Here is a 57671-nt window from a genome sequence, read left to right as displayed (position 1 = left end):
AGCTGCACCAGCTGTGGAAGGCCAAGCTGCCGCTATCCTACCACATGGAATACGGTTTTTCCTGCATGGGCTATGAAATTGCCGGTGGTCTTGGAATCAAGATGGCCGAGCCCGAGCGTGATGTTGTCGTTATGGTGGGCGACGGCTCCTACATGATGATGAATTCCGAGCTTGCGACGTCTGTCGCGATGGGCGTGAAGATCACCGTCGTCATCACTGATAACAGGGGCTATGGCTGCATCAACCGGCTGCAGATGGGCACGGGCGGGGCTGAGTTCAACAATCTCTATGCCCACACCACCCATGCCAACCCCATTGCCATTGATTTTGCCGCTCACGCTGCCAGCATGGGGGCGGATGCCCGCAAGGTATCGTCGATTGCGGAACTGGAAGCGGCGCTGGCTGCTGCCCGCGAGGCCACGGTAACAACCGTCATCGTCATCGATACGGACCCGTACCCGACGCCCGACGCTGGCGGTTACTGGTGGGATGTTGCGGTGCCGGAAGTCTCCGCCCGCAGCGAGGTTAATGATGCACGCGCTGCCTATGAGGCGGCATTGAAGGAAAGACAGTAAGATGATCCTCTACGGCACCAACCCTATCGCCTGGAGCAATGATGACGACCGCACGCTCGGCGCGCATATCAGCCTCGACCAATGCCTGGACGAAACATCGAAAATCGGTTTCGATGGCATTGAAAAGGGCCACAAATTTCCGCAGGAGCCGGATGCGCTGAAGAAGGTACTGGAGCCGCGCGGCTTGCGCTATGTTTCCGGGTGGCATTCACTGAACCTTCTTACAAACTCTGTCGAAGACGAAAAAGCGGCTATGCAGCCAGCGCTTGATCTGCTGAAAGCAATGGGTTCAAAGGTCATCATCGTCTGCGAAACATCCAACGCAATCCATGGCGATGACGCTACGCCCGTCAACGACCGCCCCAAGCTTGCCGATGCGGACTGGAAGGCATTTGGCGAAGGCGTGGAAGCGCTGGCAAAGTTTGCCGCCGAACAGGGCATTGCACTCGTCTATCACCATCACATGGGCACGATCATCGAAAGTGAAGATGAGATCGATCGGCTGATGGACAATACGGGACCCCACACCAAGCTGCTGCTCGATACCGGCCATTGCCTGTTTGGCGGGGGCAACCCTGAAAGGCTGGCAAAGAAACACATGGCGCGCGTCGGGCATATCCACGCGAAGAATGTTCGCCCAGCCATCGCAGGTCAGGTGCGTGACGAGAAACTCTCCTTCCTCGAAGGCGTGCGACGCGGTGTCTTCACCGTTCCCGGCGATATGGAAGGCGGTGTCGACTTCCTGCCGGTGCTGAAGATTGCGGCTGAACATGGCTATAGCGGTTGGCTCGTTATCGAGGCCGAGCAGGACCCCGATGTGCGCAATCCATATCAATATCAGAGCCTTGGCTTCAAATCCCTTCGGGAATTCGCCAGGCAGGCCGGGCTAGACAAGGCCTGAGCAAAGGAGATGATCCATGGCTAATCTGTTGCGCAAACCTGTCGGCACCCATGGCAAGGTTCACGACATCACGCCTGAAAGCGCCGAATGGTGCTATGTTGGTTTTGGCCTCTATCGGCTGAAGCCGGGCGAAACGGCAGTTGAGGAAACGGGCGAGACGGAGGTTATTCTGGTTCTCGTCGAAGGCAAGGCCGAGGTTTCCTCCGGCGGCAAAGATTTTGGTGAGCTTGGAGACAGGATGAATGTCTTTGAGCGCAAGCCACCGCATTGCGTTTACATTCCAGCAGGCTCCTCCTGGTCGCTCAAGGCGACAAGCGATTGCACCATTGGCGTCTGCACGGCCCCGGCAAAGCCCGGCAGGGAGGCGCAGGTCATCGGTCCAGCAGGCATTTCGCTGAGTGAGCGCGGCAAGGGCGCAAACACCCGCTACATCTTCCCGATTGCCATGGAAGACCGGGATGTGGCCGAGAGCCTTCTCGTTACCGAGGTGTTTACACCCTCCGGCCACTGGTCGTCCTATCCTCCGCACCGGCATGACGAGGATAATTTCCCGGATATGACTTATCTGGAAGAAACCTATTACCACCGACTCAATCCCGCCCAGGGCTTCGGCTTCCAGCGGGTGTTTACCGAAGATGGCACGCTGGACGAAACCATGGCGGTTTCCGATGGCGACGTTGTGCTGGTACCGAAGGGGCACCATCCCTGCGGCGCGCCCTATGGCTATGAGATGTATTATCTGAACGTCATGGCTGGCCCCATGCGCAAATGGCGGTTCCAGAACCACCCGGATCATGACTGGATCTTCAAGCGCGACAATGGCTGAGCACAAGCCGCGCTCATCCGTCTGAACTGTTCGTGACGGCGCAGGCCCGGTATTTTTCGGGCTTGCAACGGACTTCCGACAGCTTTTGTGATCCATCGTAACCGATGGGAACTGTGGCAGCTTTGCCGCAGCTAGAGGTTTAGTTCCCGAAACCTAAAAATTCGGGTTGGCTTTTAAAGGCGCCTGCCTATTATGCCAGCTTCAACCTGAGCGAGGGAGGTTTCAAATGGCATATTTTTCCAACTCCCCGGTGGCCTCCGCAGCGCCCGCGCCCGCGGGTTCTCTGATCTGATCGAGAAACTCAGCCACAAACACCGATAATCCGGTCGTTTCTTTCAAGTTTTCCCCATCGTTTCGCGCCGCAAGCTCGCGCGGATTCCACACTAGATTCTTTCATGGGACCGGCCGCGTGCCGGATGCTATTCATGTCTTTTGGTTTGAAAATACGCCGGAGCAAGGCGTTTAGCACTGTTTTTCGTTTCTGTTGGTCGCATTGGCGCCAGCAGCCGGGCCGTGCCGGCTTCATGCTGTGCGCGGTGCTCATGTCCACACTTGCCGATGTGTTGACGCCCATGTTTGCCGGGCGGCTGGTGGATGCGGTCGTGTCCGGTTCCGGCAGTGATCCCGCTGCGTGGAGCAATGCAATCAACGCTTTCTATTGGCTGATCGGGCTTGCGCTTCTGGCTGTCATTTTGCGGCACGTCACCTTCATGACCATTATCAGCTTCACGTTGCAGTCCATGGCGGATATTGCCGCGAATTCCTTCCACCGCATCCAGCGTTTCTCTTCGGACTGGCACGCCAACAGCTTTGCCGGTTCGACAGTGCGCAAGGTCACGCGCGGCATGTGGGCGCTGGATTTGCTGAACGACACTGTTTTCGTGGCCCTGTTTCCATCCGTCGTCATGCTCATCGGCTCCACGGTGCTGATGACGTGGTACTGGCCGATGATGGGCCTGCTCGTGGGGCTTGGCTCGTTGCTGTTTGTCTGCATCACGGCCAGCATGTCGTTGGGCTTTGTCGCGCCCATGGCAAGTCTTGCCAATGCCTGGGACACACGCCTTGGCGGGTCTCTGGCCGATGCGGTGACGTGCAATGCTGTCGTCAAGGCATTTGGTGCAGAGGACCGTGAGGACAAGCGATTGGCGCGTGTCATGGGCAAATGGGAAGACCGGACCCGGCGCACCTGGACGCGCGGAACGATCAACGGCACGCTTCAAGCAGGTCTGCTCGGCATCATGCGGGCGGGTGTGGTTGGACTTGCTCTGTTGCTCTGGGCCGCTGGCAAAGCCAATGCCGGTGATATCACTTTCGTTTTGACATCGTTCTTCATCCTGCAGGGCTATCTGCGTGAAATCGGGATGCATATCCGCAACCTGCAGCGTTCGGTGAACGACATGGAGGAACTTGTCGAAATCCATGCGCAACCGCTCGGCATCGACGATGTGGCCAAGGCAAAAGCACTGGTCATCAATGAAGGACGGATCGAGTTTGATGGGGTGAGCTTCCATTATGGAAAGCATCTGGCACCGCTCTACAAGGACTTTTCGGTCACGATCAAGCCGGGCGAACGCGTCGGTCTGGTTGGGCATTCGGGCTCAGGTAAAACGACGTTCATCAAGCTTATCCAACGGCTGCATGACGTGAGCCATGGTGCGATACGCATTGACGGGCAGGATATTTCGCAGGTGTCGCAGATGTCGTTGCGACAGCAGATTGCCATCGTGCAGCAGGAGCCGATCCTGTTTCACCGGACGCTGGCGGAAAACATCGCCTATGCAAGGCCAAGCGCCACGCAGAAGGAAATCGAGAATGCGACAAGGCTTGCAAGTGCCCATGGCTTCATCTCGGCTCTGCCCAAGGGGTACGGCACACTGGTGGGCGAACGCGGCGTCAAGCTTTCCGGCGGAGAGCGGCAGCGGATCGCGATTGCGCGGGCGTTTCTGGCGGATGCACCGATACTCATTCTGGATGAGGCAACATCCAGTCTGGATTCGGAATCGGAAATGCTGATCCAGACCGCGATGGAGCGTTTGATGCTGGGGCGCACGACCCTTGTGGTGGCACACCGGCTTTCAACCGTGCGATCGCTGGATCGGTTGCTCGTCTTCGATCACGGGAAAATTGCGGAAGAGGGTACCCATGTCAGCCTCATCCAGAAAAAAGGCGGTATCTATCGCGGTCTGTTCGAGCGGCAGGCGCTGGAGTTGACGAAGGGTCTGGTGATGGATGTTGCCGAATGACGGAAAAGCTGCACGGCACCGATCAATGCCGTGCAGCCTGCAATCAACGCCAGCCGAGTTCCGGCGCGACGTATTTGAGAATGGAGTCGAGGACGTGGACGTTGTATTCGACACCCAGCTGGTTCGGGATTGTCAGAAGCAGCGTATCGGCTTCGGCAATCGCTTCATCCTGCGCAAGCTCCTTGACCAGAGTTTCTGGATCGGCCGCATAGGAACGTCCGAAGATGGCGCGCGTGCTGGCGTCGAGATATCCGATGCTGTCGCTTTCCTTGCTGCCGCGACCGAAATAGGCGCGGTCACGGTCATCCACCAGCGCAAAGATGCTGCGGCTGACGGATACGCGCGGCTCGCGGCTGTGGCCCGCTTCCTTCCAGGCCTGGCGATAGGCACGGATCTGCGCCGCTTGCTGAACATGGAAAGGCTCGCCGGTCTCGTCGTTCTTCAGCGTCGAGCTTTGCAGGTTCATGCCAAGCTTTGCGGCCCATATTGCCGTCGCGTTGGAGCCGGCACCCCACCAGATACGGTCGCGAAGACCCTCGGAGTGCGGTTCCAGCCTTAGCATTCCCGGCGGGTTCGGGAACATCGGGTGCGGGTTGGGCTCGGCAAAACCTTCGCCCTTCAGCACCTCCAGAAACACCTCGGCGCTGTGCCGTCCCATTTCCGCATCATCGGACCCTTCTTTCGGCTGGTAACCGAAATAGCGCCAGCCATCGATGACCTGTTCGGGAGAGCCTCGGCTGATGCCCAGTTGCAGACGGCCATCCGAAATCAGGTCGGCCGCACCCGCATCTTCCGCCATGTAGAGCGGGTTCTCATACCGCATGTCGATGACGCCGGTGCCGATCTCGATCGTCTTCGTTCGCGCGCCCACGGCTGCCAGCAGCGGAAAGGGAGAGGCCAGCTGGCGGGCAAAGTGGTGCACGCGGAAATAGGCTCCGTCGACGCCGATCTCTTCAGCTGCAACGGAAAGCTCGATGGATTGCTTCAGCACATCTTTTGCCGTACGGGCCTGCGAGTGCGGGCCGGGGCTCCAGTGACCGAAGGACAAAAAGCCGATCTTCTTCATGTGTTTTCACCTGTAACGCATATGTTTCGTTGCCGAACATATAGTGCGCTACGCGGTGAATGTATCGGCAGGATTGTGAACAGTCTGTTCAGGCCTTGACGCCGCAGTGCCATCAGTCCGGCTTTTGGCCCCCGTATCCGTAACGCCAGCGTTGACAATCGCGCTGGCAAGCTGGCGGAAACTGACCGTTCCCACAACTTCGCCAGAGGCTGCAGTAACCGCCGCATCGTCCTCTCCGCTGATCGACAATGTGCGCATGGCTTCTTCGACGCTGGTTTCCGCTGGAATGGACTGACGATGATAGCCGCCGCCCACCCTGGTGGGCGACATGATGGCTTCGACGGTGATGACGCGTCCGCGGTTCACTTCCTTGACGAAGGTCGCGATGTAATCATCTGCCGGGCGAAGCACGATGTCCTGGCTGGTGCCCTGCTGAATGACCTCGCCATCTCGCAGGATTGCGATCTGGTCTCCAAGCCTTAGAGCCTCATCGAGATCGTGGGTGATGAAAACGATGGTCTTCTTGATCTCCTTCTGGATGTCGAGAAGCACCGTTTGCATGTCGGTGCGGATGAGAGGGTCGAGCGCGGAATAGGCTTCATCCATCAACAGCACCGGTGCGTCGTTGGAAAGTGCGCGCGCAAGTCCGACGCGCTGCTGCATTCCGCCCGACAGCTGGTTGGGAAAACGGGTTTCATAGCCCTTCAATCCGACACGCTCCAGCCAGCCCATCGCCACTTCCACGCTTCGGGCCCGGGATATGCCCTGCACCTCCAGGCCGTAGACCGTGTTATCCAGCACGTTGCGGTGTGGCAGGAGGGCAAACTTCTGGAAGACCATGGCTGTCTGGTGGCGGCGGAAATTGCGCAGCTCCTGCACGTTCATTTTTACAACGTCCACGCCGTCCACCAGCACCTCGCCCGCCGTGGGGTCAATCAGTCGGTTGATGTGTCTGATCAGCGTGGATTTGCCGGAGCCCGAAAGCCCCATGATGACCTGTATGCAGCCCGAAGGAATATCGATATTGATATTCCGCAGACCGAGGACGTGACCATGTTTTTCATTCAGCTCCGTCTTGCTCATGCCGTTCCTCACGGCATCGACAAAGGTCTGAGCATTGCTGCCGAAAACCTTGTAGAGATTTCTGATTTTGATGCCGCCGAATGCGCCTTCAGCCATGGGTCATCTCCTGATGTTTCTGGAGCCTCTTGCCATAAGCCTGGCTGATGCGATCGAAGATGATGGCGATGCCGACAATGGCAAGGCCGTTGAAGATGCCGAGCGTGAAATACTGGTTGGCAATTGCCTTGAGGACAGGCTGACCCAGTCCCTGCACCCCGATCATCGAGGCGATGACGACCATGGCCAGCGCCATCATGATGGTCTGGTTGATGCCAGCCATGATGGTGGGAAGGGCGAGCGGCAGCTGAACCTTGAAGAGCTTCTGCCAGCCGGAAGAGCCGAAGGCATCGGCTGCTTCCAGCACATCGCGGTCTACCAGGCGGATGCCGAGATTGGTGAGCCGTATCATGGGAGGAATGGCGTAGATCACCACGGCGATCAGGCCCGGAACCCTGCCAATACCCAGAAGCATGACCACCGGGATGAGGTAGACGAAGCTTGGCATCGTCTGCATCACATCGAGAATGGGATTGACGACCCGCTGGAAGCGATTGGAATGGGACATGGCAATGCCAATGGGCAGGCCGATGACGATGGAGAGAACCGTGCAGACAAAGATCATCGAGATCGTCCGCATCGTATCCGTCCACATGTCGAAATAGCCGATGGCCAGCAGCGTGAACATGCAGCCTGCGACGATCTTGGCGCTGCGGCTGGCAAACCAGGCAATGACCATGATGATCAGAATAATGATCGGCCATGGCGTCTGTGTCATGAACCGTTCTGCGGCAATCAGGAACTGCTGCAGGGGTGAGAAGAAACCTTCAATCGTGCCTCCCCAGGCACGGGTAAATTCACGAAAGCCATCATCGATCATCTTTTTCAGATTGCGAAGGCCATCGTCGTTCATGTGCGGAAACGCGTAAAACCAGTCCATGAAATTCCCCAGAGTTCGCGACGACGGGCGACTGGCAATGGCCAGCCGCCTGTTCTCTTGCGTGGTTGCAGGCGCAAGCGCCGGCAGCAGGGATGCGCGTCAGAGCGAAGCCTTGATTTTCTCGGCAGCCTCGGCAGAGACCCATTTGGTCCAGATATCGGGGTTTTCTTTCAGGAAGTGCTTGGCGCTGTCTTCACCCGTCGCCTGGTTGTCCGTCATCCATGCCATCAGCTTGTTGACGGTGTTGTTGCTCCAGGACCGCTTGTTGAGATAATCCATCACGGCAGGTCCGGCCTTCTCCGAGAAAGGCTTCGCAACGAGCGTCACGACCTTGTCGACAGGCCATGCATTCGGCTTGGGATCCGGACAATCCGCAACGGTGTTGCAGCGTTTCCATTCGGCGGGATCGGCGGCAACACCCGGCTCCAGCTTGACCATCTCATATTTGCCGAGAAGTGCCGTTGGCGACCAGTAGTACCCGACCCATGGCTGCTTGCGTTCATATGCCTTGGCAATGGAGCCGTCGAGACCGGCAGACGAACCGCTGTCGATGAGGTTGAAGCCCGCCTTTTCAGCGCCGAATGCCTTGTAGAGCTGCGCCGTGACAACGGTGCCGCCCCAACCCTGCGGGCCGTTCACGATGGCGCCCTTGTCAGGGTTTTCTGCATCGGGAAACAGCTTGGGGTTTTTCATCAAGTCGCCGATCGTCTTGATCTCCGGGTGGGCTTCAGCCACGTATTTGGGTATCCACCAACCCTGAATGCCGCCATCCGGCAAGGCCGTTGCGGCAACGACAAGTTTGCCTTCGTCGACGCCGCGCTTGACGACTTCTGGCAATGTATCGGCCCATGCCTCAGGCGCGATATCCGGTTGCCCTTTTTCCACCATGGAGGTGATGGTGGGGACAGTATCGCCGACGGTAATATCGGCGCTGCAGCCATAGCCTTCGTTGAGAATGATCTTGTCGATATTGGAGAGCACTTCCGCGCTCTGCCAGTTCATGCTGGCGATTGTCGGGCTACCGCAATCTGCGGCGCTGGATGCGGAGGCGCCAGCCAACAGGCCGAACACCAGACAGGTTGATGCAAGCAGTTTATTCATCGCTGTTCCCTTTATTGGCGGCGCTTATAAGAGAGCAGACCTGCCGCTGGGCCTGCCACTGTTCTTGTCTTTTGCAAGGTTGCAGGGATGATGGCGCGAAGGCCGCCCGCAACCTGCACAAAATGCGACGGTGATCTGCCAAACCACGACAGCCGCCCGATTTTAATCTTCTGTCAAGATTTTCGGCTGGAAGCGCCAAAATGGCTCTCGCAAGCCTGAAATGGCCAGAGAAACTGCGCGAAAAGGCCCAATCTTTGCTGATAGCTGTCAAAAAAAGCTGGATAGTTCCTATTCCCGGGGCAATAGTACACATCCGTTCCTTGGCGGATGGGTGAAAAAAGCATCTCGTTTTCAAATCAGATTGTTTAAGGGGAAATACCTTGGCTCGAATAACGCTCCGACAGTTGCTCGATCACGCGGCAGAACACGGCTACGGCGTACCTGCCTTCAACATCAACAATATGGAGCAGGCGCTGGCCATCATGGATGCGGCGGATGCGACCAATTCTCCCGTGATCATGCAGGCATCGCGTGGTGCACGCGCCTATGCCAATGATATTATGCTCAAACACATGATGGACGCGGTTGTGGAAATTTATCCGCATATTCCCGTTTGTGTTCATCTCGACCACGGCAATGAACCGGCCAGCTGTATGACCGCCATCCAGGCCGGTTTTACATCCGTCATGATGGATGGCTCGCTGAAGGCCGATGGCAAGACGCCGGGTGACTGGGATTACAATGTCGGCGTCACGCGTCAGGTCACAGACATGGCCCATTACGGCGGCATTTCCGTGGAAGGTGAACTCGGTGTGCTCGGTTCGCTCGAAAGCGGCATGGGCGAGGCTGAAGATGGCCACGGCGCCGAAGGCGTTCTGTCCCATGACCAGTTGCTGACAGACCCGGACGAGGCCGTGAAATTCGTTCGCGAAACCAAGGTGGACGCGCTGGCCGTTGCAATGGGCACGAGCCACGGCGCCTACAAGTTCACCCGCCGCCCCGATGGCACCGTGCTTGCCATGAATGTCATCGAGGAAATCCATAACAAGCTGCCAAACACGCACCTTGTCATGCATGGCTCCTCCACCGTGCCGCAGGACCTGCAGGATATCATCAATTCCTATGGCGGCGCGATCAAGCCGACCTGGGGCGTTCCGATCGAGGAAATCCAGCGCGGCATCAAGAACGGCGTGCGCAAGATCAACATCGACACCGACTGCCGCATGGCCATCACCGGCCAGATCCGCAAGGTGCTGATGGAAGAACCGGCAGAGTTCGATCTGCGCAAATATCTGAAGCCTGCCCGGGAAGCCATGACGAAGCTCTGCAAGGAACGTTTCGAACTCTTCTGGACCGAGGGACAGGCGTCCAAGATCACGCCTATTCCGCTGCGTGACATGGCAAAGCGCTATGCGTCCGGCTCGCTGGACCCGGTTATTTCGTAATTGGCATTTGAAGTAAAAGCCGGGGCGGTGATACCGTCCCGGCTTTTTTGTTTTGGAGCGTGACGCTTCTCCCCGTCACCCCGGCCTCGAGCCGGGGTCCAGCCAGCGCGCGTCTGCGCGCCGAGGAAAGTTCTTTCAGCCCAAAGACTTGGGCTGACTGGATACCGGCTCAAGGCCGGTATGACGGTGGTGAGTGTGGTGCGATGAAAAGAGTGCAGCAAGCCACCCTCCGCACGTTTCAACCCCGCCAAGTTACCTCTGCCATTTCATGACCAACTCGACGTAATTGACGGTCATCTTTACTTTTGGAATGGATGAGAACTTCTCTCCGTCACCCCGGCCTCGAGCCGGGGTCCAGCCGGTGCGCGTCTGCGCGCCAAGTAAGGTTCTTTCAGCCCAAAGACTTGGGCTGACGGGATACCGGCTCAAGGCCGGTATGACGGTGGTGTGTATGGTGCGATAAAAAAGAGAGCAGCGAGCTGCCCTCTGCACGGTTCAATTCCACAGTATAACCTCTGCCATTTCATGGCCAACTCGGCGTAACTGACGGTCATCTCTAGTTTTGGAACGGATGACGCTTCTCTCCGTCACCCCGGCCTCGAGCCGGGGTCCAGCTGGCGCGCGTCTGCGCGCCGAGAAAGGTTCTTTCAGCCCAAAGACTTGGGCTGGCTGGATACCGGCTCAAGGCCGGTATGACGGTGGTGAGTGTGATGCGATGAAAAAGAGGGCAGCAAGCTGCCCTCTCAACGTTTCAATCCCGCAGACTTACTTCTGCCAGCTCTTGACTAGTTCGTCGTAGTTGACGGTCATCGGCTTTTCTTTTTCGTTGGCGACCTTCAGCTGTGGTGCAAGGTGGCCCTTGGAAACGGCGTCCTTGTTCCAATATTCAAGGTCATGCTCTTCGGCCAGCTTCGGTCCGATTTCGCCCTGAACGCCAGCGCGTTCCAGACGCTGCAGAACCTTTTCCTGTTCGGCGCAAAGCGAGTCCATGGCTTCCTGCGCGGTTTTTGCGCCCGAGGACGCATCACCCACGGCCTGCCACCACAGCTGTGCCAGCTTTGGATAGTCAGGAACGTTGGTGCCGGTTGGCGACCATTGAACGCGGGCAGGCGAACGGTAGAACTCGATCAGGCCGCCGAGATCCTTCGCACGCTTGGTGAAGCTCTCGTGGTTGATCGAGGAGTCGCGCGTCAGAGTCAGGCCGACATGGCTCTTCTTCACGTCCACTGTCTTTGAGGTCACGAACTGCGCGTAGAGCCATGCGGCCTTGGCGCGGTCGTCAGGCGTGGATTTCATCAGCGTCCAGGAGCCGACGTCCTGATAGCCAAGCTTCATGCCATCCTTCCAGTAGACGCCGTGCGGGGAAGGAGCCATGCGCCATTTCGGCGTGCCGTCCTCGTTCACGACAGGCAGGCCCTTCTTGACGGCATCAGCCGTAAAGGCCGTGTACCAGAAAATCTGCTGCGCTACTTCGCCCTGCGCCGGTACGGGACCGGATTCGGAGAAGTTCATGCCCTGCGCGGCAGGAGGAGCATAGGCCTTCATCCAGTCGAGATATTTCTGGATGGCGTAGACCGAGGCCGGGCCGTTGGTATCGCCACCGCGTGCAACGCAGGAGCCGACCGGCTGGGACTTGTCGTTGACCTTGATACCCCATTCATCGACCGGCAGACCGTTCGGCAGGCCCTTGTCGCCGTTACCAGCCATGGACAGCCAGGCATCGGTGAAGCGCCAGCCCAGCGATGGGTCTTTCTTGCCATAATCCATATGGCCATAGACCTTCTTGCCGTTGATTTCACGACCGGTGAAAAACTCAGCAATGTCTTCATAGGCAGACCAGTTGACGGGAACGCCGAGATCATAGCCGTATTTAGCCTTGAAATCCGCCTTGTTCTTCTCGTCGTTGAACCAGTCATAACGGAACCAGTAGAGGTTCGCGAACTGCTGGTCCGGCAGTTGGTAGAGCTTGCCATCAGGTGCCGTTGTGAACTTGGTGCCGATGAAGTCCTTCAGGTCAAGGCCGGGGTTGGTCACGTCCTTGCCTTCCTTCGCCATCCAGTCCGTCAGGTTGCGCACCTGCTGATAGCGCCAGTGCGTGCCGATCAGGTCGCTATCGTTGACAAAGGCATCATAGATGTTTTCACCAGACTGCATTTGTGTCTGCAGCTTTTCAACCACGTCACCTTCACCAATCAGGTCGTGGGTGATCTTGATGCCGGTGATTTCGGTGAAGGCTTTCGCAAGCACCTTGGATTCATATTCATGCGTCGTCAGCGTTTCCGAGACAACCTTGATATCCATGCCGGCAAAAGGCTTTGCCGCATCGATAAACCATTGCATTTCCTTTTCCTGCTCTGCGCGGGAAAGGCTGGAGAGATCGCCGATCTCCTTGTCCAGGAAGGTCTTGGCCTCGTTCATTCCGGCGTTTGCCACGCCGGCCAGTGCCAGCAGGGATGCTGCTGTCGTCGTCAAAAGATGCATTCGCATAATCATCCTCCCAAGGTTTGCGATTGCGTAACGATAGATCCGGGCGGTCCTCCCTCCCGGTATTTCAGTCGGAGAGCCTAGACGAAGCGGAAGACGCCAATCGCATAGACCACCGAAAGAGCCAGTGCCCACCAGAGGCCGGGGCCGACGAGGCCAAGCCAACCGAGGTGGATGAATGCAGAGCCGAGCAGCGAAACGAACAGGCGGTCGCCGCGTGTGGTTTCAAAGCGCAGCACGCCGATACGCGGATTGCCGCCGGGCGACACATATTCCCAAACCGCCATGCCGATCAGAAGCGCCAGAATGGTCAGAAAAAACAGTGCCGTGGGTAACGTCCACGCCATCCAGGAAAAACTCATCTCCTCTTCCTTTCTTAGACGCGGCCGAGGGCAAAGCCCTTGGCGATGTAGTTTCGGACGAAATAGATGACCAGCGCGCCCGGAATGATGGTGAGCACACCTGCGGCAGCCAGCACGCCCCAATCCATGCCCGAGGCGGAGACGGTGCGTGTCATGGTGGCCGCAATCGGCTTTGCGGCGGTTGTCGTCAGCGTTCTCGCCAACAGCAGTTCAACCCATGAGAACATGAAGCAGAAGAAGGCCGCGACACCGATGCCGCTTGCAATCAGGGGCATGAAGATTTTCACGAAAAAGCGCGGGAAGGAATAACCGTCAATATAGGCGGTCTCATCGATTTCCTTCGGCACGCCCGACATGAAGCCTTCGAGAATCCAGACCGCCAGCGGGACGTTGAACAGGCAGTGGGCAATGGCCACTGCGATGTGCGTATCGATCAGGCCGAAGGCGGAATAGAGCTGGAAGAAGGGCAGGGCAAACACGGCGGGTGGCGCCATGCGGTTTGTCAGCAGCCAGAAAAACAGGTGCTTGTCGCCCAAAAAGCGGTAGCGCGAGAAGGCGTAGGCGGCAGGCAGTGCGGCGGCAACCGAGATCACCGTGTTCATCACCACATAGATGATGGAGTTGATATAGCCGTTATACCAGGCCGGGTCGGTAAAGATGACGGTGTAATTGCGCAGCGTCGGGTTTTGCGGCCACAGCGAAAAGGCCCCGAGAATCTCGCCGTTTTCCTTGAAGCTCATATTGACGAGCCAGTAGATCGGCAGCAGCAGGAACAGGATGTAGATCGTCGGGATCAGAAAGGAGAAGCGCGTGATGGACTTTGAATTGCTCATGATAATCTCCTTTCTCACGCCTGTTCGTCGCTATTGGTCATGACGGTGTAGAAGATCCAGGACAGGGCAAGGATAATCAGGAAGTAGATGATCGACATGGCCGCCGCTGGTCCCAGGTCGAACTGGCCGACCGCCATTTTCACAAGATCGATCGAGAGGAAGGTGGTGGAATTGCCTGGGCCGCCGCCGGTAACCACGAAGGGTTCGGTGTAGATCATGAAGCTGTCCATGAAACGCAGCAGCACGGCAATCAGTAGCACGCGCTTCATCTTCGGCAACTGGATATAGCGGAAGACTGACCAGCGCGATGCGCCATCGATACGCGCCGCCTGATAATAAGCGTCGGGAATCGAGACCAGACCGGCATAGCACAGCAGCACCACAAGGCTCGTCCAGTGCCAGACATCCATGATGATGACCGTTGCCCAGGCATCCACAGGGTCCTGCGTGTAATTATAATCGATGCCAAGCATCGACAGGTAATGGCCGAGGAAGCCGATATCGACGCGGCCAAAGACCTGCCAGATCGTGCCAACCACGTTCCACGGAATGAGAAGCGGCAGTGCCATGAGCACGAGGCAGACGGGCACGCCGAGTCCAGTCTTCGGCATATTCAGCGCGATCAGAATTCCGAGCGGTATCTGGATTGCCAGAATGACGAAGGAGAAAATCAGGTTGCGCATCAGCGCATCCCAGAAGCGGGGCGAGTGCAGCATCTGCACGAACCAATCGGTTCCGGCCCAGAAGAACTGGTTGTTTCCGAACGTATCCTGAACCGAATAGTTCACCACGGTCATCAGCGGAATGACGGCGGAAAATGCGACGAGTATGAGAACCGGGATGACCAGAAACCAGGCCTTGTTGTTGACGGTTTTTTCCATGGCTCAGGCTCCCGTGCCAACGCGCCAGCTATCGGCGTAAATACCGATGGCATTGGGATCGAACGTGACATGCGGCTCAGACGGGATATCGCCATCCTCAGGCATGACCACGGTCAGCGGATGTCCGGCAAAGCTGGCGCGCACGATCTTCTGCCGCCCGATATCTTCCACCTTGCTAATGGTGACCGGCATGCCCTGGCGCCCAAGCGAGATGAATTCAGGACGAATGCCAAGCTCTGTCTTTGCGCCCGCCGCCACCTTTGGTGCTGCGGAAAGCGACACATTCTGGTCGCCGATGCGGGCCTCGGCGCCATCCAGCGCCACCGGCATGAAGTTCATGCCCGGCGAGCCAATGAAGTAGCCAACGAAAGTATGGCTTGGCCGTTCGAACAACTCCGCAGGCGTGCCGATCTGCACGATCTGGCCATCATACATGACGACGACCTTGTCAGCGAAAGTCATGGCTTCTGTCTGGTCATGCGTGACATAGACCATGGTGAAGCCGAACTGCTTGTGAAGCCGCTTCAATTGTGAGCGCAGCACCCATTTCATATGCGGGTCGATGACCGTTAGCGGCTCATCGAAGAGGATGGCGTTGACGTCGTTGCGGACGAGCCCACGGCCCAGCGAAATCTTCTGCTTCTGGTCTGCCGTCAGCCGGTGTGCGCGGCGCTTGGCCCAGGATGACAGGTCGATCATCTCAAGGATTTCGTTGACGCGGCGGTCCACATCGGTTTCCGAAACGCCGCGATTGCGCAGCGGAAAGGCCAGATTGTCGTATACGGTCATGGTGTCGTAAATGACTGGAAACTGGAAGACCTGCGCGATGTTGCGCTGCTCTGTGGGCAGATTGGTGACGTCCTTGCCATCGAAGAGGATACGCCCGTCCGAGGGATTGATGAGACCGGAGATGATATTGAGCAGGGTCGTCTTGCCGCAGCCGGAGGGGCCGAGCAGCGCATAGGCGCCGCCATCGCTCCACTCGTAGTTCACTTCCTTGAGGGCATAATCATTGGCCGCCTTGGCCTTGGCGTTATAGGCGTGGCGGATGTGATCGAGACTGATGCGTGCCATGATCTCTTCTCCTCACGCGGCCAGATGTTGCGGGGCGCCAAGCGAGCGGCCATTCGCGTCGAACGCCATCAGATGGCGGGTGTCGAGATAAATATCGATCTGCCTGTCCGGCTCGATGTCAAGAATGCCGCGCGTCAGCATGACCCAGCGATTGCCGGCAAAATCGACATGCACAAAGCTTTCGGAACCGGCGATTTCGGAAATCAGCGTCTTTGCAGAAAGTCTGACCGCACCGTCATGGGCAGGCATGGGATAGAGGTGATGCGGGTGGAAGGCCACGGTCACGGGGCCATCCGCAATACCGGCAAGATGGGCGGGAACTTCGAAAACGGGTTTGCCGTCATTGAGGAATGATGCGCCGGAGCGGGTGAGTTCGATGATGTTGAGCGGCGGATCGGCAAAGGTGCGGGCGGAAATCAGATCGACCGGGTTGCGGTAGAGGTCGATTGTACTGCCATATTGCGTGATGCGGCCCTGATGCAGCGTCGCGGTATTGCCGCCCAGAAGCAGGGCTTCCGATGGCTCCGTGGTCGCATAGACAAAGATCGCGCCGGAAAGGGCAAAAATCTTCGGCAATTCCTCGCGAAGCTCTTCGCGCAGCTTGTAATCCAGATTGGCCAGCGGCTCATCGAGCAGCACCAGACTTGCATTCTTGACGATGGCGCGGGCGAGCGCCGTGCGCTGCTGTTGGCCACCGGAAAGGTTGAGCGGGGTGCGGTCGAGGTAAGGTGTCAGCCGCAGCAGATCCGCCGCCCTCCGCACTTCGCGGTCGATGGTGGCTGCGTCCTTCTTGGCAATGCGCATCGGGGAGGCGATGTTCTCGTAAACGGTGAGCGCCGGGTAATTGATGAATTGCTGGTAGACCATGGCCACGCTGCGGTCCTGCACGCGCTTGCCCGTCACATCCGCGCCATCGAACAGCAACTGCCCTTCGGTCGGTTTGTCCAGACCGGCCATCAGCCGCATCAGTGATGTTTTTCCAGAAAGCGTCGGCCCCAGCAGCACGTTGAGCGTGCCCCGCTTGAGGGTCAGATTGGTGGGGTAGATGTGGTACTCACCACCCACTATCTTGGCGATATTGCGTAATTCCAGCATGCCGTCCCGAGGCCTCCCAACCTGCAAGATTCTGCTTCAATGTCAGTGTTTTGTGCCCCTGCGGGCATTCGTCAGACGGCAATCGCCGCCATATAGTCGTTCAGCGCGGCTGCTTCTTCCTTGGAAAAATGCAGGCCCTGCTTCGTTCTGCGCCACAACACGTCGTCGCTCGTTCTGGCCCATTCCTGACGCATCAGCCATTCGACTTCGCGCTCATAGAGATCGCCGCCGAAATGCTGGCCGAGTGCCTCCATGCTTTTTGCATCGCCCAGAATGGCATATGCTTTCGTACCATAGAGACGCACCAGTCTGCGCGCCTGCCGTTCAGATAGAAAGCTATACTTTGTGGTGAGTTTGTTCACCTCGGCTTCGTAACCGGTGGCCGCGAAATCACCGCCCGGAAGCGAGCTTTTTGCCGTCCATGGCGCGCCCTTGCCGCCAATCGCCTCACCGATCTTCTCCAGCGCGTGTTCCGCCAATCGGCGATATGTCGTCAGCTTGCCTCCGAAAACATTCAGCAATGGCGCTTCGCCATCCGTGTTCTCAAGCTTCAAGACATAGTCACGCGTGGCTTCCTGCGCCTTGGAGGCGCCGTCATCATAGAGCGGGCGCACCGCAGAATAGGTCCAGACAATATCATCCTTTGTGACCGGTTCGGCGAAATATTCGCTGGCCGCATTGCAAAGATATTGTGTTTCCTCGTCGCTGATTTTCACCTGCGACGGATCACCATCATAGTCCCGGTCCGTCGTGCCGATCAGCGTGAAGTCGGTCTCATAGGGAATGGCAAAAATGATGCGGTTATCAGGGTTCTGGAAGAAATAGGCCCTGACATCGTCGAACTTCTTCTTCACGATGATATGGCTGCCCTGAACGAGGCGCACATTGTGCACCTGGTTCTTGCCCGCCGCGTTGGAAAGAACATTATCCACCCACGGACCGGATGCATTGATCAGCATTCTGGCGTGAACGGTTTTAACGATGCCGGTGGCGGCTTCCTTCACATCGACTTTCCACAGGCCGTCTTCACGACGAACGGATACGACCTTCGCACGGCTCATGATGTCGGCGCCGCGATCTGCTGCATCCCGGGCGTTCAGCACGACGAGACGTGCATCATCCACCCATCCATCCGAATATTCAAATGCCTTGGTGAAGATCGGCTTCAGGGGCTTTCCTGCTGGATCGCGCCGCATATCGAGCGACTTGGTAGCGGGTAGCAGTTTGCGACCGCCAAGATGATCATAAAGGAACAGCCCGAGCCTTATCAGCCAGGCCGGGCGCACTCCGCCCTTGTGGAATGGCAGAACAAACCGCATTGGCCAGATGATGTGCGGAGCCATGGCCCAGAGCACTTCGCGCTCCATCAACGCTTCGCGCACCAGCCGGAATTCATAATGTTCGAGGTAGCGAAGGCCGCCGTGAATGAGCTTTGTTGCGCCTGACGATGTGCCCGACGCGAAATCGTTCATTTCGGCAAGAGTGACCGAATAGCCCCGGCCAGCAGCGTCGCGCGCGATGCCGCACCCGTTGATCCCGCCACCGATCACGAAAATATCGCGGACCGCCTGCTCGTTCACTGACACTCTCCCTGGCGCGACATTCTGCCGCTTATTCTTTGGAATTCGAAATTCAGGCGAGTTAAAATGAAAACAAAGTGAATGTCAAACGAATGTTCGGGCCGTTATTTCTCTGCGTTGCCCGCACCGGTTTCGATCAATTTCACCCCGTTTTCCTTGCAGATCACCCTGACTGGCTGAAGCGGGCAACTGTCGGTGATGAAGGTGTGTACCTGGGAGATATGGCCGATGCGAACAGGCGCGGTTCGGTCGAACTTGCTGGAATCTGAAACCAGAATCACGTGACGTGCATTGGCGATGATGGCTTGCGCGACTTTCACCTCACGAAAGTCATAGTCAAGCAAGGCGCCGTCCCTGTCGATGGCCGAGACGCCGATGACGGCGTAATCCACCTTGAACTGTCGGATAAAGTCCACGGCCGCTTCCCCGACAATGCCACCATCCGAGCCGCGCACGACGCCGCCTGCAATCACCACCTCGATGCCGGGATAAATGCGTAATCGATTGGCAACGTTGATATTATTGGTGATGACCATCAGTTCGTGATGGTCCAGCAACGCCTCGCCAACGGCTTCCGTCGTGGTGCCGATATTGATGAAGAGGGAGGTGTTGTTGGGAATGAGGGCAGCGGCGGCGCGCCCGATGGCCTGTTTTTCGCTGGCAGCAATCGATCTGCGGGCCTCATAGCGGACGTTCTCGGTGCTGCTTGGAAATATCGCTCCACCATGAATACGGGTCAGCGCCCTTGCTTCGCAAAGGTCGTTCAAATCTTTGCGAATCGTCTGGGACGTCACGGAAAACCTGTTTGCCAGATCCTCGACAATGACCTTTCCTTCAGACTTTGCGAGTTCGATGATCTCAACTTGGCGGGGTGTGAAAAACATGAGGCTCTGCCCGGGCGATGATGCGAACTTTCGTTTTATTTCATTTTTCCCGGAAACGAAAGATTGGCGTCGTGCTCATTGGCACAAGTTTTCCACAATCATCCGGCGCAAATCCCGTCCATTTTTTCCAACCGATAAATATTGGGGTTGCGCCTTGGCCCGTTTTGTCCTTGTTTGCGCGTTCTCACACTTTATGGGGAAATTAAAAAAATGAATTCTATAAAAACAACAACGCGCGCCGCACTCCTGCTTGGCTCGCTACTGATTGGCGCAAGTTCTGCTCTGGCAGAAACAGTTCTGCATCGTGGCAACGCAGGAGAGCCGCAAACGCTGGATCAGGCCCAGACGTCGATCAACATCGAGTCGTTCATTCTAAAGGATCTTTATGAGGGTCTGACGATTTACGATCCTGCCGGTAAGGTCGTTGCCGGTGCAGCTGAGAGCTGGACCGTGTCAGATGATGGCACCGTTTACACGTTCAAAATCCGCGAGAATGCGAAGTGGTCGGATGGTTCGCCGGTGACGGCTGAAGATTTCGCTTTCTCGTTCAAGCGCGTTGAAGACCCTGCTACGGCTTCGAAATACGCCAACATTCTTTATCCCATCAAGAATGCAGAAAAGATCAACAAGGGCGAGGGCAAGGTCGAAGACCTCGGCGTTAAAGTCATTGACGACAGAACGCTGGAAGTCACGCTTGAGCGTCCAACACCGTTTTTCCTTGAGTTGCTGACACACCAGACCGCTCTTCCTGTCTCGAAAGCGAGCGTTGAGAAGAACGGCGCAGATTTCGTCAAGCCTGGTGTCATGGTGTCGAATGGTGCCTACAAGCTGGAAGCTCACGTTCCCAATGACAGCCTGACGGTTGTTAAAAATCCAAACCATTGGGACGCCGCCAATACCAAGATCGACAAGGTCATTTTCTACCCGATTGACGATCAGGCTGCATCGGTCCGCCGCTTCGAAGCCAAAGAGATGGACATTGCCTACAACTTCTCGGCGGATCAACTGGACCGTCTGCGCAAGTCCTATGGTGATCAGGTCCACGTCTCACCGGCTCTGGCAACCTACTATTACACCTTCGACACCCGCGAAGCGCCTTACAACGACGTTCGCGTTCGCCGCGCTCTTTCCATGGCCGTAGATCGTGATTTCCTTGCAAACGAAATCTATAGCGGCTCTCAGCTTCCGGCTTATTCCCTCGTGCCGCCGGGCATGGGCAGCTACGGCGAGCCGGCGAAGGCCGATTTCGCTAAGATGTCCCAACTGGATCGCGAAGACGAAGCCGTCAAGCTTATGAAGGAAGCCGGTTACGGCGAAGGCGGCAAGCCACTTTCGATCGAAATCCGCTACAACACCAACCCGAACCATGAGCGTGTGGCAACTGCTGTCGCCGATATGTGGAAGACCACGTTCGGTGCCAAGGTATCGATGGTCAATCTCGACGTTGCCTCGCACTATGGTTATCTCCAGGAAGGCGGAAAGTTCAACGTTGCGCGTGCCGGCTGGGTTGCCGACTATGCGGATGCTGAAAACTTCCTCGCTTTGTCTGTCTCGTCCAACAAGACCTTCAACTATTCGAAGTTCAACAATCCTGAATTCGATGCGTTGATGAAGAAGTCTTACGACGAACAAGACCCGGTTGCCCGCAACAAGATCCTTCACGAAGCAGAAACCATCCTCATGAGGGAACAGCCGATTGCGCCGTTCCTGACGCAGGCAGAGCTGTGGCTGGTGTCAGACCGGGTCAAGGGTTGGCAGGACAACGCAAATAACGCGCATCTCAGCCGCTTCCTGAGCGTATCCGAATAAGCAGTGCTGCCGCGGTGGTTCTAGATTTGTCGCGCAAGAGCTTTGAGCTTTTGCGCGACACGATCCGTAGAACGGGCTAAGCTTGCGATGCAAATAGACCTCGTTTTGCGATTTAGCCACCGTGCCATGCCCGGAGCCTAAAACTTATGATCTCTTTCATTCTGCGCCGTTTGGCGAGCGCCGTGCCGACGTTGTTCATCGTCGTCACGATTTCATTTTTTCTGATGCGGTTTGCGCCGGGTGGTCCGTTCAATCTGGAGCGGCCTTTGCCACCACAGACGATGGAAAACCTGATGAGAACCTATCATCTGGATGAACCATTGTGGCGCCAATATCTGATTTACATGAAGAACGCCGTGACCGGCGATTTCGGGCCAAGCTATATCTACAAGGACAACACCGTTGCGCAGTTGATCGGCAAGGGTCTGCCCTATTCGCTGGAACTCGGCTTTTATGCGCTTCTTCTGGCTTTGATCGGCGGCGTCCTGGCCGGCACCTTCGCGGCGCTGAGGCAGAACAGCCTCTTTGATTTCTCCTTGATGTCGGTTTCGACCGTCGGCGTGACCGTTCCGAACTTCGTTGTCGCGCCCGTTCTGACGCTGATTTTCGCCGTGCTGCTCGGTCTTCTGCCTGCCGGTAGCTGGGGCGATGGCTCGATGCGGTATCTGCTCCTGCCGATGATCGCCCTTGCCTTGCCACAGCTCGCTGTCATTGCGCGGCTCACACGCGGCTCGATGATCGAAGCCTTGCGGATGGATCATATTCGCACCGCCAAAGCCTACGGGTTGCCAAAGCGCACCGTCGTCATCGTCCACGCCATGCGTGCCGCGATGTTGCCGGTCGTTTCCTATCTTGCGCCCTGCGCCGCTGCGCTATTGACCGGCTCTGCCGTTATCGAAACGATCTTCACCATTCCCGGAGTCGGTCGCTATTTCGTGCTGGGCGCCATCAACCGTGACTACACGCTCGTCATGGGAACGGTCGTTCTCATCGCGCTGTTCGTCATCGTTTTCAATCTTGTGGTCGATATTCTTTACGGCCTTCTTGATCCGAGGGTCAGACATGACTGATATCCCCGGCACCTATGCCGTTCCCACATCGGTTAAAAGCCGCAGCCTTTTCCAGCTGGCCACGATGCGCTTCCGACGCAACAAGGCGGCCATGGCTGGCTCGATCATGCTTGTGCTGATTACGCTGTTTTCGTTTCTCGGGCCGCAATTCGTCAGCCACACCTATGATCAGGTGTTTTCATCCTATGTCTCCGTTCCGCCCAGCCTTGACGCCCGTCCGGATGTCGGGAGCCTTCAGGGCGTGATGGAGGGGGTTGCGAGCCGCGCCCGCGTCGAGCTGAAGGAGTTTGCCGTCGAAGGCAAGACATTCACCGCGACGGTGACATCTGCCACCGAAGTGGACCCGCGCACGACTCGCTATTTCGATCGCGCCAATGAGTTTGAAAACACCCGGGTCGTCGCCACGGAGGATGAAGGTCGCACGCTGAAAATAGAAGGCGATGTGAACCGCGAATATTTCTTCTTCGGTACCGATAGCAATGGTCGCGACCTTCTCGTTCGCGTCATGCTTGGCGGACAGATATCGATTGCCGTGGGCGTTTTAGCTAGCCTCGTGTCGCTTGGCATAGGCGTCGTTTATGGCGCGACCGCAGGTTATATCGGCGGGCGTGTCGACAATGCGATGATGCGTTTCGTGGAAATCCTCTATTCGCTGCCCTTTGTCTTTCTCGTCGTTGTCCTCGTCGTGTTCTTCGGACGAAGCTTCATTCTCATCTTCCTCGTTATCGGGGCAGTGGAATGGCTGGATATGGCGCGTATCGTTCGTGGCCAGACCCTTGCGCTCAAGCGGCGTGAATTCGTCGGTGCCGCACAGGCACTGGGCTTGACGGACTGGCAGATCATCCGCCGTCACATCATTCCCAACACGATTGGCCCCGTGGTTGTCTTCGTGACCGTGGTGGTGCCGAAGGTCATTCTTCTGGAAAGCTTCCTGTCCTTCCTCGGTCTTGGTGTTCAGGCGCCTTTGACCAGTTGGGGCGCGCTGATTTCGGAAGGTGCCAACAATATGCAGTCGGCCCCATGGTTGCTGATATTCCCGGCGGTCTTCTTCGTGATGACGCTGTTTTCTCTGAACTTTGTGGGTGACGGGCTGCGTGATGCGCTTGATCCCAAGGATCGTTGACATGAGTGAAACAACTGAAAACATCCTGTCGGTGCGCGATCTCAAGGTCGACTTTACGACGCCGGACGGGATCGTAAATGCCGTCAAGGGCATCGATCTGGACGTGCGCAAGGGTGAGGCCCTGGCCGTGGTCGGGGAATCCGGTTCCGGCAAAAGCCAGACCATGATGGGAATTATGGGCCTGCTGGCTTCAAACGGGCAGGTCCGTGGTTCCGCGAAATACCGGGGACGTGAACTGGTTGGACTGCCGGTCGATGATCTCAACGATATCAGAGGCGCCAAGATCACCATGATCTTCCAGGAGCCGATGACATCGCTCGATCCGCTCTACAAGATCGGCAAGCAGATTGCCGAGCCCATCATCCACCACCGAGGCTGCAGCAAGGCGGAAGCGCGAACGCGCGTCATGGAATTGTTGCAGCTTGTCGGCATTCCTGATCCGGCACGCCGTATCGATAGCTATCCGCACGAACTGTCAGGCGGGCAGCGCCAGCGTGTGATGATCGCCATGGCGCTGGCCAACGAACCCGATCTTCTCATTGCGGACGAGCCGACGACGGCGCTCGACGTGACGATTCAGGCGCAGATCCTCGACCTGCTGAAATCGCTCCAGCAGCGTTTCGGGATGGCGGTCGTCCTGATTACTCATGATCTGGGCGTCGTGCGCCATTTCGCCGACCGTGTTGCGGTCATGCGTCGTGGCGAGGTGGTTGAAACCGGTAGCACGGAAGATATTTTCGAGCGTCCGCAAGCCGACTACACCAAGATGCTGCTGGATGCAGAGCCAAGCGGACACAAGCCTCCGGTTGGCTCGGAAGCACCGCTTGTCCTTTCCGGTCAGAATGTGACGGTAGATTATGAGATACCTGGCGGCCTGTTCAAGAAGGCCTCGGTTTTCAGGGCCGTCGATGGTGTGAATGTCTCGCTGCGCCAGGGGCAGACGATTGGCATCGTTGGGGAATCCGGATCAGGCAAGTCCACCCTCGGGCGGGCATTGCTGCGCTTGACGCCTTCGAGCGGCAGGCTGTTTTTTGGCAAGAAGGAAATCTCCGGCCTGGACCGCAAAGCCATGCGACCGATGCGTCGTCAGCTTCAGCTGGTGTTTCAGGATCCCTACGGCTCGCTGTCACCGCGCCAGACCGTGGGTGAAATCATCACCGAGGGGTTGTTCGTACACGCGCCCGAACTTAGCCGCGCGGAGCGTGACAAGCGGGCCATAGAGGCTCTCCAGGAAGTCGGTCTCGACCCGGCGGCGCGCAACCGTTATCCGCACGAATTTTCCGGCGGCCAGCGGCAGCGTATAGCCATTGCGCGCGCGATCATCCTCAAGCCAGATGTCGTCATTCTCGATGAGCCGACATCTGCTCTTGATCGCTCCGTTCAGGGGCAGGTTATCGATCTGTTGCGGGACCTGCAGAAGGCCCACGGGCTGTCCTATGTCTTCATCAGCCATGATCTCTCTGTCATCAAGGCAATCTCTGACTATGTGATCGTGATGAAGGATGGAAAGATTGTCGAGGAAGGCGAAACCGACGCCGTCTTCAACAATCCCGCAGCGGACTACACGAAGACTCTGATCAAGTCTGCTTTCACCACCGAAACTGCGGCCTGATACTCGGCCCGGCCAAAGCGCCGGGCCGTTTACTTACGGTGTCAAGGAACAACGACCTCACATCCGCGTTATCTCCGGCGTGAACAATACAAGGTGCGACAAGCGCCGAGGAGGTAGAATGCTCAAGGTTATTCAAATTGCCGGTCTTGCTTTTACAATGGCCGTCTCCGGCGTTGCCATGACCGCGCCTGCCAAGGCGCAGGATATGGAGTTGAGAATTGGTCGGGATGGTGTACGTCCCGTCATCCGCGACAGAGAACTCGATCGTCGCGGCCCTCCAAGAAGAGGCTGCAGCGAACGCGAAGCCCGTGCTGCCGCCCGCGCGTCCGGTCTGCGAGATCCGGAAATCGTACGGGTCACGCCGCGCCGCGTGGTTGTAGAGGGTTTTACCCGCCGCGGCCCTGACACGATTACGTTCGCCAATGAGCGTGGATGCCCCGAAATCTAACGTGCGATTTCTAGCCCGTTAATCGACCACGATATTGAAACTCGCCTTGTGCGAGTTTCTTCGCGTAAAGCTATCAAAAAAATAAATTAGTAAAATCTAAAATGGTGTGCGCTAATGTTGCGATAGCTGTCCGATGGAGGGTTTCCTGCAGTGTTCGCCGTTCTCGAATGCGTCGCCAATCAGCATGACCAATATGTCATAGCATTGGCGGCTTTGATTGCCCTCATCGGAATGCTTTCTTTCTTCCAGATATTGCTCCGAGCTGACGAAAGCCCGCTTCAGCGCAGGCCTTACTGGATAACCGCCGCAGCGTTAGCGTCTGGCCTAAGCATTTGGGCGACCCACTTCATCGCTATGCTTGCCTATCGAGGCAGTATGCCCATCGGCTTCGATCTTTTCTACACAACGCTTTCGGCGGCGGTGGCGGTTGGCGGTTTCTGGGTCAGTCTGCAATTTCTTTGGCGCGGTAAAGGCTCGGCTCTCATCGTCGGTGGCCTTTTCACTGTTGTCGTTGGGCTCATGCACTTCCTTGGAATGGCAGGCATGCAGGTTGCGGCAACAATCGAATATCGGATGACACCGATCCTCGTCGGCACGGTGATTGCCTTGATGATCTTCTCCTCATCCTTCCAGTTGTTCATGCACGTGCGGGGCCGGAGACAGGTGCATCTCTCCGCACTGGCAGCCATTCTCGGTGTGTTGATACTGCATTTTACAGCCATGTCTTCGACAGTGCTCGCGCCTGACCCAAGCTTAAGTGGTCCGCAGATGGACGGTCTCGACCGACTGTTTCTGATGTGTGCGATTACTGCGGTTACCCTGACGGTTGTTGCGATCACGGCGGTCGCGGCCTTTGTCGACCGCTATCTTGTTGATCTTAAGGGGCTTGTCGGAGCAACGCTCGATGGCCTCGCTGTCGTGCGCGATGGCCGGATCGTGGAAGTGAATGCCCGCTTTGCACAGCTACTTGATACAGGCGAGGCAACACTCATCGGCGAGAACGCTGCTGATCTGATGAACGCAGATGATGGGCAACTTGCCTATATGCCGCGTGTCGCAGCCGTTGAAGCTGTTCCCAATCGCGGCGACAGGTCGCGGACGTTCGAACTGGCGGTGAGAACGATCGAGTATCGCGGTCGCCCCTGCGAAGTCATGGCTGTCAGGGATCTGACTGATAAGCGGCGTGCGCAGCGGGAAATCGAATATCTCGCTAGGTACGATATTCTGACCGGACTGGCGAACCGTACGCAGTTTCAAGACCGTCTGGCGCAGCATATAGCGCACGCCCAGAGTGATGATCAGTTTGCGTTGCTCGCACTCGATCTCGACCGCTTCAAGGCCGTCAATGATCTCTTCGGCCACGCAGAGGGCGATCGGGTGCTAAGAGATGTCGCCCGATTTCTGCAGCAGGCGGTACGCACCGGAGATCTGGTTGCGCGTCTCGGGGGTGACGAATTTGTTATTCTGACACGGTTTGGAACCACGGGAAGCAGTGTGCGAGAACTCGGCGAGCATATATTGTCTGTGTTCCGCAGGGAAATGGACTATGTGAGTGATCCCACGGCTGTGGGTGTCACGATTGGCATCGCAGAGTTTCCAGCAAACGGCAAAGACAGCGAAACCCTTATGCACGCTGCCGATATGGCACTGTATAGGGCGAAGGTGAGCGGTCGTGGCATGATTGCATTTTACGATCCTGCGATGGACAGGGAAACGAAGGAACGTCGCAGGCTGGAGTCCGATCTGCGTCAGGCCATCGGCCGCCGCGAACTGGAGTTGCTTTACCAACCCGTTCACTCCGTCTCCACAGGAGACATTGCAAGCTATGAGGCGTTGGTGCGCTGGTGCCATCCAACACGCGGCATGATACCCCCTGATGTTTTCATCCCGATCGCAGAGGAAACAGGGGTCATCATCGCGTTGGGTGAGTGGATCCTGCAAGACGCCTGCATGGCTGCGACACAGTGGGAGCCGCATATAAAAGTTGCCGTCAATGTATCTCCGGTTCAGTTCGCTCTGGCAAATCTTGCTCACACAATCTGCGCAATACTTGATAAAACCGGATTGCATCCAACGCGCCTGGAGCTGGAAATGACGGAGGCGGCGCTGCTCAAGGACAGGGCTGTCACCCTGTCCACGATGAGGCAATTGAAGAACTTAGGGGTAACGATTGTCATGGACGATTTCGGAACCGGCTATTCTTCCCTCAGCAATCTTCGCAGTTTCCCTTTTGACAAGATCAAGATCGACCGCAGCTTCATCGCCGCGATGAAACAGGATGAGAACGCCCACTCCATCGTTCGTGCGATTATTGGCCTTGGAAAAAGTCTGGATCTGCCGGTTACCGCCGAGGGAATTGAGACTGACAGCCAATATCGCATGATCGTGGATGAGGGTTGCGCGCAGGCGCAGGGCTATCTATTCGGCAAACCAAGCAAGTTGCCTGCGCGCGCAAAGCGGACCCGTAAGAGCGCGCTGGTATGACGCCGACCGCCAATGATGCTGCACACTGCGCAGGGCTGAATGATGACGGCGCAAATTTCCGGTTCACCTTACGTAAGTGGTTGCTTATTGGACACACAGGTCAATTTATATAGCTGATATTTTTCAATTTTCAGCTTCAAACTTATTGCCGTGAAACATCCTGATGCTATTCCTGCGTGTAGGTGATTCTTTCATGGGGATTGGGATGAAGAAGGTTGTATCGGTTCTTCTTTTGGCTTTGCTGAGTGGTTGTGCGAAGCCCTCTGATGGTCCGACTTCCGGTAATATCCGGTCCGCTACTTTCCCTCTGACAAACGAGAAAATCCGGGTGGTCGAGCTTGCCAATGCTCCTGCCGCATCCATATCGCCATCTGCCATCGAAAGCGCCACAGGTCCCGGTCTGACCATGCTTCGCAACACGGGTTACAATTCCCAGCGCCTGCGTCGCGGCGACGTGATCGATATCACGGTGCTCGATACCGGCGAAGACGGCCTGTTCTCTTCGACGCAGAGCAAGACACTGAATCTGGGTCGCTTCACGGTCGACCAGAGCGGTAGCGTGACATTGCCGTTCATCGGCAAGCAGCGGGTGGTCGATTCTACACCGGAAGGCCTTCAGACACAGGTCGTCAGCGGGCTCAAGGGCTCGGCGGTCAATCCACAGGCCGTGGTGACTGTCGTTGACAAGCCGACCAGCGCCGTCATGTTGAGCGGTGCGGTCGAAACGCCCGGAAAAATTCCTCTGACCGCGCGTCAGGAGCGTGTGCTGGACGCGATCAATCAGGCCGGTGGGCCGACTGTCGCACCGGGTGCCGCACGTGTGACGGTTGTCCGCGGATCGCAGCGCGCCACCGCGACGTTGGACCGGATCATGCGCGAAGACCGGCAGAATATCCGCCTGTCTCCAGATGACCAGATCATGATCGATGGCGACGCCTCGAGCTTCACTGCGCTCGGCGCGTTCAAGAGTGCGGGTGAATTCCAGTTTGAAACCGGCAAGATGACGCTTGCGCAGGCGGTGGGCCGTGCCGGCGGTCTGCTGGATGACCGTGCGGATGCGCGCAACGTTTATGTCTTCCGCAATGAGGTCGTTCAGGTGGCGTCGGCTTCCGACCTGAAATCGGGTGGCACGACTGCGACGATGCGCCCCGTGATCTACCACGTCAACATGCGCGACGCGTCCAGCATTGCCTTGATGCAGCTGTTCCAGATGCAGAAGGGTGACGTTCTCTATGCCAGCAACGCCCCGCTGGTCGACTCCGCCAAGTTGCTCACCGTATTCCAGAAGAGCGTTCCTACGGCAGCGGCACCGCAACCGGGCAGCTCAAACTGACATCAGGAAGTGAGGCCGTTGCGCTACACGCGCATGGCCATCACCTCAAGAGGTTTGCAGCCTCTTCTGCCGATGATGGCCGTTTGTCGGCATCCTGCAATGTACAGATTTCGACAAATCTGGAAAGTGCCGAAGTCACATCGTCCGCGGCCACGAGCAGACGCTCTGCCAGTTTTCCAATGGCATAGATATCATGACGTGGATCTGCTTTTCCTCCCGCCATCTGCTCAGGCGGGGCGTATCCCGGAGATCCCGCATAGCGCGCGCCCACATCGAGCGGCGTTTCCCCTATTCTCAAGGTAATTCCAAAGTCGCCCAGTCGCGGACTGTCGAGATTGCCGTGGGGCAGCAGGATATTCGATGCCGTGACATCGCCATGTACGAGACCTCTCGCGTGCATCACACCTACCGCTTGCAGCATGGATGCGATCAAGGCGGATATCTGTGATATCGCAATGCGGTTGCCGGATAGCCACGAGCCGAGCGTCATTGGTGCCCAGGGTTGCAACAGTCCGGGCCTTCCATCGGCCATGCGGATGAGGGCGGAGGTCTCTTGCAGCAAAGGGTGGCGCAGGGACAGGCCAATCTCGGCTTCACGACGAAGTTGCTGGATGAGATGGGCATCGTGGCGACGCTCCGGATGCACCGTCTTGATGGCATAGGCGGCGTCGATGTCGCGGTGCCACGCTTGAAGAAGCTGCGTGTTTCCCGTCTCGTAAGCCACTGCGACGACAGACAGGCTGCCTTCAACGAAGCCTTGATGGTGGGAGGCGAGTTTCGCGGCTTTGCGATCCAGCGCGTCACGAACGCGATCCAGCGTGTCCATTGGGTTTTCGCAGGCACCGATGGCTGCCACCAAGGTTGCAAAACATCTGGCCAGCTCTTGCTCTTTGTCGCCGCTATCCACGCCTGGTGCCTATGACGATCGCACTGATGTTATCGCGGGCATTTTCGATCAGTGCCTCCTGCATCAACGCATTGGCACAATCGCCCAGGGGTGTTTCCTGTAAGATTTCGGCCACGACGCGCTCCTGCAGTGCCTGTAACAGCGGGTAACTGCACAAAAGCAGCCTGTCATCATGCTTCCACTGGTCGGAGAAAGTGCCTGGCCGGAACTGTTGCGATATGCCAATGCACTGCGCCAGCTGTTTCTTCATGCCGACGGTCACGTGGTCACGCGTTAGCGGATGCATGGTGCCATCGCGCATGAGGTAGGCACGGGCATCGCCAGACCAGACGACGCTCATGGTCTCCCCGACAATCGCGGCGGCAACGACGCTTGCCATGGGCCTGGAAAGATCGGTGGCAAATTGACGCGAAAACAGCAGGCTGTTGACGGTGCCGAGTTTGGCCCTGATGTCCTGCGTCATGATCTCCGCGCGGTCGGTGTCACCAATTTCCGTCAAGGCATTGGTTGTCAGCCGGGCTGCCTCGACAGCCGATGCCGCATCGCCCACGCCGTCTGCGATGGCAAACAGGGCAGGCGCTTTAGAAACAAACAGTGCATCGGCATTGGTTGTCAGGCGTGTTCCGGCGTGTGTCGCATAGCTATAAACGGTCTCGCCCCGTTTCACCTTTTCGACCGGGATGGGCTGTGGAGCAGGTGCCGCTTTTTGGCTGGTTGCCTCGGGGGCTGGGCGGGCGTCACGGCTGCGTGTCGGGTTCTCGGCTTTCTGAGGTGTCGGAGGTTTTTCCGGCTCCACCTGTTCGCGAAACAGCTTCACGAAGTCTGTCGCCGCCGGTTTGCCCTCGAATTTCATCCCGCGCGGACGGCGGCTGTCTGCGTCTATATACCACCAAAGGCTCGTTGGAGTGGTGACGGGAACCGCTCGAACGTCAAGCTCGTCATCCTCACCCCTTGGCTTTGGCATGCGCAACCTCTTGATGGCCGAGGTGAAGCGCGCCATCTCGAAGTCGAGCGTCATCGACGTTTCCGCCAGAGCTTCGGCTGCCATGAACCAGGTATCGTCAAGATAAAGCGTTCGTGGGTGGTGGCGAAAATCCGGCAGCTGCGCAAGCACGATAAGTGGATATTTGCGCCCGACCCGATCCTTGCTTGGCAGCAGGACGCCCGCATAGGCACTTCTGCCCCAGATGCCGCGTTCGATGATGAAGCGCAAGGGAGGGGAATTTGAAAAAACCGCGCTCCAGCGATCGGCAAAGACATCCGCGCAGGCGTGCATACCGGATCGCAGCCACGTATCGAAAGCTTCCAGTAGCTCACGATCCAGCCCTTCGGAAACAAAATCTCCGTGGCTTGGAATTTTCCCGTAAAAGCCGATGCGATCATTTTCGATCGCGGTTTTTACGGGATTTGTCGTTGGGTTGGCCATTAGCGGCACGATCCGGCTTTGCTTTGCCGGTGCATGGTTTTTATCATCATCCCCTCCTTCTGCGTGCGGGTTGCGCTGCTTCAGAACTGAGCCGGGCAGGCAAATTTGGACAGGGCATCGAGCTTGAACGGGTTTAGAACCGATCCGAATTGTATATCGAATTCAGCGCTTTGCCCGCTATTTTCAAACTTCGCCCGCAACAAATCACCCGACTGATTTTGGATTTGCGCGTCGTCAAGCAGGCGGAAGGGCGACCAGTCGCCATTTTCCGTTTTTGCCTGCTGCCATCCGCCCGGTTGAAACGCTATCCGCGAAAGATTGGCGGAATTGCTTTCAGACGGCCAGGTTATCGACTTTGCCTGGATCGGCCCGTGATAATAGACCACGCGTTCACCTTCTATCTCCAGCATGACTGCACTGGAGCTATTGGTGAGCGACACCGGCTTGACGTTGATCGATACCGCCGGAACCTCGCTTCCATTCGGGAAAAATGCCCGGAAGATCTTGTCGGCGTTTTCGAACTGCGCAATGGCATCGCTTGGAATACCGGCAGTCCCGAAGGTGCCTTTCCAGCTCCATGGCGTCGTCGTCTTGTCGACAAAAGGCTCCATTCTTTGCTTGAAGAAGGACTGGAACGTCCCGGTCGGGCCAAAAAGGCGCGTGAAGTCTGCCATCGCCACATCGCGCGGTGAAGCCCGGTCAAATGGGTAACGCCCGGAGACGATGGTGGAGCAGAGTGATGCGCCCTCGGCGACCCACAGGTCTGCGATGCGGCTGCGTGCGGATTTAACCGCGAGCGATCCGACATCAGCCGCAAGCCCCGCAACCCACACGTCAAGCGGGCCCGGAAGCTGGCGGGCCTGTTGTAGCAGGTCCTGATTGGCCTTGGTGAGCTGACTGTCGACATCAAAGACCTTGGCAACCTCGTCGGATGTTGTTGAGGAGCGGGCCAACTGCTCGTGAAGTGTCTTGATGTTGGCAAGCAACTGCTCGGAGGGTGATCCCGATCTCGCATCAGACGCTTGCCCATTGGCAGGCGTCTGAGCTTTCTCGGGGCCCTTGTCCGCAAGCATTTCCCGCAAACGGGCATAGGGATCGGCAGCATCGACCGTTGCTGAAAGTATGGCCGACGTGGCGTCTCCGTCTGAGGTCGATGCCAGTGTTGTCAGGCTTGCGCCGGCGTTGGGGCGCAGATCCGTTGCCTCGGCTATCGATCGTGCCGCCTCGATGATGATGTTGCGATCATTCGCCAGAATACGCGTTGTCTCCACCGCGTCTCCCAGGCTTTGCGATGGCTTGATCCGAATATCCGAAAGAAGGTCGTTCCAGCGTTTTTCGAACCGGTCGAAATAGATTTCGAGCGCGGCCTGTGCCACCGTTTCGACGGTCGCACCCTTCATGGCGTCGTCTGAGCCGCGCACCCATGCCTCGGACAGTGCAATGCGCGATGCGTAGGCGACCTGGGGAATAACGACACTGCGATATCCATTCGCCGTGAATAGCCCTTCGATTCCATCCACCATAGGCGCCTTGCTTTCGCGCTCCACGGCACGCGCACCGAGGGCGCCGAACGCCGCCGACGGGTCCCATTCGGCAAGTCCGCGTGACTGCGGCAGACCGGCAAGAATATCATAGGCGCGCGTCCCGATTGCCTGATTGCGGATGGTGCTGCGCGCCTTGTCGATCAGCCGTGCATCCAGCTCTATCGGTGCCAGCAATCCGTTGGAGAGGGCGAGAACATGCCGGTTGAGCGCATCGCGGGCGGCCGCTCTGCCGTCGCCTGGATAGAGCGATGCGAACATGTCGCGTGATTGCACCGCCAGGAAATCCCGGTCGAGCGTGCCAAGACCACCCAGCATCCCGTAAAGCTTCAGGGAGTTAAAGGTGCGGGTAACATCGTTCTGGTCTTCCAGCTGTTTTTGCAACTGCACGATCATTCGAGGCAACAGAAGTGCGTTCAGCGCACGTTGGTAAGCATCTCGTTGTCTGCCCGCAATTTTCTCCTGCTGGTCCAGCCCGAACCCGACCTTCCATATCCTGCCGTTTTCGAAGCCGGAATTGACGTCGCGCAGATTATCGAGCGCGGGAAGAATGCGCAGGAAGTCTGCATCGGAAACGTTGCGAACCGGTATTCCCTGCACGAGTTGTTGATAGGCATTCAACTTTCGGTCAGCCTCGGCCAGCGCCTGCGTATTGGAGAAGTAGGTCGATATCCAGCCGGTAAAGACGATGGCGACCAGCACGGCGGCCATGCCATAGGCGATGCGCCGGACAAGAAGCTGGCGACCGGACAGGCGCTTGTCGCGCATGACCAAGGCGGCTTCCGGGAAGATAACTTCCTTGAACAGCCGGGTCAGGAAGTAGCTGCGACGCGCGCGCGGTGCTGCGCTGCCGGCCTCTGCCTGTGTGCCGGAGGCAAGATAGACACCGCGCAGCAGAGGCGCTTCGACAAGCTGCGAACTTGCGCAAAGTTCTGTCAGCGCCTCGTAAAGCCGGTCCTTGAGCTTCGCCAGTTCGGCCGGGAAGCGGAAGATACGGCCGCGAATCTCGGCGTTCTGTTCCTGCTGCAGTCGCTCGATGAGCATCGCATCGACCCGTTGCTGCAGCAATTCGAATTCTTCGAGAAAGCGCTGGGGCAGGTCCTGTGCGGAATAGCTTTCATCCAGCTTGAAAGTCGTCCCCCAGACCTGATTGCGGTCGGTCTTGTTGAAGCCGTCGAAGAACTCGACGAAACCATCGAGCAGATCGGCTTTTGTCAGCACCACGTAGACAGGAACGCGTGCGTGAAGATATTCATCCAGTTCGGACATGCGCTGGCGGATGGATCGGAGTTCCTGACGCTGTTCCTCCGGGTCGCGACTTAACAAGTCAGGCGTAGAAAGCGTGACCAGCGCGCCGTTGATCGGCTGCGAGCGGCGATAGCGGCGCAGGAGATTGAGAAATCCTTCCCAACCCGCTTTGGATGCGCCGTTGAGATCATCCTGCGTGGTGTATCTGCCGGCGGTATCAATAAGAATTGCCTCATCCGTGAACCACCAATTGCAGTTGCGGGTGCCGCCAATTCCTTTGACCGCGCTCTCTCCCAGAGCATCGCCGAGCGGGAACTGCAGGCCGGAATTGGTAAGCGCCGTAGTCTTGCCGGAGCCGGGAGCGCCGAAAATGACGTACCATGGCAGGTCGTAGATATAGCCGAAGCGTTTTTTGGTCACACGACGCAGAAGCGCCAACGCCTCCTTCAGCCGCGTTTGGATTTCACCAACCTCGGCCTGGCGGTTGACCAGTGCTTCCTGCTCGATGCTGTCGACGAGTTCCTTGTCTTGCCGGCGCGCCCGGTAGAGCGTGACAGCAATATAGACGAGCCAGATGAGCAGGATGACGCCAATGGCAATCAGCCGCGCCTGCGTCGTTCCAAAGGGTTTGAAGGTGCCGAAGCTGACGAGGTAGCCGTAGAACCAGATTACCACGCAAAGGGCGACCGCCCACAGCAGCGAAATGAAACGCCTTCCGATCAGCGAGGCGTAGCTGTCGACATAGGACCTGATCGTGTAAAAATAACTCAGCGGGTTCATTGCTGGGTCTCTCCTGATGGCTGACCGGTCGTGTTTGTTACGGCGGGCGCGAGAATGCCCGCGTCGCTGAGCTTCTCGTCAGGATTCGTCAGGACCATGATTTCCGTTCGGCGGTTCTTTTCCCGCCCTTCAGGCGTGCTGTTGTCAGCAATCGGATCACTGTCAGCACGGCCTTCGGTCAAGATGGCTTCCGGCCCGGTGAACATCGACAGAAGATCGCCGACTGCCTTGGCGCGGGCCTCGGAAAGGTGCCAGTTGGATGGGAACTCGACCGTCTTGATGGGAATGTTATCGGTATAGCCGATGACGACCGCGCGGAAATTTTCCGCCGCCAAGGCGCCGCCGATGCGCTGGATCAGGTCACGAAATTGCGGGCTGACCTGCGCACTGCCAACTTCAAACAGACCGGAATTGTTGATCCTGACGCGTAAGCGACCGTTCACATTCGCGAGCGTCACGAGGTTTCGCTGTACCTCAGGCTGAAGAAACGTCAGCAGATTGTCCAGCCGTGTCGGTTTTGGTGGGGCAACCGGCTTGGGTGGTTCTGCCGCGACAACGGGTTTCTGCTCGACAACCGGTTCTCCCGGCGGCGGTGGTGGTGGCGCTGCGATGAGCACGCTTGGCGTTTCGTTGGGCGGTAGCGACGCAAGGCGCTCGAACGTCGCGTCGGATGCGTTGTTGAGCGTCAGCGTGAAGAACAGATAGCCGAAGGCAAAGGCGAGAGCGATCAGCGACAGGAGCGTCCAAAGGGCAGCCATGGTGCGCAGAGGCGTATGCCGCGCCTCGACGCCCTTCCAGTGCGGAGAAAGTTCGCGCTCGAAGACGCCATATTGGCCGATCAACGTCTTGTAGAGGCTGTCGCGTATGCGGGATAGTTCAAGAGCGCCCTTGGCGGATACCCGTGTTCGACCCTCGAATGCCAGAGACAGGCAAAGATAGATGAGGAGCAGCAGGTCCTTATTTGCTCCCGGCGACTGGTGAAAGTGGTCGAGAATATCGAAGACCCTGTCGCCGCCGGTTACGTCATTGTGGAAGGTGGAGACGAGGCCGGATCTCGCCCATCCGGCACGCACACCCCAGGGCTTGCTCAATATGACGTCATCAACTGTCGCGCACACCACGTAGTGCGCGGCTCTCGCACGTTCCGGGCTGATGCGCGCAGAACCCAGATCCCGCTCGTAGCGGGTAATGGCCTCCATGCAGGCCCGTCGCAAATGGTCCGGATCAGGCTGGGCATCGCTGAAGCGCAGGACATGGGCAAGGTTAAGTAGCGGCGCAGCAGACTGCACCAGCGTTGGCACTTCTTCACCACCGAACCGGAAGTCCGAAAGCAGGGCGTCGATTGGCAGCCCGCCATCGCCGCGCTGCTCGCGGCCCGGCGTCTGGTCGGTATCGATGATGTCATCCAGTATCGCCGCCATATTGCGGGCATTCTGGTTTCGTTTGCGGCTCTCATCGGTGATTTCCACCACCGTCGGGAGATCCTGCCATGAAGAGGGCGTGTCATTGCTCATTCGCGTAATGCCCACATTTCCATCTCAAGGCCGGGAAACTCACCGGCGAGATGCAGCGCGATTGCGCCGGAGGTTTCGAGCTGCTTCCAGAGAGGTGTCTTGGTATCGATTTCGAAATATATCGTGCCGGAACGATAGGGCAGCTGGCGCGGAAGGACCGGAAGCGAACGCACCGGTATGCCCGGAAGTGCAACGTTGACGAGTTCCGAAATCCTCTCCACCGGACCGATCTTGATCTGCGCTGGCAGCCTGCGGCGGATATCCTCGGCAGACATATCTGCCCGAACGGCCAGAACGAAACCTGCATCGCGCAAAAGGGTGCGGTCGTTGATGGTGCCGACGCGCACACCATGGCGGCGCTCCACAAGCTCGATTGCCACCGCGGCCTGTTCCAGAACGGCAGATAGCGAGGTGCGCAGGTCATCGAAGACCGCTGCGAAACTGGCTTTCAGATCGTCATGGCGATAGGGAGGGAAATCGGTGGCACGCTTGCGCTCGGTGGTGAATGTCGCAAGCTCGCCCGCCAGCTGGATGCACTCCTCGTAAAACCGGATGGGGTGAAAACGGGTGGCGTTGGCGGACAGATGGGAGAGCAGCGGATCGGCACGGTTGAGAATCTGCAGAAGGAAGTAGTCGCCCACCTCCGCCGTTCCGCGAATTGTCGGATCACCGATACGCTCTGAAATCGCCTGAGCCCTGTGCCTGACGATACCAAGCAGTTCGGTCAGGAGTTCGCTTAACCGCGAAGATGCAGCGCAGTTGAGCGACGGTGGTATGAAGTCCGGATCGAGGATGACGGCGCGATCGGACCGCACCTCAACCACCCGAGCCAGGCCTATGAGATCATATCCGGAAAGATCATCGCCAGTTTTCAGAAACTTCAGGCTCAAGCGACCAACCTCGATGGGTGCGACGAAGTCGGTGTCGACATTGGCATCGGTCGCCTCATAGGTGGTGGCGACCACCCGAACGCTGTTGACCTCGGCCTTGCCGCTCGCGGACATGTCGGCCTTGCCCGGTTGGCGGGCCGGAAGTGCGAGGTAGACAATCGCGTTCTTGACGCTCTCATCCAGATCCAGCGGCGGCGGCAGATCTGTGTCTTCAGGGGCCTCGAAGGGCGTCCCATCCGGCAGGATTCCGCGCAGGTTTGACAGCGCAAATTGCCCGATTGCGAGCGCGCTTCGATCTATCCCGATTTCCGCGACACCCCATGGGTATGGCGAGAGATTGCGCGTCGTATTGCGCACAAGCCGTTCCGTCCAGCGGTCCGACTGCTGAAAATGTTGGACACGAAGGAACATGCCTTCGCTCCAGGCGACACGGTTTTCATGCCTCATCTTGGTTGCTTACCCCCTTGGTGTCTATGTTGCGTGGACTGGTTGCTTCGTCCGGTGCGGCGTCTCCGCGCGCTGCCTGTTGAAGAAACTCGCGGACCGATAATTGTCGGCCCTCCACGTCGAATTGGCTTTTGAACGTCGACCAGTAATCGGTCCTTGAAACCACCTGGCGCCATTCCTTGCGGGCGATCTTGCTGCGCCAGTCGTTCTGCGCATCAGCCCTCGCTTCGATCAGTCTGGGCTCAAGCCTCTGCGTGCAGGTGCGGATCAGGGTTTCAAGCGATGACGCAAGAAGGCGTTGTTGCCGGATGATATTCTCAAGACGTGCCCTGTCGCTGGTTGCGCCGGGCTCGCTTGCGAAGGCAGCACTGTCGATATCGAGAGTGGCGAGGCATTCCGCCGCTTCCTTTTCCAGCTGAAGCAGCAGGTCATCGAGCGGATCATGGGGCGCCGCGCTGACAAAGGCCTCCGGTGCCTCTTGCGGGGCCTCGGTCGGACTTGTGAAGACCGCATCGAAGTCCTCGACAGGCGGCTTCCTCGCCGGGCGAGACACCAGCACGGGAATATTCATCGCGTCAGTATGTTCGTGCTTGCTGCTCTCTACCGGCTCCTCGTTCCAGTCGTTCGGAAGGACGGTGCCGAAGCCATCGGTGGAGGGCGGTTCATTCCAGCCAACGTCCACATTTCGGGAAATTGTCTTTGCCTTTTTGCCCGACTGGCTGGGAGTAGCCGTAGGCCAATCGTCATTGGACGCACCAGCGGCGACCGGTCCGCGAGAGGATCTGCCTCCGGGCGCAATATCGGAAAGGATTGCTGAGATCGTCATCGTTTCATCGCTGATGCGAAGAGACGGGTCGGGATCGCCGAAATCTGCCTCGGCCTCACCCGTGATGATAACTTCGAAGGTGCGGGTGCCGATGCCTATCCTGGAGCCGCTTTGAAGGCGCGTGGTTTCTCCTTCCAGCAGAAGCCTTCCGTCCACTTGGGTGCCGTTGGCACTGCGGTCCACGATGAAGAAACCGGCACGGTCCTTGGTGATGGTGCAGTGCTGCTTGGAAACCCGTCGCGCGTCGTCATTCACCTGCCAGTCGCTGTCGGTTGAACGGCCGATAACGCGGCTTCCCTGTTCGAGGGTCCACTGGGTGGGCTTTGCTCCACCGTTTGTTTGTGTGTCCTTCAGCACAAGTTTCATGATGCCGCCCTCACGTCGAAACCGCCGAGCCTTCGCGCTCGGTCACGATTGCGTCCATGCTGTCCCTCGCGGCAGGGGCCACGCGCGCCCAGCTGTTCCATCCCAGCCGCGCTGGAGATTCGTCCTGCCCCAGCCGGCAAAAGGGAATGTCTTCTTTTCGCAGGATGACCTGAACGTCGAAATTGAAGCCGCTGCCGACAAAGAGGCGCGTTGCGGCAAAGATTTCCGCTAGACGTTTCGAGCCCGGTGTGAGCGCCAGATAGTCGGCATAACCGACAGGGCCGAGGACGATGCGAAACCGGCTGCTGAAATCCTCTACGGCGCTACCGGCTGTCACATTCCGGCCAAGGAGCAGGCCACCGGGCTGGCCGAGTTGACTTTGCTCGGGCACCGGCAAGGGTACCCAGCGTTTGCAGAATTGCTCGACCGTGACGGGCAGGCCGGTGAATTCCTGTAGCATCGATGTCAATGCCGTTGCATTCCGGTTGCGATTGGCCAGCAGCCCGCTAAAGCGCAGAAGGACATCTTCCCTGACGCCAGCTTTTTCGGCCAGCCCAGCGGTGCCAAAACCCGTGAGTGAAAGCAGGGTCTTTAGAAAGGCGTTGTTTTCGCGGGTCTGGGTCCAGCGAAGACCCCGGGCCAACCGGTATTTCTCTGTGGCGGACACAAAGAGTTCGCTGAAGCGGGCGGCAAACAGGTTGAAGAAGCTTGTCAGCGCCCTCGATCGGTTTCGCTCTTCACGCTGTTGCAACTCGGAATAGCTTGGGGGCAAAGAGCCAAGCGGGCCGACGATTGGCGCGAAGGCGGACCGTAGCTCAAGCGCGCCGTTTCTGGTCCTGTAGCCGCTGATGGCAATCGGAGTCGGGCGAGCGCCATTGTGCGAGCCGATGGTCAGCTCATCATGGGATGCCAGATGCTGCGCAACCCGAAAGGCCGTGGTGGGCTCGAAACTGCCCGGATCGCTCGCCAGACGCTCCGCCTGCTGTTTTTCCATATCAATCGCCTCACGCTGCATCGGCGGCCTCCTACAGCAGAGGCCGGTCTGCCGCACGGGCAGGCCAACTGGCGAGAGGTTCGGAATGGCCGCGCATGGTTGCGGTCAGGCGGGTGAAGCTGTTGATCGAGGTGTAGAGCCCGAAGAAATGGTTGAGAACGCTGGCGAAGATATAGGCCGCAGGCCGGTCGATCATTGCCGGGTCGAACTCCAGCGTAATATCGGTTCCGGGAACCATGGCAGAACCAATTCTCGCATGGGAGTTGCGTGCTTCCACCGATGTAATGGCTTCCACCAGTTGCCGCGTCTCCGGCGTGTCGCGAAATGCGTAAAGCGAGAGGATATCTTTCAGCGGCGCGCCACCATTGTCGAAGAGGGAGAGGTGGTTAAGCAGCAAATGCGAAACCAGCCGCCATTCCCGCGCGGACCGTTCGTTCATCCGCACAGCGGGCGTCGGTGGCATAAGCGCCTGGAGGGAGCCAACAGCTTCGTTGCCCGATGACAGCTGCAGGAAGGGATGCCCGCCTCCGAAGGGGAGCTGGCTCGGCAGCTCGCGGTTGATGCAAAGCGTATCGACACTTGCGACGACATCGAGTGGGCCGAGTGGACCGCGCTGCTGATCGATAAAGGCAATGTCGGTGTCGGAGGAGCCATCATCATCATCGAAGCGGCGATAGGTCTGCCAGAAGACGTTGGAGCCGTTGCTGCGCTGGGTGCGACCGAAGAAGGGTGATGTTTTCTCGATCTGGCCGGAGCGGGTGGTCAGCTGGACATTCTCGACGCCGTAGATTTCGCGGGTGCGCTGCCGTCTCGCATCGGGCAGCAAGCGATACTCGGTGCGCGTTCCATCAAGGCTCAGCGGCTCGCAGCTCTGTTTGAAGAGGTTGATGACCGGAGACGCGTTGAGGACCAAGTCATTTGCCGACACCATCCGCTCCAAACGCGAATCCGCAGCGTCCAGATAGATGTAAAGTTCGCAATCGCCACCTGTCCACGTCTCCAGGCCGCCGATTTCAAAACTGAGAAACTTCTGCGGAAGGGCAAAGAACTCCGTCAGCAGCCGGTACCCGTCGAAGCTGTTGGCGGGGTAGGGCAACATCGCCTCCTCCTTCGAAAAACCGGACGGCTTGAGGCAGGAGGGCGGGAGAAACACCGCATTACGGTCTTCGGAATGTTGCGCGAGCGCGATGCTGATGCAGTGATTGGTCAGCAATTCATGCAAAGCTGTTGCCTGCTGCCATCCCGATGAAATGAAAACCTGCAGCGCGTTCAGGCCCATCTCACTGAAACTTGTGGGGCGGGGTGAGGTCGTACGCAGCGACAGCCGAAGGCAGGAGGCAGCACCCGCCGACGTGGGTGAAAAAGGCGCATCGATTGGCTGGCTTGCAAGTGCAGCCGCTGAAATGTCCAGCGGGACGATCTCCACATCCTGCGTGGTTCGAAACCGGCAGCTTTCTCCACCGATAGGCTCTGCGATAATTTCGCTGTGCCTTGGCAGGGTCTGGACAATTGCCAGAGCCGGGCTCGGCGCGAAATGCACAACGCTCATGGAGGGCAGGGGCGAGAGATAATGAGGATAGAGTGTTTCGAGCAGACTGTCGGAAAGCTCCGGAAACTCGTCGTCCAGTTTCTGGCGAACGCGGGCTGCGGAATAGGCAAAGCTTTGTATCAATCGCTCGACATGCGGATCGTCGGCAACATCTCCGGTCATCCGCAGCCTGCCCGCAATCTTTGGGAAGGCCGAAGCAAAGCGGGACGCCCGCTTTCTCAGTGCGAAAAGTTCGTCATTGTATTTCTCAAGGAAACCTTCAGCCATGACCTGCCTCCACAAGGAAGCGTTGCGTCGATGGATCGATCTTCGACTCGAAACTGATCGGTGGCATTCCCTCATGCAGACGGAAGCTTGCATTGATGCGCATCCGCAGTGCCCGGTCGCCGTCCGTGCGATTTTTCATGATCGTCACGCTGACATCCGACAGGCGCGTCTCGAACATCGAGATCCGCCGCTCTATCGTCTGAGCCAGCCGAGCCTTGGATGCATCTGTCACAAGGTTTGCCGAAAGAATGCCGTCTACGCCGTAGCTCACCAGCGCGTCCGTCAACTCTTTGAGGATGGCGGGTGGACCCGCCGGATTACGCCTCGTGTTGAGAAGGGACTCCAGATCGCGGCGAATGACCTCACGCATTTCCCGAACCTGATCCGAAAGGCTTGCAGGAGGATCGTTTTCCATATCGGGCGCGTCGTCCAGCAGCCGGTCGAGCACCGAGCGGGCCAGGGTTCTCTGCTTTGGGCGATATTGTTCCAGCGGATCAACCAAGGGCAGACTGCCTTTCGACCTTGGATACCGCAGCCGCCATGCTGGAAATCTCATGGAACGGCATAAGGTCGTCGCCGACCAAGAGGCAGCGCTGTCCCGTACCCGTGACCAGAGCTGTGTCCTCGCTCCAGACCGTTTCCCGCCCCAGCAGCAAAGGCGTGCTGGTGTTTTTGCCATGATAGATCGCTGGCAGCAGGACTGAGGCTATAGCACCATCGCGAAGCGTCAATTCCGCCTGCCGATATGCAAGGTCGCGTGGTCGGCTCATGGGCTCTATCGCCACGCTTTCTATGCGATCATAATCGATCCAGAGATATTTTCCGCCATTTGTCAGCACTTCGAGCGCGTGGGGCACGCGGTCATCGAGATCGCGGATATATCCCGGCGCTCCACCGTTAACTGAGAGTGAGATTTCCGCGCGCCGCTCGTCCAGCTCCGCAAGCGCTGTGCGCGCTGCCTCCACGTCACCATCGCGGGCGGCGATATTTGCCTTTATGGCGAACTGGTCGAGTTCTGATGGTCCGTGTGTGAAATCGGGAACGGCACCGGTTTCGAACCACGCATTGCGCGCTGCCATGGCGCGCAGGTGGTGGCGGAACAGCGAGAAGCCGACGGCATCCTGCGGTGCGAATGTCGATGCGACATTGCACTGGGCGTCCGCCTTCTCAAAATCACCTGCCAGCACCAGAAGGTCGATGTAGAGATACCGTCCCTCCTTCTCGGAGGGATTTTTCTTCACCTGATCTTTCGCTTCGCCGATGGCATCATCTAATCGGTCATCGTCGAGCAGGCGGGCAACATCGTCTCGAAGTGTCATGCGGGTATCCTTTGTGGCTCCGCCGACCGTGCAGTCGATGCGGTCGGTGTCGTCGTTTCGGCGATGAGGTGAAAGCTGGTGGAGACATCATCCAGCTGGAAATGCGGTTGCAGCCTGACGGTACAGGAGAAACTTCCAGGCTTGCCGGGTATCTCGTAGACCTTGATACCGGCAGACCGCAGCGGGTAGCGCGTGCGAAGTGCTGCGTCGGCGTCGTCGTTGCCGAGCGTATAGGATGACAGCCAGGTCTCCAGCTTCCGTTCGATGGTCAAGGCGTCGCTCAGCTGGCCTATGTCATCGCGCATGATGACCTTGAGGTAATGCGAGAAGCGCGCAGCGCAGAGAACATATTGAAGCATGGCCGCCAGACGTGCGTTCTGACGGGCGCTTTCCTTGGAATAGTGGCCGGGCGCGTGCAGCGACTGATTGGCGTTGAAAATCGCCATGCTGGCAAGGTAGGTCGTCGAGACCGGCACGATGCCGAGATCGGAAAATTGCTGTTCCTGCCCCATGGTTAGCTGCATTTCCACCGGAGGCTGGGCAGAAAGGCCCTGGCTTTCGATGCCGAGATCCAGCGGCGGCAATTGTGAGGAAGACAGCATTCCGCCATCTATCTCGTCCTGCGTCACACCGCGAATGTCCGCGAACCATCCCGAATCGATGAAATTTCTGATGACGACGGACGCGAAGGCAAAAGCAGGGTTGCCCCACAGCAGCGTGTCTCCTTTTTCGCCGATATGTTCTCGAAACGGAAACGGGTCTTCGCGTCTGCGCGAAAATGGCTTGTGGGGGGAGCGCAGCAGGATACGCGGAGCGACGAGGCCGATGAAACGGCTATCATCACGGGCGCGCAGTGCGTTCCAACGAAGGCGGGATTTTTCCTGCTTCAGCCAAGAGAAATCATGGACGCGTGAAAGCTCCGAAAAATCTTCGAGCCCAACGGTGGATGGTGCGGCGCCGGCAATGAACGGGCAGAATGCCGCTGCCGCAACCATGCCGATCTGCGACAGCGTGGTGATGGCGTCCACGCCGTCCACATCGTCGGGTGAAAAACTGTAGTCGCCAACCATCATGCCGATGGGTTCGCCACCTGGCATTCCGAATTCGCGGTTATAGACAATCTCGAAAAGATGACTCTGGTCGAAGTCGGTGGCTCTTTCCATGCTGCGGGCAAGTTCACGCCAGCTGGCATTCAGGAGCTTGATCTTGACCTCCGGGCTGCGGCTGGCTTCACGCACCACCATCGCAAGGCCGCGCCATCTCGCTTCCATGGCCTTGAACTCGGCATGGTGGAGGATGGCATTGACCTGCCGGTTCAGCGCATCATCGATGAGAGCGATGAGCTGATCGGCCTGACTGCGAATGTCCGAAACGGACCTTTGCGGCATGAATGGGCTCCGGGCAAGAAGGCTGGGAAGGGGGCAGGACGCCCCCTCCGCTTGATCAGTTCTTGGTTGGAATACGAGCAACCATGCGCAAGGACGTGGTCAGCTCTTCCATCTGTAGCCACGGACGCATCCAGGCAACGGCATTGTAGGCGCCGGGCTTGCCAGGAATCTCCTGAACCGTGACCTTGGCATCGCGAAGCGGATATTTCGCCCGCGATTCTTCGCCCGCTTCGTCATTTGCGTTCACGTAGTTGGAAATCCAGCGGTTTAGCCAGACTTCGCAATCCGAAGCCTCCATGAAGGAACCGATCTTGTCGCGACCCATCACTTTCAGATAATGCGCAAAACGTGATGTCGCCATCATGTAAGGCAGGCGGGCAGAAACAGCGGCATTAGCGGTCGCTTCCGGGCGGTCGTAGAGCTTCGGCTTGTGCGCTGTCTGTGCACCGAAGAAAACGGCATAGTCCGTGTTCTTGTAGTGGCAAAGCGGCAGGAAGCCCAACTTGCCAAGCTCGGCGTCACGACGGTCGGTGATGCCGACTTCTGTCGGGCACTTCAGGTCCAGATCGCCATCGTCGCTGGAGAAGACATGCATCGGCAGGTTTTCGACCTTGCCACCATTTTCCGCCCCGCGAATGGCCGTGCACCAGCCATATTTGGCAAAAGCATCGGTCAGTTTTGTGCCCATGACATAGGCCGCATTCATCCAGCAGTACTGGTCGTGCGGCAGGTCGCCATTTGGCGAACCGTTGGTTTCATCATAGGCAAACTCATCAACCGGGTTTGTCTTCGGGCCATATGGCATTCGGGAAAGAACGCGGGGCAGGGCAAGCGTAACGAAGCGTGAATCGTCGCTCTCACGGAAACTACGCCACTTCGCGTATTCCACCGTGTCGAAAATCTTTTCGAGATCGCGGGGGCGTGCAAGATCGCGGTAATCGTCAAAGCCGAACATACGTGGGCTTGCGGCCGAGATGAACGGAGCAAATGCAGCCGCGGCAATTGACGAAGCGCCCTGCAGAAGCTGGACATCATCGAACGAGTTGTCGAATTCGTAGTCACCGATGATCGCACCCATCGGCTCGCCGCCAGGGGTTCCGAACTCGTCTTCGTAGATCGATTTGAACAGACGGGACTGGTCGAATTCAACGGCTTTCTCCAGATCGCGGCCCAATTCCCGTTTCGAAGCATTGAGAACGCGGATCTTGAGATTGACGCTGGTTTCGGAATTCTTGACGAGATAGTTGAGCCCGCGCCACGTGCCCTCGAGCTTGGTAAATTCGGGCGATTGCATGATCGCGGCCAGCTGGCCTGAAATGGCCTTGTCAATTTCGGCAATTGCCTGATTGAGCGTGACGGTCAGGTTGCGGTCGTATTTGACCGTTCCTTTCAGCGCCTGGTCGGTCAGCGTACGCAGCAGGTTCTGGGCGCGGTCCGGTTCAGTCTGGCGTGTGGCAGCGACAACTTTGGACAGCAGACCGCCATCCTGCTCGGTCGTTGTCTGTGCTTCATTCTTCAGCAGGCTCTCAGCGCTCATTTTTCAATCCTTCCAAATGCGGCATCTTGGCCGCTAGAACAGGTGAAGCCCCGTGCGCCGGGGCCGTTCAAAGATGAATTCCTGCGCGCCAGTTTATTGCGGCGCGCCATTTTTCTCTTTCAACTCGGACACCAGCTTGCCGAGGTCGGTCTTGTTCTGAAGGATATCTTCGAGGAGCCGCTCAAGGTCTTCCGAACGGTCTGCCTTCGACAGAAGGTCACGCAGTTCGTTGCGCGCATCGAGCAGGGATTTCAGGGCCGGAACCTGATCCACCACCGAGGCAGGGAGAAAATCATCCATGCTCTCGAACTTCAGGCTGACCTGAATGTCGGTGCCATCGTTCTGCAGGGTGTTGGGCACCGCGATGTTCAGCCCCGGTGTCATGCGGCGCATGACCTCATCGAAATTGTCCCGATCAATCTGAACGAATTTGCGTTCGCCAAACGGCTTCAAAGGCTGCGTCGGGTTGCCTGAGAAATCACCGAGAACGCCCACGACAAAGGGAAGCTCCTTGACGACCATCGCACCTTCGGTTTCGACTTCGTATTTGATGTGGACGCGGGGTTTGCGAACCCGTTCCAGCTTCTCGTGTACACTTGCCATTAAAACCTCCTTGATGCCCCCGGGGCATTGCTGACTGAAGTGAGGGAAAATGCCCCCGTAGTTTCTTTATTTTCCGGTATTCTCGCCGTTCGGTTTGATACCCGCCGCTGTGAGCACGGCGTTGCGTGCCTGCGCCTCGGGTAAAAGCTCTGCGAGCAGTTCTGAAAAATCCATGCGCCCCCTGCGAACCAGCGTTTCAATGGCCAGCGAGATTGGAGAATGCGGCTCCATCCGGCGGAAGTAACGCGCAACTGCAAGAAGAGTTTCAAACGCTTCGTCACGCGAAGCGATTTCTTCTGGATTTTTTACGACTGTTTTTTGAACCGTTGGCTGTGCCGCGTCGCTGCCTTCGTCCGCTATCCGTGCAATCTCCCCGGATTGTGCAGGGCTCTCGTCCCGCCCGCCGAGTGCTCTGATCGCGGCTGCCACCTCAATTAAAATATTCCGGATATTAGAGCTTGCAGGCGCATTCGGCCCGCATTTCTGCGACAGCAACGACGTGATGTCGTCGAATAGTGAGAGGCAGGCGTTGACGTCGGCCAGATGCGCGGACATGGCCGCCACACCCGCTTCGGAAGCCGCATTGTAGAGCTCTTCCTTGCGTTTCGTCTCGGACGATCGCTGCGCCAGCTGAAAATCCCAAAGCGTGTTTTCACCAAATTTCCCACCAGGAATGAGAGAGCTCAGACGCAGCGGCTGGATGAGCGTTCCTTCGCTGCCAATGCCGTTCAAGCCAGCAAAGGGTGCAAATCTTTCGTCGTCATCTTCGTCGCTTATCGAGTGAACTGAATCCCACTGGTTGTAAAATATATCATGTGTAACGCGGTAAACTTCTCGCAGCCCGGGAAAGCCTTTCAAACGTAGTTCTGCTTCAGCAAGCCATGCTAATATTTCGATATCGCGGCTTTCCGAATATATAATATGCAATCCGAGATTGCTGACCTCGGTCCAATTGTTGGAAACACGTAGAACTTCTTGTGGTGAGACAGTACGTTCTTCAGCTCTTGCTTGGTTACGCTCATCCTTAATTTTATAATATAGTTCACGTGTTCTTTGGTTTGCGCGAATATTTTCTCCACAGTCGCCAAGATATTCTATTGAAGCAATGTCTTTTGTGAGTTCCAAAGCGAGTTTATCCCTCATAAAGCGTGTTGGTGAAGTGTCTGTTACTTCCGTTACGTAAGGTTATTCACTAACCAGACTTATGGAAAATGAGGCATAATTGTGGCGACTTGCTTTTAAACTCGTCAAATAAAAAAGCAACTTTTGGCTGGACAAGATAGTTTTAGCAACCTAACTATGCCACGTCACGTTGTGGAATGATCCAAACCGGAGGCTCGCTGCATGTCGCAAATCGATCTCAATCGCCTGGTGGAAGCGCTTGAGCCTGAGCTGCGTGTCTCCCTTGAGGAGGCTGCATCCATCGCAGCGAGGCGTGGACACCAGTTCGTAGATATTTCTCACTGGTTGTGTGCAGTTGTGGAAACTGGCAGCCATGCTGACATTCTCAAACAACTTCAGATACCTCTCGACAAATTTCACGCCGAAATCGACCGCGCGCTTGATGAGGCGGCAGTAGGAGACGGCGAGGCTCTTGCGCTTTCCCAGAACGTGTTGACCGCGGGTCGTGAGGCCTGGTTGCTGGCTTCCCTCCAGGATGGCCACCCAAGGATTTCCTTGCTCCATCTTTTGCTTTCACTGGACGAAGACGCGTCACTACGCAGCATGGTTCGCGCAGCGTTTCCCTCCCTGAAACTCATGGATCGCGGTGCTCTCGAACGTTTGCGAGGCGAAATCGGCGCACAATCAGCAGAAAATGGGAGCGATCTCGTCACTGCCGCCAAGAGTAAGGACCAAAACGATTTCTTGCGGCTCTATACGCAGGACATGACAGAAGAAGCACGCGCTGGAAAGCTCGATCCTGTCATCGGCCGTGACGATGAGCTACGTCAGATGGTGGATATCCTGACGCGTCGGCGTCAGAACAATCCCATCCTTGTGGGTGAGGCGGGTGTCGGCAAGACGGCGGTGGCCGAGGCGCTGGCGCTTGAAATTGTGTCAGGCAATGTGCCGGAAAAGTTGAGATCCGTTCGGCTCTTGAGCCTCGATCTTTCACTTCTTCAGGCTGGTGCGGGGGTCAAGGGCGAGTTCGAGCGGCGTCTGCACGGCGTGATCGACGCGGTCAAACGTTCAGCCGACCCGATCATCCTTTTTATCGATGAAGCCCACGGTCTCGTAGGTGCCGGTGGCGCCAGCGGGCAGGGTGACGCCGCCAATATTCTCAAGCCGGCTCTTGCCAGAGGTGAAGTCCGCACCGTCGCGGCAACGACGTGGAGCGAATATAAAAAATACTTCGAGAAAGACGCAGCGCTGACCCGGCGGTTTCAGCCGGTGCACGTGCGTGAGCCCGATGAGGCAACAGCAATTCGGATGTTGCGCGGCGTAGCCGATAGCTTCGTTGAGCACCACGGCGTAACCATTCGCGACGAGGCCATAGTCGCAGCCGTTCAGCTTTCCGCTCGCTACATGCCTTCGCGGCAACTGCCGGACAAGGCGGTCAGTCTTCTCGATACGGCGTCTGCGGCCGTTTCCCTCGCCCGCCAGACCTTGCCCGAAAAGCTGCGTTCGATGGAAAATGAGCGTAGATTGCTGACGACCGAGCTTGATTGGCTGGTGCGCGAACCTTCCAGTGAAGAGCAGATTGCCCGTGTCGATGCCATCAAGACTGAAATCGGAAATCTGGATACGGCCATCGAGGGACTGCGCGCGCGTTATGACGCTGAGATCAGCGCACTTGCTGAGCAAGAAAACGGCAAGGCTCAATTGTCGGAGGCCACACGCGGCAAGAAGCGGAAGCCGCTGGCGATTGCTCCGGATAACAGCGACGAGAAGTTGGTCCCGACCGTCGTAGACCGCGAGATGATAGCGGCGGTTGTCTCACGCTGGACTGGAATTCCGCTCGGCAAGCTTCTGGCCGACCAAATCGAAAGCGCGAAGTCGCTCGATCATCGCATGAAGCAAAGAGTAATCGGACAAGACTGGGCGATCGACCGCATTGCCGATGCCATGCGTGCCGCCCGCGCAGGCCTCTCCGACCCGCGCCGTCCACCTGCCGTATTCCTGCTGGTTGGCATGTCCGGGACGGGAAAGACGGAAACTGCTCTTTCGTTGGCGGATTTGCTTTACGGCGGTAACAGCCATCTGACCACGATCAACATGTCCGAGTTCAAGGAAGAGCATAAGGTTTCGCTGCTCCTCGGTTCGCCACCCGGTTACGTGGGATATGGCGAAGGCGGCGTTTTGACGGAAGCTGTCCGCCGCCGACCGTTTGGCGTCCTGTTGCTTGACGAAATCGATAAGGCCCATCCTGGCGTGCAGGATATATTTTATCAGGTTTTCGACAAGGGCATGTTGAAGGACGGCGAGGGCCGCGACATCGACTTCAAGAACACCACCATTTTCATGACTGCCAACACGGGATCCGAACTTCTGACGGCGCTGGCCGCAGATCCGGACACGATGCCCGATGCCGAGGCTTTGGAAGCTATGCTGATGCCGGAGCTGACGAAGCAGTTCAAGCCAGCATTTTTGGGTCGGACGGTGATCCTCCCCTTCATGCCTCTTGGTGCGGAACAGCTCTCGCGCATCGTGGATATGCAGATCGCTAAAGTCAGCGAGCGCGTCCATGACGCCTATGGCACGGAACTCGTTCTTTCCGATGCTGCGCGGCAGGCGCTGGTTGGCCGCGCAGGGTCTAGCGAAATTGGCGCACGCGCCATCGAAATCATGATCGGCAGGGATCTGTTGCCGCCACTCTCCAGCTTTTTCCTCGAGAAGGTCATTGCTGGCGAAAAGGTGAAAAACATCACGGTCGATTTTGATGAACGCGGTTTCGGCATTCGTGTCGGAGCGGCTGGGGAGACTGACGAATTCGCAGCAGCCGCCAAGGGTGCCGTGGATAAGGTTGCCGCGTCGGATGGGGTGTCCCGACGCATGCGGCAGTAGTGGAAAGGCAAACACGGCCTCGGAGCAAGAGGTCTTTCATCAGCTACAGGAGCTTACAGTATGCCAATTTATTTGCAGATCGACGGTATTCAGGGTGACGCGACCCATGAGGAACACCGCAAATGGATGGATATCGAGGCCATTCATTGGAATGTTTCGCGCAACATGAACACGTCTGCGGGTTCTGCTGCAAACCGTGAAGCCTCCGAACCGACTATTTCGGAAGTCATTTTGACGAAGGTAAGCGACTCGTCCTCCACCAAGCTCTTCAGCGAGGCGTGCTCTGGCCGCCAGGGCAAGCTTGCCACCATTCACCTCGTTACCACGGGTGATCCAGGCAACACCTACATCCAGTACCTGCTGACGAACACGCTGATCGCCAGCTATTCTGTCGACTCCAGTGGCGACCGCCCGGTTGAGACAATCAAGCTCAACTTCACCAAGATGGAAGTCAAGTACACGCCAGCTGACGAGAACAACACGCAGCAGGCTCCAATGATCGCCTCCTACGATCTTGCCACCACCAAGGCTGGCTAACAGGCTTCATCCGGCGCCTCGTTATCGGGGCGCCGGAGTTCATTCCTCGCATATCGGCCACCGGCCAATCGGGAATGCCTTTAGTCATAAATTTTGCCCCTCAGTGTGGCTTGTTACTGGGAGAAATTACCGATGCCCAATTTCGCTGTCTCTACCGATTCATTTACCGTACGCCCGGTGCGGGAAGATGAGGTCGTTCCCGTCAAACGCATGGGGCGTGGGCCTGACCTGTCCTATTTGACGCAGGCGGATGGACCACGACAACTCAATTCTCGCATGGCTGTTGGCGGCGCCGTCGCTGCCGTTTTCAGTCAGATATCGGGCGGGGTGAACGAATACTCGCTATCAGTCTGGCTGAAAAAATGGCTGAAGGCGAATGATGCCAAGATCAAGCAGGCCATGCTTGAGAAGGGGCACTCCGCATTCGCGGTGCAGGTCAATTACGCTGTTGGAAATTCTTTCGGCAACCAGATGTTCATGTCTCGAGACATCTACCTACTCGGCACGGCCCCATCCGCGAAAGAGATCGGCACGGTGCTCACGCCTGAGCTGATGTTCGGCCCCAAGATCGATGACGTCCCCAACAATGCGACGAAATTCAAATACGCATACCTCGTCGGTGAACGTCTCTAATCGGCAATTGAGCGACAGAACCAATGCGAGCTCGATGCAAACAATGACGGAGAAATCCGTGACTGTCGTTCAACTTTGCATTTCAGTGCGGTAGCGAAAGATAGACCATGACCGAGCAGCCATCGTCATCCGATTTCATCCAGGCCAGCCGCGTTTTGAAGGTAAAGTCGCCCTTGGGCGAAGACCAGTTGCTGCCCGAGCGGATGGTGATCAATGAAGGCGTGTCTCAACTCTTTGAAATACAGCTGAGCGTCCGCGCCAAGAAGGAGGCGGTGAAGCCAGAAGAGCTGATCGGACGTCTGGTCGATGTATCAATCGAGGTGAGCCAAGGTGATGGCGAAGAGGGTAGCGGCATCCGCCGCCCCTTCAACGGCTTGGTGACAGACCTGCATGAAGGCCCACCGATCACCCGCGGCCTTCGCTCCTATGCTATGACCATCCGCCCGCAAATGTGGCTTTTGTCGCGCCGCTCCGATTGCCGCATCTGGATGGACAAGACATCGGTCGATATCGTCGAAACGCTGTTTTCCGAACACGGCATTCCGGCGCCGGATACATCGGGCATCATCAAGGTTCCACCACCGAAGCACTACAGCGTCCAGTTCAACGAGACGGACTTGAACTATCTGCTACGCCGTTTCGAAGAGGACGGACTGTTCTACTGGTTTTCCCACGAAGACGGTTCTCACAAGCTGCATGTGGCCGATACCGCCAATGGCTGGCTCGGACCCTCGCCATCCGCTCAAGGCGAAGGTAGGGTGCGGCTGGCACAGGGCTCGTCAGATCGCAACCACATCAATGACTGGGCACGCCGCTTTTCCTATGTGCCCGGCCAGCGCGCCGGTGCTGACTGGAATTTCGAGACACCTGGCATGGTGCCAAGCAATATGACGCCATCACTGGTGCAGATGCCGGACGCGACCAAGCGTGAGCTTTACGAATACCCCGCCCGTATCAAGACCGTGGAAGAGGCAGAGCGCGCCCAAAAGCTGCGAGCCCAATCCATTGAGGCGGATCACGACCGCGTTTTCGGCGGATCGACGTCTCGCATTTTGGAAGCTGGTCGTCGCTTCACCCCATATGAGGTGGCCCATCCCGAGCATGAATATGAAGAACACGTCATCATAAAAGCAAGCCACACTATTGTGGATCGCTCCTATGAGACCAACAGCAACGAACCGGAATACCGCAACACCTTCGAGGCCATCCCCGCCCGCGTTCCGCTCACTCCGCACCGCACCACCAAGCGCCCGAAGATCGAAGGCACGCAGGTTGCCATAGTTGCAGGTCCTGAGGGCGAAGAAATCCACCCGGATCAATATGGTCGCATCAAGCTGTGGTTCCCGTGGGACCGCAAGGCAAAGAAGGATGGGACGGATACGTGCTGGGTGCGGGTTAGTCAGGCATGGGGTGGCGGGACATGGGGTGCGCAGGTCATCCCCCGCATCGGCATGGAGGTGATGGTCGCCTTTGTGGACGGTGATCCAGACAGACCGCTGGTGACAGGTGTCGTGAATAACCCGAAAAATTCGGTGCCCTACGACCTTCCCGCCAACAAGACCCGCATGGTTTTGCGCTCCAATACCCATAAGGGCGATGGCTTCAACGAAATCACGTTTGAGGACGAAGCAGGCAAGGAGAACCAGTTCTTCCATGCCCAGAAGGACCAGACCACGCGTGTTCTGAACGACCGTACCAAACGCGTCGACCGACACGAGGTGGCCTCCGTCGGTGGCAACCGCGCCGTTGAAGTGTCTGGCAACCAGAAGCATGAGATCGGCGGATCGGTGAACACCGTCGTCGGTGGCACAGGGCCGATGGCCATGATGGCCATGGCGGGAGTGCAGGCGTTATCAGGCCAGACGGCTGGTCTTCTCAGTCAAGCCGCCCAATTCGCTGGCGGCGGTGGACCCGGCATTGCTGCCTTCGCAACCACGCTTGCGTCATCAGCACTCGGCTTTCTCGGCGCTGGCGGCATGTCGTCACGCGAGGGCGTGGTGTCAGGCCCCAGCCCGCGTTCCGATGCAGGCACGGCGCTTGCTGGTTCCGGTACGGGTGTGGGTGCCGACGCTTCCGGTCTTTTCCCGCTCCCCGGCATCATGAACACCATTATTGGTGCGTTTCAGTCCACGTCAGTGGGCGTTGCAAAGGCTGAGCAGATCGGCGTCAGCAAGGTGACTAACATCGGGCAGACCGAAGTGCGGCAAGTTGGAAAACAACAGAACCTGACCATCGGCAAAGAGCAGTTCGTCGAGATCGGAACAGGCCAATACACCCGTGTCGGCGAGAAGATCACCGTCAATGTCGGCAAGCTCTACAATCTCGTCTCCGAGGAGAAATACCATGGAGAGGCAAAGGTCTGGGAGATTTTTGCAGATGACGAAATCAGACTTTCGACGCCAGGTGGTTATATCTCCCTAACGAAAAGCGGAATCAAGTTATTTGCATTGAAGATTGATATTGAGGGCAACCAGATTAACTTTAAAAAAGGCGGCCCAGGTGACAGCGGCTCCTGCTTGAAGTCGATGTCGAAGAATTCCACGCCGTTTGTGAGGATTTGATTATGACCGACACACCCACAATCGATCTGCCAAATCCTAACGAAACCGCCGAACTAACGAGACAAGCCACAGACGCGATGACGGGAGTGGTCTCCGCTGTACTGGATGGGGGTGCATTTGATAATCTTCCACGCATGCTTCAGGAAGAAGGCATAGGCGCGCGTTCCTTGTTTCTTGAAGGTGCATCTGCCGATTTCCGCTTGGCAGGACCATGGTTGGTCAATCTTGAGGCTCTTCCAGTTCGGTCCTACATCGGCTGGTTGGACTCAAAAAATGCGTGCGCTGTCTATTGGTCTTGTCCGGGTGGCGATGACACGCTTTATCGGCATCTGCGCACCCTCAATGAGGTTATGATCCCGCTGGAGCAAACTGGAGCCTATCCGCAAAGCACAAGTTCACAACAGTATGAGCGTGTGCTGTTTCGTCACTGGGATCCTAATGTCCTCGGCGCTCTACTCCCAATCTTGACACGACCCCAGCTTGCTCGATTTCTGGGCCCTGCAGACTGCGTCGTGTTGAATGCGCCGGACTATGGTGGCGTTAAGCGGGTGAAAGCTCCGCCGGATTTACCTGCGCCTCCACCGGGTCCGCTTCGCATTGAGCAAGAGCAAATTGAAAAGCTAAAAACCGCGATGCTTCATTCCTCTCGGCTGAGAATAGCCCGGTTTTTAAAGTCAAATCCGCCTCCGCATTTTACCGGCCTGAACGACGATTTCTTCTGGGGCGCTACGCTTGCAAGTGAGGCCTCGGCTGATGACCTCGGCATAAAAACTGAGCGCGGCCGCGCACGGTGGGCATCTGTAATGGTGCTTTCGGACGGCAAGGCTGCAGAGCTACCAGAGGTTAGAAGCTTCCTTCAAGAAAAAGGAGCCACACCAGATAATCAGGTAAAGGCGTTGATAGGATATACCGCCGATGCGTTGCGCTCTGGGACTGTGACGGGTGTCGCACTATGAGCACGACGACGACCGTGCTGGGAACTGGCGGCAAAATTGGTGGTAGCATACTGGGAGGCGCTATTGGTAGCGTTTTTGGCCCCGTTGGAACATGGGTCGGTCGCTATCTTGGTGGAGTGGCCGGTCGCGCGGCCGCAGAAGCGTTGGCCAGCTACATGGAGGACGCAAACGAAGATGCAGAAAAGAAAACAAAGGATGAGGCTCCCGCCGTAGCATGTGCAGACTGTGAGCCTCCGAACCGACGCCACGACCCATGCCGGACGAAAGGTAAAGATCCAACGAAAGAGAACAATACTGTATGGGACCCAGAAATTGCGTCTGATGTCAGAAATGACATAAATGAAATCAAGAGTGGAAGCATTCCACGCCAATCTGGATCGTACACAGTTAACGGGCGGACCTACGGCACCCACGGGAAATCATTGTTTCCTCAATCGGGATCAGGATTTGTAAACCTCAGCAGGTTCGAGCATCAGTTCTTAAAGCAACTAAATTCCGTCGGATATGACGGGGGAATGAAGTTTGCGAACAACCTTCAACAAAAAGGCCTGATGAGCCAAGAAGAAATTAATAGAGTCCTTGAACTCTGGCGAAAGTGTGGAATGGTGTGAGGGTGGAATTATGACAAAGCCGTATGGCGTTGATATTTATATTTCGAGAGATATCGATCTTACTGACGCAAAGCTAGCAGTATCTGAGGTGCTGAGACTCCCCGTGGACAACATCTGGGACGGCGACGCTGTGGCTATCGGCGAAATGCTTGATGATGGCGTCCCGGATTCATGGGCTGTTTTCTGGAAAACGGGAAATATCGATTTTCCGATCAAGTTCGACATTGAAGCCATCGATGGACGAGATCCAAGACTCGCAATTGGTGATCTACGTCGCGCCTTGAATGGCGATATCGCGATCCCTGATGATTCAAGCGAAAATCCTTTTGCAATGATCCTGTTTAAGGAAAATGGGACAATTGAAAAGACGTTCATGGACGAGGCTTAGAGTCATGTCGCCAAGGAGATTACAATGGCTTTCGAGACAGATGCATCGGGGAGACTGGCGCTAGGTGGTATCCATGACAGCGTGATAGCTGACCTTACATTGAGTGGTGCGACAAAAACTCTTTTGTTCAGACTCAATTCTGAGGGCGTGACCACGATCATCAAAACGTCCAGCCTGCATATGCTAAACATGTCTGGCCTATGGGAAGGCTCGATCGTTTCAAACGTGTTCGTATGGGATTTCAATAGGGTTCCGGATCGGTACATTTCTGATTCCGAAGTAGGTTGGTCGCACCTGTTCGAAGGAAGGATCAGTGATCGAGCGGAAGTCGATGCTCAGATTGCCCGATACCAAAGCCGCATGAGCACTGGGAAGCTAGTTTCAATCGGTTGCAGCTATGGCGGTAACATCTCGTTCCTTTGCGAAGACGCGCTAATAGAACAGCAATCTGACGGGCGAAAAGAAGAGCGAATTCAATCCCTAAACCGTACTGTCTGAACTCCGGAACCTGCCTCGTTCGAGATTTACCGATTTGGAAAACAAGATCATGGATGTTTCTTATCCCCTTGACCCAGTCAAAAAAATTGACCGCCAAAAATCTCGACAATCCAGATGTAAAAATCCTGACATCGAAAAAAAACAGGATGCGTTTAACATAAGTAATCTGGGTGCTGCGACATGAGCGCCGTGGCTGGAACGATAGGCCAAGCAGGAGGGCAACTTGCTGGCGGCGCACTCGGTGGCGTTATCGGGGGAGTATTCGGTGGCCCAGTTGGGGCTTGGATTGGTCGCGCGGTAGGGTCAAGGGTTGGCGGTTACGCGGGGCGTGCGGCTGCAGAAGCGTTAGCAAGTTATATGGAGGATGCAGACACGGCAGCTGAGGCTGACACCCACGATCAGGCCGCAGCGAAACCCTGTGTAGATTGTGGTGAGATCGATTGCTTCAAACCTCCAAAAGGCTCGACGCCTGATGAGATCAAAGAATTTAAGCGACAACTCGAAGAGCAGCGTGATGCGATAAACAATATTCCGCCCGACCAACTTATCAAAAATATGGATAATTACGAGAAAATTGGTCGCGGTGCGCAGG

47 protein-coding genes (2 of these 47 cut by a window edge) are annotated in these 57671 nt (G+C 57.2%); 21 read left to right on the top strand and 26 right to left on the bottom strand.

Annotated elements, in window-relative coordinates; translation table 11 throughout:
• The 4 genes from iolD to QRN85_RS04455 all read left to right on the top strand — a co-directional run.
• On the top strand, positions 1-575 hold the 3' portion of the coding sequence (gene iolD / locus QRN85_RS04470) for a 3D-(3,5/4)-trihydroxycyclohexane-1,2-dione acylhydrolase (decyclizing) (protein WP_284757103.1). Its footprint begins 1249 nt before the window's first position; 575 of the gene's 1824 nt are visible here — the last part of the coding sequence; the start codon falls outside the window, past its left edge; the stop codon is at positions 573-575.
• Between the two features lies 1 nt (position 576).
• The gene (iolE, locus tag QRN85_RS04465; protein WP_284757104.1) at positions 577-1476 is read left to right on the top strand and encodes a myo-inosose-2 dehydratase; all 900 of its coding nucleotides are present in this window, start codon (positions 577-579) and stop codon (positions 1474-1476) included.
• 16 nt (positions 1477-1492) lie between these two features.
• Positions 1493-2302, top strand: a complete 810-nt coding sequence (gene iolB, locus QRN85_RS04460; RefSeq protein ID WP_284757105.1) for a 5-deoxy-glucuronate isomerase — start codon at positions 1493-1495, stop codon at positions 2300-2302.
• A 425-nt stretch (positions 2303-2727) separates the two neighbouring features.
• Positions 2728-4545 (top strand): ABC transporter ATP-binding protein, encoded by a 1818-nt coding sequence (locus QRN85_RS04455; RefSeq protein WP_284757106.1) that lies wholly within the window; start codon positions 2728-2730, stop codon positions 4543-4545.
• 43 nt (positions 4546-4588) lie between these two features.
• Here QRN85_RS04455 and QRN85_RS04450 read toward each other — a convergent pair whose 3' ends face one another.
• The 4 genes from QRN85_RS04450 to QRN85_RS04435 form a co-directional block, all read right to left on the bottom strand.
• Positions 4589-5611 (bottom strand): LLM class flavin-dependent oxidoreductase, encoded by a 1023-nt coding sequence (locus QRN85_RS04450; protein WP_284757107.1) that lies wholly within the window; start codon positions 5609-5611, stop codon positions 4589-4591.
• Between the two features lie 48 nt (positions 5612-5659).
• On the bottom strand, positions 5660-6790 hold the full coding sequence (locus QRN85_RS04445) for a quaternary amine ABC transporter ATP-binding protein (protein ID WP_284757108.1): 1131 nt from the start codon (positions 6788-6790) through the stop codon (positions 5660-5662).
• A complete protein-coding gene (locus tag QRN85_RS04440; RefSeq protein ID WP_062588415.1) occupies positions 6783-7670 on the bottom strand; it encodes an ABC transporter permease in 888 nt (295 codons plus the stop codon). The genes QRN85_RS04445 and QRN85_RS04440 overlap by 8 nt, the downstream gene beginning before the upstream one ends.
• Positions 7671-7769: 99 nt before the next feature.
• Positions 7770-8771 carry an ABC transporter substrate-binding protein gene (locus QRN85_RS04435; protein ID WP_062588086.1) on the bottom strand — a complete coding sequence of 334 codons (1002 nt, stop codon included), beginning with the start codon at positions 8769-8771 and terminating at the stop codon, positions 7770-7772.
• 380 nt (positions 8772-9151) lie between these two features.
• Here QRN85_RS04435 and fba point away from each other — a divergent pair, with 380 nt between their 5' ends.
• On the top strand, positions 9152-10216 hold the full coding sequence (gene fba, locus QRN85_RS04430; RefSeq protein WP_062588084.1) for a class II fructose-bisphosphate aldolase: 1065 nt from the start codon (positions 9152-9154) through the stop codon (positions 10214-10216).
• A gap of 765 nt (positions 10217-10981) precedes the next feature.
• Here fba and QRN85_RS04425 read toward each other — a convergent pair.
• The 8 genes from QRN85_RS04425 to QRN85_RS04390 form a co-directional block, all read right to left on the bottom strand.
• Positions 10982-12703 carry an ABC transporter substrate-binding protein gene (locus QRN85_RS04425; protein ID WP_113091836.1) on the bottom strand — a complete coding sequence of 574 codons (1722 nt, stop codon included), beginning with the start codon at positions 12701-12703 and terminating at the stop codon, positions 10982-10984.
• Between the two features lie 77 nt (positions 12704-12780).
• Positions 12781-13062 (bottom strand): DUF2160 domain-containing protein, encoded by a 282-nt coding sequence (locus tag QRN85_RS04420; protein ID WP_284757109.1) that lies wholly within the window; start codon positions 13060-13062, stop codon positions 12781-12783.
• A 14-nt stretch (positions 13063-13076) separates the two neighbouring features.
• Entirely contained in the window at positions 13077-13895 is an 819-nt protein-coding gene (locus QRN85_RS04415; protein ID WP_042616922.1) for a carbohydrate ABC transporter permease, read from the bottom strand.
• Positions 13896-13909: 14 nt separating this feature from the next.
• A complete protein-coding gene (locus tag QRN85_RS04410; RefSeq protein WP_113091834.1) occupies positions 13910-14776 on the bottom strand; it encodes a carbohydrate ABC transporter permease in 867 nt (288 codons plus the stop codon).
• 3 nt (positions 14777-14779) lie between these two features.
• Entirely contained in the window at positions 14780-15850 is a 1071-nt protein-coding gene (locus QRN85_RS04405; RefSeq protein WP_284757110.1) for an ABC transporter ATP-binding protein, read from the bottom strand.
• A 12-nt stretch (positions 15851-15862) separates the two neighbouring features.
• A complete protein-coding gene (locus tag QRN85_RS04400) occupies positions 15863-16945 on the bottom strand; it encodes an ABC transporter ATP-binding protein (RefSeq protein WP_284757111.1) in 1083 nt (360 codons plus the stop codon).
• A 71-nt stretch (positions 16946-17016) separates the two neighbouring features.
• Positions 17017-18525, bottom strand: a complete 1509-nt coding sequence (glpD, locus tag QRN85_RS04395) for a glycerol-3-phosphate dehydrogenase (protein WP_284757112.1) — start codon at positions 18523-18525, stop codon at positions 17017-17019.
• A gap of 104 nt (positions 18526-18629) precedes the next feature.
• A complete protein-coding gene (locus QRN85_RS04390) occupies positions 18630-19409 on the bottom strand; it encodes a DeoR/GlpR family DNA-binding transcription regulator (protein WP_113097978.1) in 780 nt (259 codons plus the stop codon).
• Between the two features lie 210 nt (positions 19410-19619).
• On the opposite strand from QRN85_RS04390, the gene QRN85_RS04385 reads away from it, so the two are divergent.
• The 7 genes from QRN85_RS04385 to QRN85_RS04355 all read left to right on the top strand — a co-directional run bounded on the left by QRN85_RS04385 (position 19620) and on the right by QRN85_RS04355 (position 29288).
• Positions 19620-21218 (top strand): peptide ABC transporter substrate-binding protein, encoded by a 1599-nt coding sequence (locus QRN85_RS04385; protein ID WP_113091829.1) that lies wholly within the window; start codon positions 19620-19622, stop codon positions 21216-21218.
• A 146-nt stretch (positions 21219-21364) separates the two neighbouring features.
• Positions 21365-22288: an oligopeptide ABC transporter permease OppB gene (oppB, locus tag QRN85_RS04380; protein ID WP_062588065.1), complete on the top strand. Its 924-nt coding sequence runs from the start codon at positions 21365-21367 to the stop codon at positions 22286-22288.
• Entirely contained in the window at positions 22281-23411 is a 1131-nt protein-coding gene (locus QRN85_RS04375; RefSeq protein ID WP_113091828.1) for an ABC transporter permease, read from the top strand. Before oppB ends, QRN85_RS04375 begins: the two co-directional genes overlap by 8 nt.
• 1 nt (position 23412) lies before the next feature.
• Entirely contained in the window at positions 23413-25023 is a 1611-nt protein-coding gene (locus tag QRN85_RS04370; RefSeq protein ID WP_113091827.1) for an ABC transporter ATP-binding protein, read from the top strand.
• 157 nt (positions 25024-25180) lie between these two features.
• Positions 25181-25471, top strand: coding sequence for a hypothetical protein (locus tag QRN85_RS04365; protein ID WP_502870755.1), 291 nt, complete (start codon positions 25181-25183; stop codon positions 25469-25471).
• 150 nt (positions 25472-25621) lie between these two features.
• Positions 25622-27955, top strand: coding sequence for a bifunctional diguanylate cyclase/phosphodiesterase (locus QRN85_RS04360; RefSeq protein ID WP_284757113.1), 2334 nt, complete (start codon positions 25622-25624; stop codon positions 27953-27955).
• 205 nt (positions 27956-28160) lie between these two features.
• Complete coding sequence (locus tag QRN85_RS04355; protein WP_113170259.1) at positions 28161-29288, top strand: polysaccharide biosynthesis/export family protein; 1128 nt, start codon at positions 28161-28163, stop codon at positions 29286-29288.
• Positions 29289-29328: 40 nt separating this feature from the next.
• Here QRN85_RS04355 and QRN85_RS04350 read toward each other — a convergent pair whose 3' ends face one another.
• The 14 genes from QRN85_RS04350 to tssA all read right to left on the bottom strand — a co-directional run bounded on the left by QRN85_RS04350 (position 29329) and on the right by tssA (position 48015).
• Entirely contained in the window at positions 29329-30195 is an 867-nt protein-coding gene (locus QRN85_RS04350; protein WP_284757114.1) for a protein kinase domain-containing protein, read from the bottom strand.
• A complete protein-coding gene (tagF, locus tag QRN85_RS04345; protein ID WP_284757115.1) occupies positions 30188-31621 on the bottom strand; it encodes a type VI secretion system-associated protein TagF in 1434 nt (477 codons plus the stop codon). The genes QRN85_RS04350 and tagF overlap by 8 nt, the downstream gene beginning before the upstream one ends.
• 80 nt (positions 31622-31701) lie before the next feature.
• On the bottom strand, positions 31702-35190 hold the full coding sequence (gene tssM, locus QRN85_RS04340; protein ID WP_284757116.1) for a type VI secretion system membrane subunit TssM: 3489 nt from the start codon (positions 35188-35190) through the stop codon (positions 31702-31704).
• Positions 35187-36704 (bottom strand): type VI secretion system protein TssL, long form, encoded by a 1518-nt coding sequence (gene tssL / locus QRN85_RS04335; protein ID WP_284757117.1) that lies wholly within the window; start codon positions 36702-36704, stop codon positions 35187-35189. The genes tssM and tssL overlap by 4 nt, the downstream gene beginning before the upstream one ends.
• Complete coding sequence (gene tssK / locus QRN85_RS04330; RefSeq protein ID WP_062588047.1) at positions 36701-38041, bottom strand: type VI secretion system baseplate subunit TssK; 1341 nt, start codon at positions 38039-38041, stop codon at positions 36701-36703. The genes tssL and tssK overlap by 4 nt, the downstream gene beginning before the upstream one ends.
• A complete protein-coding gene (locus tag QRN85_RS04325) occupies positions 38031-39233 on the bottom strand; it encodes an FHA domain-containing protein (RefSeq protein ID WP_284757118.1) in 1203 nt (400 codons plus the stop codon). Before QRN85_RS04325 ends, tssK begins: the two co-directional genes overlap by 11 nt.
• Positions 39234-39243: 10 nt before the next feature.
• Positions 39244-40248 carry a type VI secretion system baseplate subunit TssG gene (gene tssG, locus QRN85_RS04320; RefSeq protein ID WP_284757119.1) on the bottom strand — a complete coding sequence of 335 codons (1005 nt, stop codon included), beginning with the start codon at positions 40246-40248 and terminating at the stop codon, positions 39244-39246.
• 10 nt (positions 40249-40258) lie between these two features.
• The gene (gene tssF, locus QRN85_RS04315; protein ID WP_284757120.1) at positions 40259-42043 is read right to left on the bottom strand and encodes a type VI secretion system baseplate subunit TssF; all 1785 of its coding nucleotides are present in this window, start codon (positions 42041-42043) and stop codon (positions 40259-40261) included.
• The gene (gene tssE, locus QRN85_RS04310; RefSeq protein WP_112962230.1) at positions 42036-42545 is read right to left on the bottom strand and encodes a type VI secretion system baseplate subunit TssE; all 510 of its coding nucleotides are present in this window, start codon (positions 42543-42545) and stop codon (positions 42036-42038) included. Before tssE ends, tssF begins: the two co-directional genes overlap by 8 nt.
• Positions 42538-43362, bottom strand: coding sequence for a type VI secretion system accessory protein TagJ (locus tag QRN85_RS04305; protein ID WP_284757121.1), 825 nt, complete (start codon positions 43360-43362; stop codon positions 42538-42540). The genes tssE and QRN85_RS04305 overlap by 8 nt, the downstream gene beginning before the upstream one ends.
• Positions 43359-44750, bottom strand: a complete 1392-nt coding sequence (gene tssC, locus QRN85_RS04300; RefSeq protein ID WP_284757122.1) for a type VI secretion system contractile sheath large subunit — start codon at positions 44748-44750, stop codon at positions 43359-43361. Before tssC (QRN85_RS04300) ends, QRN85_RS04305 begins: the two co-directional genes overlap by 4 nt.
• Positions 44751-44805: 55 nt before the next feature.
• On the bottom strand, positions 44806-46287 hold the full coding sequence (tssC, locus tag QRN85_RS04295; protein ID WP_113170104.1) for a type VI secretion system contractile sheath large subunit: 1482 nt from the start codon (positions 46285-46287) through the stop codon (positions 44806-44808).
• A gap of 93 nt (positions 46288-46380) precedes the next feature.
• A complete protein-coding gene (gene tssB, locus QRN85_RS04290; RefSeq protein WP_113097992.1) occupies positions 46381-46890 on the bottom strand; it encodes a type VI secretion system contractile sheath small subunit in 510 nt (169 codons plus the stop codon).
• A gap of 66 nt (positions 46891-46956) precedes the next feature.
• Entirely contained in the window at positions 46957-48015 is a 1059-nt protein-coding gene (gene tssA / locus QRN85_RS04285; RefSeq protein WP_284757123.1) for a type VI secretion system protein TssA, read from the bottom strand.
• A gap of 219 nt (positions 48016-48234) precedes the next feature.
• Between tssA and tssH the strand changes: the two genes are divergently transcribed.
• The 9 genes from tssH to QRN85_RS04240 form a co-directional block, all read left to right on the top strand.
• Complete coding sequence (tssH, locus tag QRN85_RS04280) at positions 48235-50895, top strand: type VI secretion system ATPase TssH (RefSeq protein ID WP_284757124.1); 2661 nt, start codon at positions 48235-48237, stop codon at positions 50893-50895.
• A gap of 60 nt (positions 50896-50955) precedes the next feature.
• A complete protein-coding gene (locus QRN85_RS04275; RefSeq protein ID WP_042619944.1) occupies positions 50956-51432 on the top strand; it encodes an Hcp family type VI secretion system effector in 477 nt (158 codons plus the stop codon).
• Between the two features lie 132 nt (positions 51433-51564).
• Positions 51565-52065 carry a hypothetical protein gene (locus QRN85_RS04270; RefSeq protein ID WP_113091812.1) on the top strand — a complete coding sequence of 167 codons (501 nt, stop codon included), beginning with the start codon at positions 51565-51567 and terminating at the stop codon, positions 52063-52065.
• A gap of 107 nt (positions 52066-52172) precedes the next feature.
• Positions 52173-54626 (top strand): type VI secretion system tip protein TssI/VgrG, encoded by a 2454-nt coding sequence (gene tssI, locus QRN85_RS04265; RefSeq protein ID WP_284757125.1) that lies wholly within the window; start codon positions 52173-52175, stop codon positions 54624-54626.
• A gap of 2 nt (positions 54627-54628) precedes the next feature.
• The gene (locus tag QRN85_RS04260; protein ID WP_284757126.1) at positions 54629-55582 is read left to right on the top strand and encodes a DUF4123 domain-containing protein; all 954 of its coding nucleotides are present in this window, start codon (positions 54629-54631) and stop codon (positions 55580-55582) included.
• Positions 55579-56193 carry a hypothetical protein gene (locus QRN85_RS04255; protein WP_284757127.1) on the top strand — a complete coding sequence of 205 codons (615 nt, stop codon included), beginning with the start codon at positions 55579-55581 and terminating at the stop codon, positions 56191-56193. Before QRN85_RS04260 ends, QRN85_RS04255 begins: the two co-directional genes overlap by 4 nt.
• Positions 56194-56203: 10 nt before the next feature.
• Positions 56204-56581 (top strand): hypothetical protein, encoded by a 378-nt coding sequence (locus tag QRN85_RS04250; RefSeq protein ID WP_284757128.1) that lies wholly within the window; start codon positions 56204-56206, stop codon positions 56579-56581.
• Positions 56582-56605: 24 nt separating this feature from the next.
• Positions 56606-57079, top strand: a complete 474-nt coding sequence (locus QRN85_RS04245; protein WP_284757129.1) for a hypothetical protein — start codon at positions 56606-56608, stop codon at positions 57077-57079.
• 180 nt (positions 57080-57259) lie between these two features.
• Positions 57260-57671, top strand: the 5' portion of a protein-coding gene (locus tag QRN85_RS04240) for a polymorphic toxin type 15 domain-containing protein (protein WP_284757130.1). 443 nt of this gene lie beyond the right edge of the window; only the first 412 of its 855 coding nucleotides appear in the window; its start codon is at positions 57260-57262; the stop codon falls past the right edge of the window.

The sequence above is a fragment of the Agrobacterium sp. fls2-241-TYG-188a genome, assembly GCF_030209845.1.
The sequence above is the reverse complement of the archived record's forward strand: the minus strand, read 5'-3'. Positions and strand labels throughout refer to the sequence as shown.

What these genes read in the sequence shown, in the direction of transcription:
- QRN85_RS04410 (WP_113091834.1), bottom strand. Translation starts at nt 14,776, where the DNA reads ATGGAAAAAACCGTCAACAACAAGGCCTGGTTTCTGGTCATCCCGGTT.
- tssC (WP_113170104.1), bottom strand. Translation starts at nt 46,287, where the DNA reads ATGAGCGCTGAGAGCCTGCTGAAGAATGAAGCACAGACAACGACCGAG.
- QRN85_RS04260 (WP_284757126.1), top strand. Translation starts at nt 54,629, where the DNA reads ATGACCGACACACCCACAATCGATCTGCCAAATCCTAACGAAACCGCC.
- tssC (WP_284757122.1), bottom strand. Translation starts at nt 44,750, where the DNA reads ATGCCGCAAAGGTCCGTTTCGGACATTCGCAGTCAGGCCGATCAGCTC.
- oppB (WP_062588065.1), top strand. Translation starts at nt 21,365, where the DNA reads ATGATCTCTTTCATTCTGCGCCGTTTGGCGAGCGCCGTGCCGACGTTG.
- QRN85_RS04250 (WP_284757128.1), top strand. Translation starts at nt 56,204, where the DNA reads ATGACAAAGCCGTATGGCGTTGATATTTATATTTCGAGAGATATCGAT.
- tssB (WP_113097992.1), bottom strand. Translation starts at nt 46,890, where the DNA reads ATGGCAAGTGTACACGAGAAGCTGGAACGGGTTCGCAAACCCCGCGTC.
- QRN85_RS04425 (WP_113091836.1), bottom strand. Translation starts at nt 12,703, where the DNA reads ATGCGAATGCATCTTTTGACGACGACAGCAGCATCCCTGCTGGCACTG.
- tssK (WP_062588047.1), bottom strand. Translation starts at nt 38,041, where the DNA reads ATGAGGCATGAAAACCGTGTCGCCTGGAGCGAAGGCATGTTCCTTCGT.
- QRN85_RS04435 (WP_062588086.1), bottom strand. Translation starts at nt 8,771, where the DNA reads ATGAATAAACTGCTTGCATCAACCTGTCTGGTGTTCGGCCTGTTGGCT.
- QRN85_RS04275 (WP_042619944.1), top strand. Translation starts at nt 50,956, where the DNA reads ATGCCAATTTATTTGCAGATCGACGGTATTCAGGGTGACGCGACCCAT.
- tssF (WP_284757120.1), bottom strand. Translation starts at nt 42,043, where the DNA reads ATGGCTGAAGGTTTCCTTGAGAAATACAATGACGAACTTTTCGCACTG.
- QRN85_RS04305 (WP_284757121.1), bottom strand. Translation starts at nt 43,362, where the DNA reads ATGACACTTCGAGACGATGTTGCCCGCCTGCTCGACGATGACCGATTA.
- QRN85_RS04255 (WP_284757127.1), top strand. Translation starts at nt 55,579, where the DNA reads ATGAGCACGACGACGACCGTGCTGGGAACTGGCGGCAAAATTGGTGGT.
- QRN85_RS04420 (WP_284757109.1), bottom strand. Translation starts at nt 13,062, where the DNA reads ATGAGTTTTTCCTGGATGGCGTGGACGTTACCCACGGCACTGTTTTTT.
- QRN85_RS04440 (WP_062588415.1), bottom strand. Translation starts at nt 7,670, where the DNA reads ATGGACTGGTTTTACGCGTTTCCGCACATGAACGACGATGGCCTTCGC.
- QRN85_RS04455 (WP_284757106.1), top strand. Translation starts at nt 2,728, where the DNA reads ATGTCTTTTGGTTTGAAAATACGCCGGAGCAAGGCGTTTAGCACTGTT.
- QRN85_RS04390 (WP_113097978.1), bottom strand. Translation starts at nt 19,409, where the DNA reads ATGTTTTTCACACCCCGCCAAGTTGAGATCATCGAACTCGCAAAGTCT.
- QRN85_RS04400 (WP_284757111.1), bottom strand. Translation starts at nt 16,945, where the DNA reads ATGCTGGAATTACGCAATATCGCCAAGATAGTGGGTGGTGAGTACCAC.
- tssL (WP_284757117.1), bottom strand. Translation starts at nt 36,704, where the DNA reads ATGAGCAATGACACGCCCTCTTCATGGCAGGATCTCCCGACGGTGGTG.
- QRN85_RS04325 (WP_284757118.1), bottom strand. Translation starts at nt 39,233, where the DNA reads ATGAAACTTGTGCTGAAGGACACACAAACAAACGGTGGAGCAAAGCCC.
- tssH (WP_284757124.1), top strand. Translation starts at nt 48,235, where the DNA reads ATGTCGCAAATCGATCTCAATCGCCTGGTGGAAGCGCTTGAGCCTGAG.
- QRN85_RS04375 (WP_113091828.1), top strand. Translation starts at nt 22,281, where the DNA reads ATGACTGATATCCCCGGCACCTATGCCGTTCCCACATCGGTTAAAAGC.
- tssG (WP_284757119.1), bottom strand. Translation starts at nt 40,248, where the DNA reads ATGCAGCGTGAGGCGATTGATATGGAAAAACAGCAGGCGGAGCGTCTG.
- QRN85_RS04365 (WP_502870755.1), top strand. Translation starts at nt 25,181, where the DNA reads ATGGCCGTCTCCGGCGTTGCCATGACCGCGCCTGCCAAGGCGCAGGAT.
- QRN85_RS04270 (WP_113091812.1), top strand. Translation starts at nt 51,565, where the DNA reads ATGCCCAATTTCGCTGTCTCTACCGATTCATTTACCGTACGCCCGGTG.
- QRN85_RS04385 (WP_113091829.1), top strand. Translation starts at nt 19,620, where the DNA reads ATGAATTCTATAAAAACAACAACGCGCGCCGCACTCCTGCTTGGCTCG.
- QRN85_RS04405 (WP_284757110.1), bottom strand. Translation starts at nt 15,850, where the DNA reads ATGGCACGCATCAGTCTCGATCACATCCGCCACGCCTATAACGCCAAG.
- tssI (WP_284757125.1), top strand. Translation starts at nt 52,173, where the DNA reads ATGACCGAGCAGCCATCGTCATCCGATTTCATCCAGGCCAGCCGCGTT.
- QRN85_RS04450 (WP_284757107.1), bottom strand. Translation starts at nt 5,611, where the DNA reads ATGAAGAAGATCGGCTTTTTGTCCTTCGGTCACTGGAGCCCCGGCCCG.
- tssM (WP_284757116.1), bottom strand. Translation starts at nt 35,190, where the DNA reads ATGAACCCGCTGAGTTATTTTTACACGATCAGGTCCTATGTCGACAGC.
- iolE (WP_284757104.1), top strand. Translation starts at nt 577, where the DNA reads ATGATCCTCTACGGCACCAACCCTATCGCCTGGAGCAATGATGACGAC.
- iolB (WP_284757105.1), top strand. Translation starts at nt 1,493, where the DNA reads ATGGCTAATCTGTTGCGCAAACCTGTCGGCACCCATGGCAAGGTTCAC.
- QRN85_RS04370 (WP_113091827.1), top strand. Translation starts at nt 23,413, where the DNA reads ATGAGTGAAACAACTGAAAACATCCTGTCGGTGCGCGATCTCAAGGTC.
- tagF (WP_284757115.1), bottom strand. Translation starts at nt 31,621, where the DNA reads ATGGCCAACCCAACGACAAATCCCGTAAAAACCGCGATCGAAAATGAT.
- QRN85_RS04355 (WP_113170259.1), top strand. Translation starts at nt 28,161, where the DNA reads ATGAAGAAGGTTGTATCGGTTCTTCTTTTGGCTTTGCTGAGTGGTTGT.
- QRN85_RS04415 (WP_042616922.1), bottom strand. Translation starts at nt 13,895, where the DNA reads ATGAGCAATTCAAAGTCCATCACGCGCTTCTCCTTTCTGATCCCGACG.
- QRN85_RS04445 (WP_284757108.1), bottom strand. Translation starts at nt 6,790, where the DNA reads ATGGCTGAAGGCGCATTCGGCGGCATCAAAATCAGAAATCTCTACAAG.
- QRN85_RS04245 (WP_284757129.1), top strand. Translation starts at nt 56,606, where the DNA reads ATGGCTTTCGAGACAGATGCATCGGGGAGACTGGCGCTAGGTGGTATC.